53 protein-coding genes (2 of these 53 cut by a window edge) are annotated in these 57,671 nt (G+C 55.0%); 23 read left to right on the top strand and 30 right to left on the bottom strand.

The genetic code is table 11. From position 1 onward, the window contains the following. A protein-coding gene (gene tesB / locus BMF08_RS10615; RefSeq protein WP_072567562.1) for an acyl-CoA thioesterase II crosses the window boundary here: on the top strand, window positions 1-834 show its 3' portion. 33 nt of this gene lie to the left of the window's left edge; only the last 834 of its 867 coding nucleotides appear in the window; the start codon falls outside the window, past its left edge; its stop codon occupies window positions 832-834. A gap of 156 nt (window positions 835-990) precedes the next feature. Continuing rightward, on the top strand, window positions 991-2,169 hold the full coding sequence (locus tag BMF08_RS10610) for a hypothetical protein (RefSeq protein ID WP_072567561.1): 1,179 nt from the start codon (window positions 991-993) through the stop codon (window positions 2,167-2,169). Window positions 2,170-2,284: 115 nt separating this feature from the next. Here the strand turns inward: BMF08_RS10610 and amtB are convergent, their stop codons facing one another. The 5 genes from amtB to BMF08_RS10585 form a co-directional block, all read right to left on the bottom strand. Then, entirely contained in the window at window positions 2,285-3,571 is a 1,287-nt protein-coding gene (gene amtB, locus BMF08_RS10605) for an ammonium transporter AmtB (protein ID WP_072567560.1), read from the bottom strand. 30 nt (window positions 3,572-3,601) lie between these two features. After that, entirely contained in the window at window positions 3,602-3,940 is a 339-nt protein-coding gene (gene glnK / locus BMF08_RS10600; protein WP_002891893.1) for a P-II family nitrogen regulator, read from the bottom strand. Between the two features lie 254 nt (window positions 3,941-4,194). Continuing rightward, complete coding sequence (locus BMF08_RS10595; RefSeq protein WP_072567559.1) at window positions 4,195-5,973, bottom strand: SmdB family multidrug efflux ABC transporter permease/ATP-binding protein; 1,779 nt, start codon at window positions 5,971-5,973, stop codon at window positions 4,195-4,197. Further along, the gene (locus tag BMF08_RS10590; protein ID WP_072567558.1) at window positions 5,966-7,738 is read right to left on the bottom strand and encodes a SmdA family multidrug ABC transporter permease/ATP-binding protein; all 1,773 of its coding nucleotides are present in this window, start codon (window positions 7,736-7,738) and stop codon (window positions 5,966-5,968) included. Before BMF08_RS10590 ends, BMF08_RS10595 begins: the two co-directional genes overlap by 8 nt. 53 nt (window positions 7,739-7,791) lie before the next feature. Beyond that, the gene (locus tag BMF08_RS10585; protein WP_199775920.1) at window positions 7,792-8,250 is read right to left on the bottom strand and encodes an Lrp/AsnC family transcriptional regulator; all 459 of its coding nucleotides are present in this window, start codon (window positions 8,248-8,250) and stop codon (window positions 7,792-7,794) included. 115 nt (window positions 8,251-8,365) lie between these two features. On the opposite strand from BMF08_RS10585, the gene BMF08_RS10580 reads away from it, so the two are divergent. Next, window positions 8,366-9,412 carry a PLP-dependent cysteine synthase family protein gene (locus BMF08_RS10580; protein WP_072567556.1) on the top strand — a complete coding sequence of 349 codons (1,047 nt, stop codon included), beginning with the start codon at window positions 8,366-8,368 and terminating at the stop codon, window positions 9,410-9,412. 43 nt (window positions 9,413-9,455) lie between these two features. Here BMF08_RS10580 and cof read toward each other — a convergent pair whose 3' ends face one another. Then, a complete protein-coding gene (cof, locus tag BMF08_RS10575; protein WP_072567555.1) occupies window positions 9,456-10,274 on the bottom strand; it encodes an HMP-PP phosphatase in 819 nt (272 codons plus the stop codon). 97 nt (window positions 10,275-10,371) lie between these two features. Here cof and BMF08_RS10570 point away from each other — a divergent pair, with 97 nt between their 5' ends. After that, complete coding sequence (locus BMF08_RS10570) at window positions 10,372-12,105, top strand: SgrR family transcriptional regulator (RefSeq protein WP_072567554.1); 1,734 nt, start codon at window positions 10,372-10,374, stop codon at window positions 12,103-12,105. A 26-nt stretch (window positions 12,106-12,131) separates the two neighbouring features. Then, window positions 12,132-12,827: a 7-cyano-7-deazaguanine synthase QueC gene (queC, locus tag BMF08_RS10565; protein ID WP_072567553.1), complete on the top strand. Its 696-nt coding sequence runs from the start codon at window positions 12,132-12,134 to the stop codon at window positions 12,825-12,827. 108 nt (window positions 12,828-12,935) lie between these two features. Here the strand turns inward: queC and BMF08_RS10560 are convergent, their stop codons facing one another. From BMF08_RS10560 to bolA, 9 genes are all read right to left on the bottom strand, one after another. Further along, window positions 12,936-13,334: a YbgC/FadM family acyl-CoA thioesterase gene (locus BMF08_RS10560; protein WP_072567552.1), complete on the bottom strand. Its 399-nt coding sequence runs from the start codon at window positions 13,332-13,334 to the stop codon at window positions 12,936-12,938. A 96-nt stretch (window positions 13,335-13,430) separates the two neighbouring features. Next, window positions 13,431-13,811, bottom strand: a complete 381-nt coding sequence (locus tag BMF08_RS10555) for a helix-hairpin-helix domain-containing protein (protein WP_072567551.1) — start codon at window positions 13,809-13,811, stop codon at window positions 13,431-13,433. 145 nt (window positions 13,812-13,956) lie between these two features. Further along, complete coding sequence (ppiD, locus tag BMF08_RS10550; protein ID WP_072567550.1) at window positions 13,957-15,831, bottom strand: peptidylprolyl isomerase; 1,875 nt, start codon at window positions 15,829-15,831, stop codon at window positions 13,957-13,959. 202 nt (window positions 15,832-16,033) lie between these two features. Then, the gene (gene hupB, locus BMF08_RS10545; protein WP_042391603.1) at window positions 16,034-16,306 is read right to left on the bottom strand and encodes a nucleoid-associated protein HU-beta; all 273 of its coding nucleotides are present in this window, start codon (window positions 16,304-16,306) and stop codon (window positions 16,034-16,036) included. A 209-nt stretch (window positions 16,307-16,515) separates the two neighbouring features. Beyond that, the gene (lon, locus tag BMF08_RS10540; RefSeq protein WP_072567549.1) at window positions 16,516-18,870 is read right to left on the bottom strand and encodes an endopeptidase La; all 2,355 of its coding nucleotides are present in this window, start codon (window positions 18,868-18,870) and stop codon (window positions 16,516-16,518) included. Window positions 18,871-19,055: 185 nt separating this feature from the next. Then, complete coding sequence (clpX, locus tag BMF08_RS10535; RefSeq protein WP_072567548.1) at window positions 19,056-20,330, bottom strand: ATP-dependent protease ATP-binding subunit ClpX; 1,275 nt, start codon at window positions 20,328-20,330, stop codon at window positions 19,056-19,058. Window positions 20,331-20,455: 125 nt separating this feature from the next. After that, on the bottom strand, window positions 20,456-21,079 hold the full coding sequence (clpP, locus tag BMF08_RS10530; RefSeq protein WP_032616835.1) for an ATP-dependent Clp endopeptidase proteolytic subunit ClpP: 624 nt from the start codon (window positions 21,077-21,079) through the stop codon (window positions 20,456-20,458). 285 nt (window positions 21,080-21,364) lie between these two features. After that, a complete protein-coding gene (gene tig / locus BMF08_RS10525) occupies window positions 21,365-22,663 on the bottom strand; it encodes a trigger factor (protein ID WP_072567547.1) in 1,299 nt (432 codons plus the stop codon). A gap of 348 nt (window positions 22,664-23,011) precedes the next feature. Next, window positions 23,012-23,329: a transcriptional regulator BolA gene (bolA, locus tag BMF08_RS10515; protein ID WP_072567546.1), complete on the bottom strand. Its 318-nt coding sequence runs from the start codon at window positions 23,327-23,329 to the stop codon at window positions 23,012-23,014. Between the two features lie 305 nt (window positions 23,330-23,634). Here bolA and BMF08_RS10510 point away from each other — a divergent pair, with 305 nt between their 5' ends. The 8 genes from BMF08_RS10510 to BMF08_RS10475 all read left to right on the top strand — a co-directional run bounded on the left by BMF08_RS10510 (window position 23,635) and on the right by BMF08_RS10475 (window position 32,472). Next, entirely contained in the window at window positions 23,635-24,213 is a 579-nt protein-coding gene (locus tag BMF08_RS10510) for a lipoprotein (RefSeq protein WP_072567545.1), read from the top strand. A gap of 43 nt (window positions 24,214-24,256) precedes the next feature. Then, window positions 24,257-25,732, top strand: coding sequence for a muropeptide MFS transporter AmpG (gene ampG, locus BMF08_RS10505; RefSeq protein ID WP_072567544.1), 1,476 nt, complete (start codon window positions 24,257-24,259; stop codon window positions 25,730-25,732). A 470-nt stretch (window positions 25,733-26,202) separates the two neighbouring features. Continuing rightward, window positions 26,203-27,150, top strand: coding sequence for a cytochrome o ubiquinol oxidase subunit II (gene cyoA / locus BMF08_RS10500; protein WP_072567543.1), 948 nt, complete (start codon window positions 26,203-26,205; stop codon window positions 27,148-27,150). 19 nt (window positions 27,151-27,169) lie between these two features. Continuing rightward, entirely contained in the window at window positions 27,170-29,161 is a 1,992-nt protein-coding gene (cyoB, locus tag BMF08_RS10495; protein WP_072567542.1) for a cytochrome o ubiquinol oxidase subunit I, read from the top strand. Then, on the top strand, window positions 29,151-29,765 hold the full coding sequence (locus BMF08_RS10490) for a cytochrome o ubiquinol oxidase subunit III (RefSeq protein WP_072567541.1): 615 nt from the start codon (window positions 29,151-29,153) through the stop codon (window positions 29,763-29,765). Before cyoB ends, BMF08_RS10490 begins: the two co-directional genes overlap by 11 nt. Further along, the gene (locus BMF08_RS10485) at window positions 29,765-30,094 is read left to right on the top strand and encodes a cytochrome o ubiquinol oxidase subunit IV (RefSeq protein WP_072567540.1); all 330 of its coding nucleotides are present in this window, start codon (window positions 29,765-29,767) and stop codon (window positions 30,092-30,094) included. Before BMF08_RS10490 ends, BMF08_RS10485 begins: the two co-directional genes overlap by 1 nt. Window positions 30,095-30,105: 11 nt before the next feature. Then, window positions 30,106-30,993 carry a heme o synthase gene (cyoE, locus tag BMF08_RS10480; protein WP_072567539.1) on the top strand — a complete coding sequence of 296 codons (888 nt, stop codon included), beginning with the start codon at window positions 30,106-30,108 and terminating at the stop codon, window positions 30,991-30,993. A gap of 114 nt (window positions 30,994-31,107) precedes the next feature. Then, window positions 31,108-32,472: an MFS transporter gene (locus BMF08_RS10475; RefSeq protein WP_072567538.1), complete on the top strand. Its 1,365-nt coding sequence runs from the start codon at window positions 31,108-31,110 to the stop codon at window positions 32,470-32,472. 42 nt (window positions 32,473-32,514) lie between these two features. Here BMF08_RS10475 and BMF08_RS10470 read toward each other — a convergent pair whose 3' ends face one another. Next, a complete protein-coding gene (locus BMF08_RS10470) occupies window positions 32,515-34,293 on the bottom strand; it encodes an L-fucose isomerase (RefSeq protein ID WP_072567537.1) in 1,779 nt (592 codons plus the stop codon). 184 nt (window positions 34,294-34,477) lie between these two features. Between BMF08_RS10470 and BMF08_RS10465 the strand changes: the two genes are divergently transcribed. Next, on the top strand, window positions 34,478-36,070 hold the full coding sequence (locus BMF08_RS10465; RefSeq protein WP_072567536.1) for an FGGY-family carbohydrate kinase: 1,593 nt from the start codon (window positions 34,478-34,480) through the stop codon (window positions 36,068-36,070). A gap of 59 nt (window positions 36,071-36,129) precedes the next feature. Beyond that, window positions 36,130-37,128 carry a LacI family DNA-binding transcriptional regulator gene (locus BMF08_RS10460; protein WP_072567535.1) on the top strand — a complete coding sequence of 333 codons (999 nt, stop codon included), beginning with the start codon at window positions 36,130-36,132 and terminating at the stop codon, window positions 37,126-37,128. Between the two features lie 35 nt (window positions 37,129-37,163). Here the strand turns inward: BMF08_RS10460 and BMF08_RS10455 are convergent, their stop codons facing one another. From BMF08_RS10455 to BMF08_RS10445, 3 genes are all read right to left on the bottom strand, one after another. Beyond that, complete coding sequence (locus BMF08_RS10455) at window positions 37,164-38,525, bottom strand: MFS transporter (protein ID WP_072567534.1); 1,362 nt, start codon at window positions 38,523-38,525, stop codon at window positions 37,164-37,166. A gap of 107 nt (window positions 38,526-38,632) precedes the next feature. Next, window positions 38,633-39,967: a glycoside hydrolase family 172 protein gene (locus BMF08_RS10450; protein WP_072567533.1), complete on the bottom strand. Its 1,335-nt coding sequence runs from the start codon at window positions 39,965-39,967 to the stop codon at window positions 38,633-38,635. A gap of 255 nt (window positions 39,968-40,222) precedes the next feature. Next, window positions 40,223-40,714 carry a YajQ family cyclic di-GMP-binding protein gene (locus tag BMF08_RS10445; protein ID WP_072567532.1) on the bottom strand — a complete coding sequence of 164 codons (492 nt, stop codon included), beginning with the start codon at window positions 40,712-40,714 and terminating at the stop codon, window positions 40,223-40,225. Window positions 40,715-40,812: 98 nt separating this feature from the next. Between BMF08_RS10445 and panE the strand changes: the two genes are divergently transcribed. Together panE and yajL are read left to right on the top strand one after the other, a co-directional pair. Next, the gene (panE, locus tag BMF08_RS10440; RefSeq protein WP_072567531.1) at window positions 40,813-41,724 is read left to right on the top strand and encodes a 2-dehydropantoate 2-reductase; all 912 of its coding nucleotides are present in this window, start codon (window positions 40,813-40,815) and stop codon (window positions 41,722-41,724) included. Continuing rightward, complete coding sequence (gene yajL, locus BMF08_RS10435; protein ID WP_072567530.1) at window positions 41,687-42,277, top strand: protein deglycase YajL; 591 nt, start codon at window positions 41,687-41,689, stop codon at window positions 42,275-42,277. Before panE ends, yajL begins: the two co-directional genes overlap by 38 nt. A 26-nt stretch (window positions 42,278-42,303) precedes the next feature. Here yajL and thiI read toward each other — a convergent pair whose 3' ends face one another. Then, window positions 42,304-43,755: a tRNA uracil 4-sulfurtransferase ThiI gene (thiI, locus tag BMF08_RS10430; RefSeq protein ID WP_072569402.1), complete on the bottom strand. Its 1,452-nt coding sequence runs from the start codon at window positions 43,753-43,755 to the stop codon at window positions 42,304-42,306. A gap of 207 nt (window positions 43,756-43,962) precedes the next feature. On the opposite strand from thiI, the gene xseB reads away from it, so the two are divergent. From xseB to BMF08_RS10410, 4 genes are all read left to right on the top strand, one after another. Beyond that, window positions 43,963-44,205, top strand: a complete 243-nt coding sequence (gene xseB / locus BMF08_RS10425; RefSeq protein WP_072567529.1) for an exodeoxyribonuclease VII small subunit — start codon at window positions 43,963-43,965, stop codon at window positions 44,203-44,205. Between the two features lie 2 nt (window positions 44,206-44,207). Next, window positions 44,208-45,107 carry a (2E,6E)-farnesyl diphosphate synthase gene (gene ispA / locus BMF08_RS10420; RefSeq protein WP_072567528.1) on the top strand — a complete coding sequence of 300 codons (900 nt, stop codon included), beginning with the start codon at window positions 44,208-44,210 and terminating at the stop codon, window positions 45,105-45,107. A gap of 75 nt (window positions 45,108-45,182) precedes the next feature. Next, window positions 45,183-47,045 carry a 1-deoxy-D-xylulose-5-phosphate synthase gene (gene dxs / locus BMF08_RS10415; protein ID WP_072567527.1) on the top strand — a complete coding sequence of 621 codons (1,863 nt, stop codon included), beginning with the start codon at window positions 45,183-45,185 and terminating at the stop codon, window positions 47,043-47,045. Between the two features lie 59 nt (window positions 47,046-47,104). Beyond that, the gene (locus BMF08_RS10410) at window positions 47,105-48,079 is read left to right on the top strand and encodes an aldo/keto reductase (RefSeq protein ID WP_072567526.1); all 975 of its coding nucleotides are present in this window, start codon (window positions 47,105-47,107) and stop codon (window positions 48,077-48,079) included. Between the two features lie 45 nt (window positions 48,080-48,124). Here the strand turns inward: BMF08_RS10410 and pgpA are convergent, their stop codons facing one another. The 6 genes from pgpA to nrdR form a co-directional block, all read right to left on the bottom strand. Further along, window positions 48,125-48,637: a phosphatidylglycerophosphatase A gene (gene pgpA / locus BMF08_RS10405; RefSeq protein WP_072567525.1), complete on the bottom strand. Its 513-nt coding sequence runs from the start codon at window positions 48,635-48,637 to the stop codon at window positions 48,125-48,127. After that, window positions 48,618-49,595 carry a thiamine-phosphate kinase gene (gene thiL, locus BMF08_RS10400; RefSeq protein ID WP_072567524.1) on the bottom strand — a complete coding sequence of 326 codons (978 nt, stop codon included), beginning with the start codon at window positions 49,593-49,595 and terminating at the stop codon, window positions 48,618-48,620. Before thiL ends, pgpA begins: the two co-directional genes overlap by 20 nt. Before the next feature lie 83 nt (window positions 49,596-49,678). Next, window positions 49,679-50,098 (bottom strand): transcription antitermination factor NusB, encoded by a 420-nt coding sequence (nusB, locus tag BMF08_RS10395; protein WP_072567523.1) that lies wholly within the window; start codon window positions 50,096-50,098, stop codon window positions 49,679-49,681. A 22-nt stretch (window positions 50,099-50,120) separates the two neighbouring features. Continuing rightward, the gene (gene ribH, locus BMF08_RS10390; RefSeq protein WP_072567522.1) at window positions 50,121-50,591 is read right to left on the bottom strand and encodes a 6,7-dimethyl-8-ribityllumazine synthase; all 471 of its coding nucleotides are present in this window, start codon (window positions 50,589-50,591) and stop codon (window positions 50,121-50,123) included. An 86-nt stretch (window positions 50,592-50,677) separates the two neighbouring features. Then, window positions 50,678-51,781, bottom strand: a complete 1,104-nt coding sequence (ribD, locus tag BMF08_RS10385; RefSeq protein ID WP_072567521.1) for a bifunctional diaminohydroxyphosphoribosylaminopyrimidine deaminase/5-amino-6-(5-phosphoribosylamino)uracil reductase RibD — start codon at window positions 51,779-51,781, stop codon at window positions 50,678-50,680. Window positions 51,782-51,785: 4 nt separating this feature from the next. Next, window positions 51,786-52,235 (bottom strand): transcriptional regulator NrdR, encoded by a 450-nt coding sequence (gene nrdR / locus BMF08_RS10380; RefSeq protein WP_072567520.1) that lies wholly within the window; start codon window positions 52,233-52,235, stop codon window positions 51,786-51,788. 154 nt (window positions 52,236-52,389) lie between these two features. Here nrdR and BMF08_RS10375 point away from each other — a divergent pair, with 154 nt between their 5' ends. After that, window positions 52,390-52,932 carry a DUF3251 domain-containing protein gene (locus BMF08_RS10375; RefSeq protein ID WP_083580893.1) on the top strand — a complete coding sequence of 181 codons (543 nt, stop codon included), beginning with the start codon at window positions 52,390-52,392 and terminating at the stop codon, window positions 52,930-52,932. 271 nt (window positions 52,933-53,203) lie between these two features. Then, window positions 53,204-54,082, top strand: coding sequence for a nucleoside-specific channel-forming protein Tsx (locus BMF08_RS10370; RefSeq protein WP_072567518.1), 879 nt, complete (start codon window positions 53,204-53,206; stop codon window positions 54,080-54,082). Between the two features lie 117 nt (window positions 54,083-54,199). Here the strand turns inward: BMF08_RS10370 and secF are convergent, their stop codons facing one another. The 4 genes in view from secF to tgt are tightly spaced (at most 27 nt apart) and all read right to left on the bottom strand, a layout consistent with a single transcriptional unit that may run on beyond the window. Next, a complete protein-coding gene (gene secF / locus BMF08_RS10365) occupies window positions 54,200-55,171 on the bottom strand; it encodes a protein translocase subunit SecF (RefSeq protein WP_072567517.1) in 972 nt (323 codons plus the stop codon). Between the two features lie 10 nt (window positions 55,172-55,181). Further along, window positions 55,182-57,029, bottom strand: coding sequence for a protein translocase subunit SecD (secD, locus tag BMF08_RS10360; RefSeq protein WP_072567516.1), 1,848 nt, complete (start codon window positions 57,027-57,029; stop codon window positions 55,182-55,184). Between the two features lie 27 nt (window positions 57,030-57,056). Continuing rightward, window positions 57,057-57,389, bottom strand: coding sequence for a preprotein translocase subunit YajC (gene yajC, locus BMF08_RS10355; protein WP_002890398.1), 333 nt, complete (start codon window positions 57,387-57,389; stop codon window positions 57,057-57,059). Between the two features lie 22 nt (window positions 57,390-57,411). After that, window positions 57,412-57,671: the 3' portion of a tRNA guanosine(34) transglycosylase Tgt gene (gene tgt, locus BMF08_RS10350; RefSeq protein ID WP_072567515.1), read on the bottom strand. 868 nt of this gene lie beyond the right edge of the window; only the last 260 of its 1,128 coding nucleotides appear in the window; its start codon lies off the right edge, out of view — the gene reads right to left on this strand; its stop codon occupies window positions 57,412-57,414.

The following is a 57,671-nucleotide window of genomic DNA, read 5'->3' as shown; positions in this document are numbered from 1 at the left end:
TTAAATCTGGAAAAAATCGAAGAGGGCCTGTTTCGCGGACAAAGCGAAGATTTAGGGCTTCGTCAGGTATTTGGCGGGCAGGTTGTAGGGCAGGCGCTGTATGCCGCCAAAGAAACCGTGCCGGTTGAGCGCCTGGTGCACTCCTTTCACAGCTATTTCCTGCGCCCCGGCGACAGTGAAAAACCCATTGTTTACGACGTGGAAGTGCTGCGCGATGGCAACAGCTTCAGTGCGCGTCGCGTTGCGGCTATCCAGAACGGTAAGCCGATTTTCTATATGACCGCCTCCTTCCAGGCACCGGAGCCGGGCTATGAGCATCAGAAAACCATGCCTGACGCTCCCTCACCGGATACGCTGAAATCAGAAACCGACATTGCCCGCTCGCTGGCGCACCTGCTGCCGCCGCAGGCTAAAGAGAAGTTTCTCAGCGACAAGCCGCTGGAGATCCGCCCGGTAGAGTTCCACAATCCGTTGAAAGGCCATGTCGCCGAACCCACCCGTCAGGTGTGGATCCGCGCGAACGGTAACGTGCCGGACGATCCGCGCGTGCATCAGTCGCTGCTGGGTTACGCCTCTGATTTCAACTTCCTGCCGGTGGCGTTACAGCCGCACGGCGTCGGTTTTCTTGAGCGCGGGATGCAGGTCGCGACCATCGACCATTCCATGTGGTTCCACCGCCCGTTCAATATTAACGAGTGGCTGCTGTACAGCGTGGAGAGCACCTCGGCGTCCAGCGCGCGCGGCTTTGTCCGTGGTGAGATCTATACGCAGGATGGCGTGCTGGTAGCGTCGACCGTGCAGGAAGGCGTGATGCGCAATCGCAATACTAATTAATATGACGATACAACATCCCTCGAAATAAATGCGGGGGATGTTTTTACTATTAGATCTTCCTTTTACTGCAATAACTGCTATAAATATCCGTGATTGAGAATTTTATATATTTATATAGATTATGCATTAACCCACAAATAATCATGGAAGATATCAATGAAAATACTCAGATACTTCATTGTTGTGTCATGCATGCTGCTATTGACGGCTTGCGGTCTGTCCACCACGGCGAGAGTTAACAAGCAACTAAAACATTCGACAGAGGATATTACCTCCGGCGATTACTGTTCTGGATTAAAAAAATTGCAGTATGCGCTGAATACAGCAGAATCAGGACGCCGTCAAAAGCCAGTTGAGACAGTGTTACAAAATTTCGTTAGTAATTATAATACAGTAATGCAAAAGGTTGCGTCTATTAACAGCCAATCCGATATTGCCTCACAACGGCTAAAAGCCGATACATGGGCATGCTGGATCCCGGCGATACAGGAAGTTGCACCTAAAATGAGTGCATCGCTGAAAGGCGGTATCAACCCTGCTTTTACTGTCGATCGGATAACGCTTCAGGAAGTCACCAAACCTCTTAGCCAGGCTTTTCATGAACGAGCGCTGAAGCAGGACGATAAAAAGCAAAAATTCTATGATCTTTTAATGAGCTATTACTACGATAGCAAGCGCCCTGATATCATCAATGAAGTTAAAAATGCGTATGATAACGCGACGTGGCATATCATTATTAACAATACAGGTGAAAAATACATTGATGGCACACCAATTCTGGCAAATTATATTATCCCGCAAATAAAGCGCTCCATAAAAGTTGAAACCTTAGCAACAATTAAAAGTAACATACCCGCAAGCTATGATTCTAAAAATAACATTTATGACATTCAGTACAGCCCGCAAAAAAAAGGAAATAATGTCATCGTCACACTGAAAGGTACGTCAGCAAATCGTACCTCGCGAGACTTTACACGAGATATTCCCGTGGAAAGAACAGCGACAGAACAATATTGCTACGATGTTGATGTTTACTACAGAGATGATGAAGACGAGAAAAAAAGAAAACCAAAAATCAGGAGAGAAACGGAGCGCCGCTGTGACGATCGTACATATACCTATACAGAAACCACGCAAGAATCAGGCGTTGCTAATAACACTGACCTGAGCGGCTTGCTGTCAGTCAGTATCAATGGCCGCTCAGTCGTAAAAAATAAAACGATTTATGGCACAGGCAGTGTGGAAAATACGAGCAAAGACATTGATTATGCGGCAAATCAATTTGCGCAGCATGTTTATGAAGTAGTAGAAAGGCAAATACAGTCATCACGTTAAAAATACACAGTGTTGGCAAAAGTAAGAGCCGGGTGGCGGCTTCGCCTTACCCGGCCTACGAGATAAACGTAGGCCCGGCAAGCTTGCGCCGCCGGGCACAGTTAAACGTCAGTAATCAGGCGTTATAGGCGTTCTCGCCGTGGCTGTTCACGTCCAGACCTTCACGCTCCTGCTCTTCCGGTACGCGCAGGCCAACCGTCATGTCCGCCACTTTGAAGCCGATGAAAGCCACTACAGCAGACCACACCACGGTGATGGCGATACTTTCCAGCTGTACCAGCACCTGATGGCCCATGGTCACGCCTTCTGCGAAGCCCACGCCGCCCAGAGAAGAGGAAGCGAATACGCCGGTCAGTACGCAGCCCACGATGCCGCAGACGCCATGCACACCGAACACATCGCACGGGTCGTCGACACGTAACCAGCGTTTCAGCATAGTCACACCCCACAGCCCCGCCAGACCTGCCGCCAGACCGACGATCATCGCACCGCCCACGCCGATATAACCGCACGCCGGAGTCACGCCAACCAGACCAGCAATCGCACCGGAACAGGCGCCCAGCAGCGAAGGTTTACCGCGCAGCGCCCACTCACCAAAGACCCAGGACAGAATCGCTGCCGCTGTTGCCACCACGGTGTTAACGAAGGCCAGCGCGGCGATTTCGTTCGCGGCGCTTGCGGAACCGGCGTTAAAACCAAACCAGCCCACGTAGAGGATCGCCGTACCGATAAACACCATCGGCAGGTTGTGCGGTTTGAAGGCTTCTTTACCGAAGCCGACACGTTTGCCCACCAGGTAAGCGCCAACCAGACCGGCGACCGCAGCGTTAATGTGCACCACAGTACCGCCCGCAAAGTCCAGCGCGCCGTGGGAAGCCAGCAGACCGCCGCCCCAGACCATGTGCGCAATCGGCACATAGGAGAGCGTCATCCATACCACCACGAAGATCAGCACCGCAGAGAAACGAATACGCTCCGCCAGCGCGCCAACGATAAGCCCGACGGTAATACAGGCAAACGAGCCCTGGAACGCAACGTGAATATACTGGTAGAAGCTGCCCATCACCGCCGTCAGCTCGATGTTTTTCAGCATCGCCCAGTTAAAGTTGCCGAAGAAGTTATTGCCTTCGCCGAAGGCCAGCGAGTAGCCATAAACCACCCACAGGATGCATACCAGCGCGAAGGTCACTGTTACCTGCGTCAGCATCGACAGCACGTTCTTGCCGCGGATCAGACCGCCGTAGAACAGGGCGATGCCGGGAATTGTCATAAACAGCACCAGCGCGGTGCAGATCATCATAAAGGCGTTGTCCGCTTTGTCAGCAACAGCCGGGGCGGCCAGCGCCAGTCCCGGAAGCAGAGCCAGCGCGGCAAGTACGGATTTAAAAGTGGTTTTGCTCATTTTTCCCATCCCTATCACTGTGTGCAGGAGTTACAGCGCCGCTTCGTCGGCTTCGCCGGTACGAATGCGAATGACGCGTTGCAGCTCGGCAACGAAAATTTTGCCGTCGCCAATTTTTCCGGTGTAGGCCGCTTTGCTGATCACGTCGATCACTTCATCGAGCTGATCATCAGCAATCGCCACGTCAATCTTCACTTTTGGCAGGAAGTTAACGCTGTACTCGGCGCCACGGTACAATTCGGCGTGACCTTTTTGACGCCCGAAGCCTTTCACTTCAGTCACGGTCAGCCCCTGAATACCAATTGAAGAGAGCGCTTCACGCACGTCTTCGAGTTTGAATGGTTTAATCACCACGGTAACCAGCTTCATAAAGTTCCTCCAGGCGGAATTCGGTAATGGCAGCAGCTAACATGGATCTGGTATTGCAATCGCTGTGCCAGAAATAAAAACGAGGAGAAGTTCAGGCCGTTACGCCGTGTGGCGAGGGGAAAAAGCAAAAGGGAAAAGTGTGACGGGGATTCAGATTGTTCCTGGAAAAGAAAAACGCACCATGCCAGTGCAGGGTGCGTTGCATTTTTGCACCAACAGCGATGGCTGTCAGTAGCCTGCCTGATAATGGTGCATCAGGCGATAAGCGATTCTTCTTTCGTGGCGGCGGCCAGCTCTTCCCCGGCCAGTTGCAGCTGGTACATCTGCCAGTAGCGCCCCTGCGCATTTAACAACGCCTGATGGGTGCCGCGCTCCACCGCCTGACCGCGATGCAGCACCAGAATGGTATCCGCCTCGACAATGGTCGACAGCCGGTGAGCGATCACCACCAGCGTGGTCTGCTGGCGGATCGCCGCCAGCGCCTGCTGGATCGCCTGCTCGGTGCCCGAATCGATATTGGCCGTCGCCTCATCAAGGATGAGGATCTGAGGAGTGCCAACCAGCACCCGCGCCAGCGCCAGCAGCTGTTTTTGCCCGACGGAGAGGTTATTGCCCTGCTCCCCCAACCGGGTATGAATTCCGTCGCTCATGCTGCGCGCCAGCTCCGCCAGCTGCACAGTTTCCAGCGCCTGCCAGACCTTCTCTTCGCTGATGTCGCGCCCGAGAGTCACGTTTTCAAAAAAGGATTCTGCCATTACCACCGGATCCTGCTGCACCATCGCCACGCCGTTGCGCAGCGCGTTATGGCCGATGGTGGAGAGCGGACGTCCGTCGAGGCGGATTTCCCCCCGGGTAAGCGGGTAGTAGCCCATCATCAGGCTGGCGAGCGTACTTTTTCCGCTGCCGGTATGCCCCACCAGCGCCACAAAACTGCGTGACGGAATGGTCAGATTAATGTCCTGCAATACCAGCCGGTCATCACGATAGGCAAACGACAGGTTTTCGATCTCAACAGCGCCGCTTTCCAGCGGGCGATCGTCATCGCCGTAGGTCTGGCGCGGGCGATCCATCAGTTCAAACACGCGCTCCCCCGCCACCACCGCCTGCTGCAGCATCGACTGCTGGGTAGTGAGTTCGATCAGCGGTTCGTTAAGCCGCCCCAGATAGCTGATAAAGGCATAGAGCACGCCCACCTGAATGGTGCCGACGGCGGTAAAGCCAAACAGCATTAACAGGCCGCAGAGCACCAGCGCCGAAAACAGGCTCAGCAGTGGGCGCAGCAAAAAGCCGTCGAGGCGCAGCGTCTGCATACGTGCCGTGTAGTGCGAGCGGCTGGCTTCCCCCATCCGCTCGCCAAAGCGCGCCTGCTGGCGGAACTGCTGGATGACGCCCATGCCGTTGATCACTTCGTTAAAGCCGTCGTTGATGTCGGCGAGATAGCTGCGCAGACGACGGACAATAGGCGTGCTGTAGCGCTGATACAGCGCCATCACCACCAGCACCGCCGGGAAAATGGTCACCGCCACCAGCGCCATACGCCAGTCGAGGGTGAACATCGCCACCAGCATCGCGCCGATCAGCGCCGCGCTGCGAAGCACGGTTGCCACCACAGTGACGTAGAGATCGCGGATCACTTCGGTATCGTTGGTCACCCGGGAGATCAACTGCCCCACCGGTTGGGTATCGAAGGCGCTCAGCGGTTGACGGAGCGCCGCGTCCATCACGTCGGTACGCAGTTGCTGCACCACGCCCACCGCCGCCTCGTTAAACAGCAGCGACTGCGCATAGTGCAGTCCCGCCGCCAGCAGTTGCAGGCCGATATAGGCGGCCGCCATGCCCGCCAGCAGCCCCCACGGCAGGTAACTTTTGGCGACCATGTTATCGATAAAATAGCTGATCAGCGCCGGGCCGGAGACTTCGGCAATCGCCGCCACCCACAGCATAACAACGGCGCGGGTCAGGGGTTTACGCCAGGGTTTGCCATACACTAGCAGCCGTTTGAGCGTAGGCCACAGTTGCCCAAAACTACGCATTGGCAGGATCCTCTTTTTCTTCCGGCGCGTCATCCAGCGCCGCTTCCAGTTGCTGATAGCGATACATGTCGCGATACCAGCCGGGCTGCTGCGACAGCTGGTCGTGATGACCGCGCTGAGCAACATGTCCGTGCTGCATCACCAGAATTTCACTGGCTTCGGTAAGGGCCGACAGGCGGTGAGCGCTGATGATCACCGTGCGCCCTTCTCCCCACTGCCGCAGGTTGTGCAGGATCTCGTGTTCGGTACGACCGTCCACGGCGGAGAGCGCATCGTCGAGGATAAGGATCTCGGCATTGAGCAACAGCGCGCGGGCAATAGAAATGCGCTGTTTCTGTCCGCCGGATAGCATCACGCCGCGCTCGCCCACTTCGGTTTCATAGCCCTGCGGCAGGCGCAGAATGTCTTCATGGACGCTGGCCAGACGCGCCGCGTGCTCGATCTCCTGCTGCGTGGCCCCAGGCTTGCCGAGGGCGATATTATTCGCCACGGTATCGGAGAATAAAAACGGCGTCTGGTTCACCACCGCCAGACGACTGCGCCAGGCGTCGAGCTTCAGGCGCGGCAGCGGAATACCGTGATAGGCGATCTCACCCTGATCGACATCGAAATGGCGCTGGATCAGCGACAGCAGGGTACTTTTCCCGGCGCCGGTCGGGCCGCAGATGCCGAGCATTTGTCCGGGATTAAGCGTGAAATTGACGCCGTTCAGCGTGGCGCTGTCGGTTTGCGGATAGCGGAATTCGCGAATGGTCACCGCCAGCTCGCCGCGTCCGTCCGGCAGGGATTCGCTGCCGTCATTGACCACCGGCGCCTCCGCCAGCATATCGCGGATGCGGGTATAGGCGGCGCTGCCGCGCTCGACGATGTTAAACATCCACGCCAGCGCCAGCATCGGCCAGATCATCAGTCCCAGATACATGATAAAGCTGGTCAGTTGCCCGAGGGTTAACGAGCCGTTGACCACCATCCAGCTGCCGCCGCCAATGGCCAGCAGATTCGCCATGCCGATGGCGATATAAATTGTCGGATCAAAACGCGCATCCACGCGGGCGACCTTCATATTTTTGCGCCCGGTGTCGGCGGCATCGGCGGCGAACAGCGCCGACTGGCGATCTTCCAGGCCAAAAGCCTTGATCATGCGGATGCTGGTCATGCTCTCCTGGGTACGGTCGTTGAGCGAGGAGAACGCCGCCTGCGCCAGCTTAAAGCGCTCGTGCAGTTGGTCGCCGTAGCGCTTGATGACAATGGCCATGATCGGCATGGGCAGCAGTGCCAGCAGGGTGAGCTGCCAGCTGATTTGCGTCGACATCACCACCAGCACCACGCAGCCCATCACCAGCGAATCCACCAGCGTCAGCACCCCTTCCCCGGCGGCGAACACCACGCGATCGACATCGTTAGTGGCGCGCGCCATTAAATCGCCGGTGCGATGGCGCAGGTAAAACTCCGGATGCTGGCGGCTGAGCTGGCGGTAAAAATCCTCACGCAGTTCAACGGCGAGCTGGTAGGAGGCGCCGAAAAGCAGCACGCGCCAGACGTAGCGCAGCAGGTAGGTGACAATCGCCACCCCCACCAGCAGGCCGATCCACATCAGCACCCGGCTGGTGGTGTAATGTTGTTGCGTCACGCCATCCACCACATAGCCCACCACTTTCGGCGGGATAAGCTGCAGGATGGCAATAAAGATAAGCAGGGCTACAGCACCGAGATAGCGTCGCCATTCCCGGCGAAAGTACCAGCTTAATTGAGCAAATAATCGCACGCGGTCATTTCCTGAACGTGATTTTCCGGCGGTGGTGCTTCGGGCCGGGAGAGTTATTCAATGGGTAACGCAGTGGTGAACTTTATCTGTTCCATGGCGAAACTGGAGGTCACATCGGACAACCCAGGTACGCTGTTCACCAGCCGTTTATAGAAATCATCATAGCGCTTCATGTCGGCGACCTGCACCCGTAAAAGGTAGTCGTATTCGCCGGCCATGCGCCAGAAACCTAACACTTCGGGCAGCGCATTGACCTCAGAGACAAAGCGGCAGTACCAGTCGCGGCTGTGATGCTGGGTTTTGATCAGCACAAAGGCCGTAAGCCCGAGGCCGAGCTTTTCCGCATCCAGCAGCGCGACCCGTTCTTTGATCACGCCGTCGTCTTCCAGCCGTTTCAGCCGTTTCCAGCAGGGAGTGGTTGTCAGATTAACGGCATCCGCGAGCGCCTGCAAAGAGAGGGTGCAGTCGCTTTGCAGTAATGAAAGCAGCTTTCTGTCAATTTTATCTAGCATTGCCCCCTCCGGGAGAATTTCTTTCTCCTTAAAGTCTATTTCAAAGGTCATAAAGCAACAATTTTTTCCGTGCTTTCCGCTAAGCTGGGCACAAAATGACAAACGGATCCGCGCCATGAAAAACACCTGGGTTAAACATGCTATCAGTGAAATCAATGCCGATTATCAACGCTCGGCGGATACTCACCTTATCCGTCTGGCGCTGCCGGGTTTTCCGGGTATTCAGCTCTATTTGAAAGATGAAAGCACCCACCCGACCGGCAGCCTGAAGCATCGCCTGGCGCGATCCCTGTTTTTATACGGTCTGTGCAACGGCTGGATCAAAGAAGGCACGCCGATTATTGAGTCATCCTCCGGCTCAACGGCGGTGTCGGAAGCCTACTTTGCCCGTCTGCTGGGCCTGCCGTTTATCGCCGTAATGCCGTCCTGTACGGCGAAGCGCAAAATCGAGCAGATTGAATTCTACGGCGGGCGTTGTCACTTCGTGGAGAGAGCCTGCGAGATCTACGCCGCTTCCGAGATGCTGGCGCGGGAGCTGCACGGCCATTATATGGATCAGTTTACCTATGCCGAACGCGCCACCGACTGGCGCGGCAATAACAATATCGCCGACAGCATCTTCCGCCAGATGCAGAGCGAACCGCACCCGGAGCCAACGTGGATCGTGATGAGCGCCGGTACGGGCGGCACCTCCGCGACCATTGGCCGCTACCTGCGCTGCCAGGGCTACGATACTCAACTGATGGTGGTGGATCCGCAAAACTCGGTGTTTATGGATTACTGGCAAACCCGCGATAGCACTTTGCGCAGCCCGGTGGGCAGTAAAATCGAAGGTATTGGCCGCCCGCGCGTCGAGCCGTCGTTTGTGCCGGATGTGGTGGATGAGATGCTGCGCGTGCCGGATGCCGCCAGCGTCGCCACCGCGCAGTGGCTGGAAACGCAGTTAGGCCGCAAAGTGGGTGCGTCCACCGGCACCAATATGTGGGGCGCGCTGACGCTGGCGGCCAGAATGCGCGACGCAGGCCAGACCGGTTCTATCGTCACCCTGCTGTGCGACAGCGGCGAGCGCTATCTCGACACCTATTACAATGCGGAATGGGTGCAGGCGAATATCGGCGATGTGACGCCGTGGAAAGCGGAAATCGCCCGTTTACTGGCGTAAAAAAAGCCGGGTTTAAACGGACCCGGCTTGCTGACAATGCTCATTATTCGGGGGAATAAGGAAGATGTGGTGTGGTCAGCCAATGCGTTAAATAGTGCGACACCGCCTGATTCTGACAGTGTCCGATCACCGGTAAATGGGGCAGCGCCGCGCGCAATTGCGGCATGGCGTTGCCCATAATCATGCCGCGTCCGACGGCGGCGAGCATTTCGTGGTCATTCATCGCGTCGCCAAATGCCATGCAGTCCTGCATGGCGATCCCCAGCCGATCGCTTAAGATCGCCAGCGCCGCGCCTTTATTACAGCCCACAGGCAGCACCTCAAGACAATCAAAGGCCGAGAAACAGATATGCGCGCGATCGCCTAATGCCTCGTGCAGCTGAATGCGCAGACGCTCCAGATCCTCATGATCGCCGCAGAAACAGATTTTGGTCACTTCGTGCGGGCTGAGCGCTTTGAGATCCACCACCCGGTATTTAAAGCCGCTGTAAATATGGAAATCGAGCAGCAGAGGCATCTCTTCTCCGGTCAGCCAGCCGCTGTCGTTAAACACGTGCAGACTCGCCTGGGTATCCCACTGACGGTGGATCACCTGTTCGGCGACGTCCGGGCTGAGATCCTGACGGTGCAGCAGCTCCCCCTCCAGCGAGTGAATGCGCGTGCCGTTACCGGTGATCAGATACGCCTCCAGCGTAATCATCCCCAGCAAATGACGCATTTCCAGCGCATGACGGCCGGTAGCGAACGCCAGCGTAATATCCCGGTCGCGCAGACGACGCAGGGTATCCAGCGTTTGCTCGCCTAAACGGTGGTCAGGCATCAGTAAGGTGCCGTCCATATCAAATGCAGCCAGTCGCGCCATAATTATCCCGGTTTTGTGATGCGGAAACTTGTGTACCAGTATTGCCTGAGATATACGGAAGTAATAGTGAATACTTCAGGATATTTGTTCCGGGTTTATGCGCCAGTTAAATCGACTTAATCAGTATCAGCGCCTGTGGCAGTTTTCCGATGGCGAACCGCAGCACGCCAGCGTGGCGGGGCTGGCAGAGCGCTGTTTTTGCAGCGACCGCCATATGCGTACCCTGTTACGTCAAATGGAGGCGTCCGGCTGGCTGAGCTGGCAGGCGCAGTCGGGGCGTGGAAAACGTGGCGTGCTGCATTTTCACGTCACGCCAGGATCGCTGCGCAATGCGCTGCTGGAGCAGGCCCTGAATGAGGGACAGCAGCACAGCGCGCTGGCGCTGGCGCAACTGCCGCCGGAGGCGCTGCGCAATCTGCTGCATCCTTTTCTGGGCGGCCTGTGGCAAAACGACTCACCTACTCTGCGCATTCCCTATTATCGCCCTCTGGAGCCGCTGCATCCGGGCTTTCTGCCGGGGCGCGCCGAGCAGCATCTGGCCGGGCAGATCTTTTCCGGCCTGACGCGCTTTATTACCGATAACCCTTTGCCGCAGAGCGACCTGGCGCACCACTGGGAGGTGTCGGCCGATGGCCTGAGCTGGCGTTTTCATCTGCGCACCACCCTGCACTGGCATAATGGCGATGCGGTGAACGCCCAACAATTGCAGATGCGTTTGCAGCATCTGCTGACGCTGCCCGATCTGCGCAGGCTGTTTAACAGCGTGGCGGAGATCGCGGTGCCGCACCCGCACTGTCTGCTGTTCACGCTGCATCAGCCGGATCACTGGCTGGCGCACCGTCTGGCAAGCTACGGCAGCCGTCTGGCCCATCCGCAGCATCCGCTGGTGGGCACCGGTCCTTTCCGGCTGGCCTCCTTCAGCCCGGAACTGGTGCGCCTGGAAAGCCATGAGCATTATCACCTCAGCCATCCGCTGCTAAAGGCGGTGGAATACTGGATCACCCCGCAACTGTTCGAGCAGGATCTGGGCAGTAGTTGTCGCCATCCGGTGCAGATCACCATCGGCAAGCCGGATGAACTGATCCACCTGCGGCAGGTCAGCAGCGGCATCAGCCTCGGGTTTTGTTATCTCGCCCGGCGTATCAGTGAAAGACTGAGCCAGGCACAGGCGCGGCGACTGGTGCAGATCGTCCATCAGAGCGGCCTGCTACAGACCCTGCCGCTGGATGAAAACCTGATCACCCCCAGCCGGGAATTACTGCCCGGCTGGGCGATGCCGCACTGGGCGGAGGAAAAGGTGGCGCTGCCGGAAAAACTGACGCTGCTGTATCACCTGCCGGTGGAACTGCACACCATGGCGGAGGAGCTTAAGCGCTATCTTGCCGGGCTGGGCTGTGAACTGACGGTAATTTTTCATGATGCGAAGAACTGGGATAACTGTAGCGGGCTTGCAACTGCTGACCTGATGATGGGCGACAGGCTGATCGGCGAAGCGCCGGAATATACTCTGGAGCAATGGTTACGCTGCGATCCGCTGTGGCCCAATCTGTTACCCGCCTCTCGCTTTGCCCATCTCCAGGCCACGCTGGATGCGGTGCAGCGTCAGCCGAATGAACAGGCGCGCTGCGCGGATTTGCAGGATGTATTCAGCGGATTAATGGACGAGGCGGTGCTGACGCCGCTGTTTAACTATCAGTATCAGATCAGCGCCCCGCCTGGCGTGCAGGGGATCCGCCTGAACACCCGCGGCTGGTTTGATTTTACCGAGGCCTGGCTACCCGCCCCGGCGCGTGAAGAAGCTGGTCGCGCACTGCCGCAGACGCTACCATAGTGTTTTACATGCAATCGGGAAGAATTATGAAACGTGCCGTCGTCGTCTTTAGCGGAGGTCAGGACTCCACTACCTGTCTGGTGCAGGCGTTACAGCAGTATGATGAAGTCCACTGTGTCACCTTCGATTATGGTCAGCGTCATCGCGCCGAAATCGACGTTGCCCGTGAACTGGCGCTGAAACTGGGGGCGCGTGCGCATAAAGTGCTGGATGTTACCCTGCTTAATGAACTGGCGGTCAGCAGCCTGACCCGCGACAGCATCCCGGTGCCGGACTATGAGCCAGACGCCAGCGGTATCCCGAATACCTTTGTGCCGGGGCGCAATATTCTGTTCTTAACCCTGACCGCGATCTATGCGTATCAGGTACAGGCGGAAGCGGTCATTACCGGCGTGTGCGAGACGGATTTTTCCGGCTACCCGGACTGCCGTGATGAGTTCGTGAAAGCGCTCAATCATGCCGTTAATCTTGGCATGGCAAAGGATATTCGCTTCGAGACGCCGCTGATGTGGCTCGACAAAGCGGAAACCTGGGCGCTGGCGGATCGCTGGGGCAAACTGGATTTGATCCGCAACGAGACGCTGACCTGCTACAACGGCATTAAGGGCGACGGTTGCGGCCAGTGCGCCGCCTGTAACCTGCGCGCTAACGGTCTGAATCACTACCTGGCGGATAAAGCGGGCGTGATGGCGGCGATGAAGAAAAAGACGGGCCTGGCGTAAGGCCTGCGTTCGTACCTGTTGCCCGGCGGCGCAGGCTTGCCGGGCCTACAACGGCATTGCCCACGTAGGCCGGGTAAGCGACAGCGCCACCCGGCATCAAGCCCGGCCTTACTCCATCAACGCCTGTAATTTGTCCCGCAACTCTCCTTCCAGCGCCAGCGCCTTCTGGGTTTTCAGGTCGATACAAACAAAAGTGATTTGCGCGTCGGCGACGACGTCCCCTCCCGGCTCCAGCGTCACCGTCTGACTTAGCACGCCGCTTTTGCCGTTCAGTTGCTGGAGGTGGCTGCTGATGGTCAACAGATCGCCCAGCACGGCCGGTCGGCGGTAATTGATATTGATGTTCACCACCACAAAAGCGATGTTGCGGGCGGACATCCACTGAAAGCTGTCGGTGTTTTCCAGGCCCTCCCAACGGGCTTCTTCCAGAAACTCCAGATAGCGGGCATTGTTCACATGCTGGTAGACGTCGATATGAAATCCACGAACTTTGATTTGAGTCTGCATAGCGCCTTAACCTTTTATTTTTTTCCAGGAACAGAGGTCATCACTGGTATGACCTCTTTATCCTGGCAAAATTTAGCGACTCCGCAACCCCAAAAACTACAGGGTTAAACGTTCAAGGTTACGTTCCACCAGCGCATTGCCCATTCCCGGCACCTGTTTAAGATCTTCCACCGTTTTAAACGGCCCGTATTCCTCCCGATAGCTGACGATCGCCTGGGCTTTTTTCAGCCCTACCCCGTTGAGGACACGGGCCAGATCGTCGGCAGAAGCGGCGTTAATGCTGACCCTGGTACTTTCCTCATCGCCGGCTTTTGCCGTCTCCTTTGCCTGGGTAAGGTTTTGCGCGTCCGGCCTGGCGTCTGCTTTCGTTTGCGTCGCCGCCGGTTTAGCGCTTGCAGTCGCCGCAAGCGTGCTCTGTGTCATGCCTGCACAGGCGAGGCCGAGAGTAAAAATGAGGGCATTGATTCCACGTTTCATGCTGTTATCTCCTTGTTTGTTGACAGCCACCTCACGATAAACAGGCGGCTAAACGGGTGCAAACAGCAAGCTTCAGAAATGGAAAAGGCCGCGTAAGCGGCCTTTGAATATTGCAGTGGGTTACAAAAAGATGCGAAGCGCCTCGTTATTGCTGAGGATCAACGATGTCGCCCTTTTTGATTTTGGCTTCCTTGCGCAGGTTGCTCATCAGCGCTTCGAAGGCGATTTGCGCATTGTTCTGGGTGATACCCTGCACCATCGCTTTTTTCTGCTCTTCCGGCATGGTGCCCGCTTTCACTTCATCCAGCGCCAGCAGTACCACGTTGCCCTGCATATCGCTGGCAACGCCGTAAGACGGCTTATCTTTGGCTGGCAACGGCAGCGCAAAGGCAGCCTGGCTCAGCGGATCCTGCCCGGTGCGGGTCAGGGTTTTCGCTTCACCGAAGCTCAGACCTGCGGCTTTCAGCGCCTCATCACCTTTACCGGCTTTGAGGGCGGCCAGCAGCTTGTCAGCATCCAGTTTGGCCTGCTGCTGCGCTTTGTTGTGCTTGACGATATCCGTCACCTGCGTTTTAACTTCATCCAGCGGCTTCACGGCTTCCGGCTTATGCTCGCTGACACGGATAACGAAGGCACGATCGCCGTCGACGGTAATGATGTCAGAGTTGCTGCCCGGCGTGCCGTTTTCCCCTACCAGACCACCATTGAAGATGGCATCGGCAACCGGTTTGAAGTTCAGCTCTTCCGGCAGGTTGTTACGACCAAACCAGCCGGTTTCCACGGCTTTCACGCCTGCGGCCTGTTCAGCGCCGGTCAGGGAGACGTTGTCGTTGCTCGCCGCTTCGCTCACTTTCTGTTGCAGCGCGTAGAAGGCATCAAGGCCTTTTTCCTGCTTCACTTTCGCGGCCAGATCGTCACGCACCTCCGCCAGCGGTTTAACTTTGGCAGGCTGAATATCATCCAGACGCACCACCAGGAAACCTACGCTGGATTTGATCACGCCAGACAGCTGGCCTTTTTCTTTCAGACCGGCATTTTTAAGCTCATCCGGCGTGGTGGCTGGTTCCAGCCATCCCATATCGCCGCCGTTACGGGCAGAGATGATGTCGGAGGATTTCTCTTTTGCCAGCTGGGCGAAGTCTGCGCCTTTGCTCAGGGCGTCGAGAACAGCTTTCGCCTCGTCTTCGGTTTTGGTCTGGATCACGCTATAGCGGTTACGCTGCGGCTGGGTGAATTCATCCTGATGCTGGTCGTAGTACGCCTGAATATCGGCATCGCTCGCATTCTGCTGCATGTTTGCAGCATCCAGCTTGATATAGCTGACGCGGAACTGTTCCGGCGCCATAAAGCTGTTTTTGTTCTGCTCGTAATAGCTGGTGATTTCCTGATCGGTCACCGTCTGCTTCGCGGCCAGCGCATTCACATCAAGGATCGCTTCGCGCACGATACGCTGCTGCGCCACCAGGGTAGCCAGCTCGTCGGTTTCACCCTTCAGCATGAAATCGGTACCGGCAATGGCATTAATCAGCTGCTGAGACACCATCTGGTTACGCAACGCCTGCGCATACTGATCGGCGTTCATGCCCATCTGGTTAATCAGCGCGTTATAGCGGGTATTGTCAAAGGTGCCGTTATTCTGGAAAGCTTTGGTCGCGAAAATGGCTTTCTTCACCTGCTCATCGCTGATGCCGAGGCCAAGATGGCGGGCATACTGATCCAGCAGCGCTTCGTCGATAAGACGATCCAGCACCTGCTGACGCATGGTTTTCATGTAATTTTCATTAGCGGCCAGTTCAGAGAACTGTTCACCCAACTGCTGCTGCATACGGTTACGCTCGCCTGCAACAGCATTTTCGAATTGTCCGCGACTAATTTCCTGGTCATTCACTTTTGCGGCATAGCTATCACCGCCGCCAATCAGATAACCACTCACGCCGGTCAGAATGAACGACACGATAATGATCCCGAAAATGATTTTGATCACAACGCTATTAGCCGCCGTGCGTAAATTGTCCATCATGGTGTAGCAACACTCCGCTGTAGATGACTTGAGGTCCCACGCAACACTGCTTATCCTGCCGCCGCGCGCAAACCCGTATTGTGACAAGAAACGGGGGTAAATGTCAGCCCACCGGGGCCGATTAATTGGGCAATCACAAATAAAAAAGGCACATCGGTTGATGCGCCCTTGTACTTTTTCACAATCCCTTTGGAGATCGCGCTCAGTTTACCGCGTCTTTCAGCGCTTTACCTGCGCGGAAACCCGGAACTTTAGCCGCGGCGATGGTGATCTCTTTGCCTGTTTGCGGGTTGCGACCAGTACGGGCAGCACGCTCTTTAACAGCAAAAGTACCAAAACCTACCAGTGCCACTTCGTCCCCTGCCTGCAGAGATTCAGTAACAGAAGCAATTAAAGCATCTAACGCACGTCCAGCCGCAGCTTTAGAGATATCAGCCCCTGCAGCAATTTTGTCTATCAGTTGAGATTTATTCACTCTTCTCTTCCTCTCTTTATAATTTATATCGCACTGAATCCTTCACAGAGCGACCGCGCAGCAGTTATATCAGGCCTGTCATGCCCTTACAACATCAGTTGATGATGACACATCCAGGCAGCAATCTAAATTAGCTATACAAAAAAAGGCTGGCAAGCCCGAAATGCGCTGCCAGCCTTGTTTTTCTTAGTGCTCTTTGCGCGAGGTCACTATTTTGCGCTTACAACCTGCATGCCAGACGGCTCATTTTGCAGGGCAAGAGTCAGAACTTCCTCAATGCGCTTCACCGGGTGGATCTTCAGATCGGCAATCACGTTATCCGGAATATCTTCCAGATCGCGTTTGTTTTCGTCCGGGATCAGCACGGTTTTGATGCCGCCACGGTGCGCCGCCAGCAGTTTCTCTTTCAGACCGCCGATAGGTAGTACCAGCCCGCGCAGGGTGATTTCACCAGTCATCGCCACATCAGCGCGCACCGGGTTGCCGGTCAGACAGGAAACCAGCGCGGTACACATTGCGATACCGGCGCTCGGGCCGTCTTTCGGGGTCGCCCCTTCCGGTACGTGAACGTGGATGTCGCGTTTCTCGTAGAAATCAGGGTTGATACCCAGTTTTTCTGCACGAGCGCGCACCACGGTCAGCGCGGCCTGAATGGATTCCTGCATAACTTCGCCCAGCGAGCCGGTATAGGTCAGCTTGCCTTTGCCCGGTACGCAGGCGGTTTCGATAGTCAGCAAATCGCCGCCCACTTCCGTCCACGCCAGCCCGGTTACCTGACCTACGCGGTTTTCATCATCGGCACGACCATAGTCGAAACGCTGAACGCCGAGGAATTCATGCAGGTTGTCGCCGGTGATGTGAATGTGCTTCAGCGACTTATCCAGCAGCAGCTGTTTCACCGCTTTACGGCACAGTTTGGAGATTTCACGCTCCAGGCTACGCACGCCCGCTTCACGGGTGTAATAACGGATAATGCCGATGATGGCGCTGTCATCAACCGTAATTTCGCCATCTTTCAGGGCGTTACGCTCAATCTGCTTCGGCAACAGGTGACGCTTCGCAATGTTCAGCTTTTCGTCTTCGGTGTAACCGGAAAGACGGATCACTTCCATACGATCCAACAGCGGAGCCGGAATGTTCATCGAGTTCGAGGTGGCGACAAACATCACGTCGCTAAGATCGTAATCGACTTCCAGATAGTGATCGCTGAAGGCGACGTTCTGTTCCGGATCCAGCACTTCAAGCAGGGCCGATGCCGGATCGCCACGCATGTCAGACGACATCTTGTCGATCTCATCGAGCAGGAACAGCGGGTTTTTGACGCCCACTTTCGCCATTTTCTGGATCAGTTTGCCCGGCATGGAGCCGATATAGGTACGGCGATGTCCGCGGATTTCCGCTTCGTCACGCACGCCGCCCAGCGCCATACGCACGTACTTACGCCCGGTGGCCTGGGCGATGGACTGACCAAGCGAGGTTTTACCCACCCCCGGCGGCCCTACCAGGCACAGGATCGGCCCTTTCAGTTTGTTTACACGGCTCTGCACCGCGAGGTATTCAAGGATGCGGTCTTTGACGCGCTCAAGACCATAGTGGTCTCTGTCGAGGATTTCCTGCGCCTGACGCAGATCTTTCTTCACTTTGCTGCGCGCGTTCCACGGTACCTGGATCATCCATTCGATGTAACCACGCACCACCGTCGCTTCCGCCGACATCGGAGACATCATTTTCAGCTTTTGCAGTTCTGCTTCGGCTTTCTCTTTTGCCTCTTTCGGCATTTTCGCCGCGTCGATCTTCCGCTTCAGCGCCTCGTTTTCGTCCGGCGCGTCGTCCATTTCGCCGAGCTCTTTCTGAATGGCTTTCATTTGCTCGTTCAGATAGTACTCGCGCTGAGATTTCTCCATCTGTTTTTTGACGCGGTTGCGAATGCGCTTCTCAACCTGCAACAGATCGATTTCCGATTCCATCATCGCCATCAGATATTCCAGACGCTCGTTCACGTCGGACATTTCTAACACGGACTGTTTGTCCGCCAGCTTCAGCGGCATGTGCGCGGCGATGGTGTCAGCCAGACGCGCAGGATCGTCGATACTGTTCAGCGACGTCAGCACTTCCGGCGGGATTTTTTTGTTGAGCTTGATATAGCCTTCGAACTGGCTGATGGCCGTGCGTACCAGCACTTCCTGCTCGCGCTCGTCAATGGCCGGCGATTCAAGGTACTCGGCTTTCGCGGAGAAGTGTTCACCGTCGTCAGACAGCGCTGAAATGCGTGCGCGCTGCAAACCTTCGACCAGCACTTTAACGGTGCCGTCCGGCAGTTTCAGCATCTGTAAAATTGAGGCCACGGTCCCGACGGTGAAAAGATCATTTACACCCGGTTCATCCGTTGAGGCTTCTTTCTGCGCGACCAGCATGATTTTTTTATCATGATCCATGGCGGCTTCAAGGCAACGGATAGATTTTTCCCGCCCTACAAATAAGGGTATGACCATGTGCGGATAAACCACCACATCGCGCAGCGGCAATACGGGGATTTCAATGCGTTCAGAACGCTCAGGATTCATAGAGCTCTCTCTTAGTTTAGTGTCCGCCAGGGTAATCAGGTGGCATGACTGTGCTTCACGCAACCATTAACATGTATGTCAGTATATGGGGATGTTTCCCGGACATTCAACGTCAGGGAACAGGAAAAATAAAAGGGGAGATAAAATCCCCCCTTTTTTATTAACTGACTGTATGTTTTGGCGATTTATTCACCAGAAGCTTGCTGCGCTTCCGGTTTGCCATACATCAGCATGGGTTTGGATTGACCCGCAATAACGGACTCGTCGATGACCACTTTTTCGACATCTTCCATGGACGGTAAATCGTACATGGTGTCGAGCAGAGCGGCTTCTACGATGGAGCGCAGGCCACGGGCACCGGTTTTGCGCGCCATGGCTTTCTTGGCGATGGCATCCAGCGCTTCGTCGCGGAACTCAAGATCCACGCCTTCCAGATTAAACAGCGCCTGATACTGCTTGGTCAGGGCGTTTTTCGGCTCTTTCAGGATCTGGATCAGCGCTTCTTCGCTCAGTTCGTTCAGCGTAGCGACCACCGGCAGACGACCGATGAATTCCGGGATCAGACCAAATTTGATCAAATCTTCCGGTTCAACCTGCGCCAGCAGCTCACCTTCCTGCGGTTTCTCTGATTTTCCTTTCACCGTCGCGCCAAAACCAATGCCGGAGCCGGTTTCTACACGATGGGAGATCACTTTATCGAGACCCGCAAATGCGCCGCCACAGATAAAGAGGATCTTGGAGGTATCAACCTGCAGGAATTCCTGCTGCGGATGCTTGCGTCCACCCTGCGGCGGAACGGCGGCAACAGTGCCTTCAATCAGTTTCAACAGCGCCTGCTGCACGCCTTCACCGGAGACGTCACGGGTGATGGACGGGTTATCAGACTTACGGGAGATCTTGTCGATCTCATCGATATAGACGATACCGCGCTGGGCTTTCTGCACGTCGTAATCGCATTTTTGCAGCAGCTTCTGGATGATGTTTTCCACATCTTCACCCACGTAACCGGCTTCGGTCAGGGTGGTGGCGTCCGCCATGGTGAAGGGCACATCCAGCAGGCGCGCCAGCGTTTCCGCCAGCAGGGTTTTACCGGAACCGGTCGGGCCGATCAGCAGAATGTTACTTTTGCCGAGCTCAACACCGTTGCTGGTATCACCGTTACGCAGACGTTTGTAGTGGTTGTAAACCGCCACCGCCAGCACTTTTTTGGCCTGTTCCTGACCAATAACATAATCGTCCAGATGATGACGGATTTCGTGCGGCGTCGGCAGCGCGCTACGCTCGCGATGCGGCGCAACTTCTTTGATCTCTTCGCGAATGATGTCATTACACAGATCAACACATTCGTCGCAGATATACACGGACGGCCCGGCAATCAGCTTACGCACTTCATGCTGGCTTTTGCCGCAAAAAGAGCAATACAACAGTTTGCCCGAACCATCTTTGCGTTTATCTGTCATGAGTAAAAACCTCTTATCTGTTCTTTGTGCCGCACACGACGACGCAAATGCCAATCCAGGCGCAAAATGCTGCCTGGCGTAGTGCCGCTCTTACTGATTATAGCGGTACACGTCTGGCCTGAGCATTAATTACGATGGGTCAAAATCGAGTCGACCAGACCGTACTCAACTGCCTCTGGAGCGGAGAGGAAGCGGTCACGTTCGGTATCACGTTCGATTTGTTCTAAAGATTGACCCGTATGGTGCGCCATAAGTTCATTCATGCGCCCTTTAACTTTCAGGATTTCACGCGCGTGAATTTCAATGTCCGTGGCCTGGCCCTGATAGCCGCCCAACGGCTGGTGAATCATGACGCGAGAATTCGGCAGGCAGAAACGCTTGCCTTTAGCGCCCGCAGTCAGCAGGAATGCGCCCATAGAGGCCGCCTGTCCCATACAAATGGTGCTGACGTCCGGCTTAATAAATTGCATGGTGTCATAAATCGACATCCCGGCAGTGATCACACCACCCGGAGAGTTAATATACAGGTAAATGTCTTTTTCCGGGTTTTCCGCTTCCAGAAACAGCATCTGCGCCACAATCAGGTTAGCCATGTGGTCTTCGACCTGGCCGGTCATGAAAATGACGCGTTCCTTAAGAAGACGGGAATAGATATCAAAAGAACGCTCACCGCGCGAGGTCTGTTCAATGACCATTGGCACCAGCGCCATATGGGGTGCAAAGTTATCTCGTTCGCCGCTGTATGACATGTCCGTCTCCTGGATAAAAAATAAATAAACCTGCTGGACCGATTCTACTTGAGTATGACTGGTCTGACTACGACCACCCTGGACGGATATTCAGCAAGAACACTTCTGACAGTCTCCCTGTAATGGGGATGGCTACGCCTTATTTCAAGCATAACAAGCTTTTGGCTTAACGCTAACACTGAAACGCGCTTTTAGCACTCATCCTAAAAAGTCTGGATGATAAAAAAAAGCCCGCCACAGCAAAGTGACGGGCTTCTGGTTACGTTATGTACGTAATGGCGAAACTTACGCCTGCTGGTTCATCAGCTCGTTGAAGGAAGTGGCTTTCTCAGTCACTTTCGCTTTTTCCAGAACGGCTTCAACAGCCTGCTCTTCCAGCGCAACGTTACGCATGTTGTCCATCAGCTCTTTGTTTTTGCTGTAGAACTCAATCACTTCTTTCGGATCTTCGTAGGCAGACGCCATTTCTTCAATCAGCGTGTTAACGCGCGCTTCGTCAGCTTTCAGCTCATGGGTACGGATAACTTCACCCAGCAGCAGGCCAACCACTACGCGACGCTTAGCCTGTTCTTCGAACAGTTCACGCGGCAGCTCCAGCGCTTGTTTCTCGTTGCCGCCGAAACGCTGTGCAGCCTGACGACGCAGTACGTCGATTTCGCCGTCGATCAGCGCAGCCGGCACGTCGATTTCGTTCGCTTTAACCAGACCGTCGATAGCCTGAGTTTTCACACGGTTACGCACCGCGCCTTTCAGCTCGCGATCCATGTTTTTACGCACTTCAGCACGCAGACCTTCGATAGAACCATCTTCTACGCCGAAACGCTTGATGAATTCTTCGGTCAGTTCCGGCATTTCGCGCTCTTCAACCTTTTTCAGGTTGATGACGAATTTAGCGGCTTTACCTTTCAGGTTTTCAGCGTGGTATTCTTCCGGGAAAGTCACGTCGATAGTGAACTCTTCACCCGCTTTGTGGCCTTTGATACCGTCTTCGAAGCCCGGGATCATACGACCCTGGCCCATGGCCAGTACGAAATCAGTGGCTTTGCCGCCTTCGAACTCTTCACCGTCTACGGAACCGGTGAAATCAACGGTCACGCGGTCTTCAGCTTCTACAGCGCCGTCTTTTTCTTTCCAGGTCGCCTGCTGCTTACGCAGGGTGTCCAGCATGCCATCTACGTCAGCTTCGGTCACTTCTACAACCGGCTTCTCAACTTCGATGGTGTCCAGACCGGACAGCTTCACTTCCGGATACACTTCGAACTCAACAGAGTAAGTGAAGTCTTCACCGAGTTTGTATTCGCCCGGCACATAGTTAGGCGCGCCGGCCGGATTGATTTTTTCCTGAATGATCGCATCAACAAAGTTACGGCTCATCAGTTCGCCCAGCACGTCCTGGCGTACAGATGCGCCATAACGCTGAGCAACAACGGACATCGGTACTTTGCCCTTACGGAAGCCGTCGATGCGAACTTTCTTCGCTACGTTAACCAGCTCGCTCTTCACAGCGGTCTCGATGCTGTCAGCAGCGATAGTAATCGTTACACGGCGCCCAAGGCCCTGAGTGGTCTCAACTGAAACTTGCATCTTGTTACCTCAAAAAATCACAGTGCTCGGTCAACTCTGGAAGCGCGTGTAAGTTTGGCTTCACAGTACCGGGATGTTCTCTTGAATCAGATATACATTCCCTGTCACCAGAATCATCCCGAAGACATTCCGAAAAATAAGACGCAGCATTATAGCGGCATCACTTTTATGAGTCGAGAACGGTTATTGCGTGCCGGATCGGCATTTTTCACAATTCCCGGCTAATTTTTGTCTGAATTTGGCACAAACCGGACAAAACTCAGGCAAAACAAAACGGCCCGCAGGCCGTTTTCACATATTCTGTACGCAACATACTGGAAAAGTTCCAGCAGTTGCAAATTCCATTTATCAGGCGATGGTTCCGGCGCCCCGACATGGCGGCGAGGCCAGAACCGTATCCTGTAATCCTTCCCACTCTTTAATGGTATAGGTATGTAGCGCTAAGGCGTGTACCGATCCTGCCAGTTCATCCGTTAACGTACTGTAAATCATACGATGACGCGTCAGGAAACGCTCACCGGTGAAACGGTCGCTCACCAGGACGACTTTAAAATGGCTTTCTGAACCAGCCGGCACATTGTGACGATAGCTTTCATCCGCCACTTCGAGAAACGCGGGTTCAAACGCGGCCCTTAATTTTGATTCGATTTGGTCACGCATCATCATGATTTTACTCCTCTGACAGCGTCCAGAGATCACCCATCCCTTTAAATGTTAGCCGCTTTTACCACTTTCATTACACCAAAAAAACAATTATTTAGCTTTTGTGACCTTTTCTCATTCAAAGGCATTAACTCAACAGACAAAGTTATGCTCCGGCCCCCCTCAGGCGGGCAGAAAAGTCTTCGGTGGTCAGAAAACAGACAAGACGATGAATTTACATGCGTTCCCTGGTTGCCCCGGCCGTTGGCAATGTTATGATGGCGACAATTATTCTCTTATAAGCATCCGATCTTCCGAGAGCCCCCGACATGTTAAAAAAACTGCTTTTCCCGCTGGTCGCCCTGTTTATGCTCGCAGGCTGCGCTACACCGCCAAACACCATTGACGTTTCACCGAAAATTACGCTGCCGCAGCAGGACCCGAGCCTGATGGGCGTGACCGTGAGCATTAACGGCGCCGATCAGCGTCAGGATCAGGCACTGGCTAAAGTCACCCGTGACAACCAGTTAGTCACTCTGACCGCTACACGCGATCTGCGTTTCCTGTTGCAGGAAGTACTCGAAAAACAGATGACCGCCCGCGGTTACATGGTTGGCCCGAACGGTGCGGTGAACCTGCAGATTATTGTCAATCAGCTGTATGCCGATGTGTCGCAGGGTAACGTGCGCTACAACATCGCCACCAAAGCCGACATCGCGATTATCGCCACCGCGGCTAATGGCAACAAGATGACCAAAAACTATCGCGCCAGCTACTCCGTTGAAGGTGCGTTCACCGCCAAGAACGAGAACATTGCTAACGCGGTTAACAGCGTGCTGACCGATACCATCGCGGACATGTCTCAGGACGTGAGCATCCACGAATTCATTAAACAGAACGCGCGTTAATTCTGCCCGCTGACCCGGCAGCAGTCGGGTCAGCGTCCCTCTTATGTCCAGCCACTATCTGCGCATTTTTCAGCAACCAAAATCAGCGATCCTGCTGATCTTAGGCTTCGCCTCCGGTTTACCGCTTGCCCTGACCTCGGGCACCCTGCAGGCGTGGATGACCGTCGAGAATATTGATCTGAAAACCATTGGTTTCTTCTCGCTGGTCGGCCAGGCCTACGTCTTTAAGTTCCTGTGGTCGCCGGTAATGGATCGCTATACGCCGCCATTTTTAGGACGGCGGCGCGGCTGGCTGCTGACCACACAGATTTTGCTGCTGGTGGCGATTGCTGCGATGGGCTTTCTGGAGCCGGTCAGCCAGTTGCGCTGGATGGCGGCGCTGGCGGTGGTGATCGCGTTTTGTTCCGCCTCCCAGGACATTGTGTTCGATGCCTGGAAAACGGATGTATTACCTGCAGAGGAACGCGGCGCGGGTGCGGCCATCAGCGTGCTGGGTTATCGCCTCGGGATGCTGGTCTCCGGCGGACTGGCGCTGTGGCTGGCGGATAAATGGCTTGGCTGGCAGGGTATGTACTGGCTGATGGCGGCGCTGCTTATTCCCTGCATCATTGCCACCCTGCTGGCCCCGGAACCCACGGACGTTATTCCGGTGCCGAAATCCCTTGAACAGGCGGTCGTCGCGCCGCTGCGTGATTTCTTTGGCCGTAACAACGCCTGGCTGATTTTACTGCTGATCGTCCTTTATAAGCTGGGCGATGCCTTCGCCATGAGCCTGACCACCACTTTTCTGATCCGCGGCGTTGGTTTTGAAGCCGGTGAGGTTGGGGTGGTGAATAAGACGCTGGGCTTGATTGCCACCATTGTGGGCGCGCTGTACGGCGGCGTACTGATGCAGCGCCTGACGCTGTTCCGCGCGCTGCTGATCTTTGGCGTGTTGCAGGGCATATCTAATGCCGGTTACTGGTGGCTCTCCATCACCGACAAACATATCTACAGCATGGCAGCGGCGGTGTTCTTTGAGAACCTGTGCGGCGGCATGGGCACCGCCGCCTTTGTTGCGCTGTTGATGACACTGTGCAATAAATCCTTTTCCGCCACGCAGTTTGCCCTGCTCTCTGCCCTGTCTGCCGTGGGTCGGGTATACGTCGGTCCCCTCGCCGGCTGGTTTGTCGAGGCGCATGGCTGGTCAACCTTTTATCTGTTCTCGGTCTTTGCCGCCCTTCCCGGCCTGCTCCTGCTGCTGGTCTGTAAGCAGACGCTTGCGTTTACCCAGCAAACGGACAGCTTCCTTCCACGTACTGAATATGCCACGGCCTACCGGCTGGCGTTGCGGATCCTGGCGGTCGGCTGTGCCCTGATCGCGGCCTGGCTGGTCATTTTGCTTCTTAACGCTTCCGGCCTTACCGCCTGGACATTCGGCCTGCAACTGCTGGAATGGGGGGCGCTGCTGGCAACGGCAGGTATCCTCTATGGGGGCGTTCTTGACTACCTCGCCCTGCGCAAAACTCGTCTGATCTGAACCGGTTAACCTCAGGTTTAATTCCCCTGAGTTATTATTTTGATTAAATATCGAACGATAAAATCGCTGTTAGTCGGCATTATTCATTCGTGCAAACTTAAATTTCTTTAATTATTTTGTGCGGTTTAAAATAATGACTATTCTTAAACGATTCAGCACCGTTATGAATTATTTCTTTCAAGTAATGTTCTATAAATGCTGATTCAATGTTAATAATTTGTACTTAAAATTGATTGGTTATACCAATTAACCTGATCAATTAACTGGAGGACGGAGTTTTGTTCTAACATAGGTGTAACTTAGGCGATCGCGAATTTTTACAGATTGTTGCATTCTATGTGACGCGCGCGGCAGAACCCGGTTACACCTCGCTGACACCGCGCCATTCATGTTTACAGTAATGTAACCTTCCCGTAAAATGCCCGCACACTTTAAACGCCACCTGATCCCCGTGGAATTGAGGTCGTTAAATGAGACTCAGGAAATACAATAAAAGTTTGGGACTGCTTTCGTTAATTGCAGGCACTGTTTTACTCAGTGGTTGTGATTCAGCACTGCTGGACCCCAAAGGACAGATCGGACTGGAACAACGTTCCTTGATACTGACAGCTCTTGGGCTGATGTTGATTGTCGTGATCCCCGCTATCGTGATGGCTATCGGCTTTGCCTGGAAGTATCGGGCGTCGAATAAGGATGCCAAATACAGCCCCAACTGGTCGCACTCGAACAAAGTTGAAGCTGTTGTCTGGACCATCCCCATCTTAATCATTATTTTCCTTGCTGTACTGACATGGAAAACCACGCATGCATTAGAACCAGGCAGACCGCTTGATCACGATGCTAAGCCGGTGACCATCGAAGTTATCGCTATGGACTGGAAATGGTTCTTCATCTATCCGGAGCAGGGTATCGCTACGGTGAATGAAATCGCCTTCCCGGCGAACACGCCAGTGGAATTCAAAATCACCTCTAACTCGGTGATGAACTCCTTCTTTATTCCGCGTCTGGGTAGCCAGATTTATGCGATGGCCGGGATGCAGACCAAGCTGCACCTGATTGCCAACGAAGCCGGCACCTATGATGGTATTTCCTCCAACTATAGTGGCGCAGGTTTCTCCGGCATGAAGTTCAAAGCTATTGCTACGCCGGATAACGCCACCTTTGACGCCTGGGTTGCCAAAGCGAAACAGTCTCCGAAAGTCATGAACGATATGGCGACGTACGAGAAAGTTGCGGCTCCGAGCGAATATAACAAGGTTGAATACTTCTCCAGCGTGAAACCGAATTTGTTTAAAGATGTTATTGGCAAATTTATGTCTCACGGGAAAAGCATGGACGTGACGCAGCCGGAAGGGGAACACAGTTCTCATGAAGGTATGGAAGGCATGGACATGAGTCACGCCCAAACCTCTCATTAAGGGGCTGAGGAATAATACGATGTTCGGAAAATTAACACTGGATGCAGTTCCGTACCATGAACCCATTATCATGGTTACGGTTGCAGCAATCCTCGTCGGTGGTCTGGCGCTGGTTGCCGCACTCACTTACTTCGGTAAGTGGTCTTACTTATGGAACGAATGGTTAACCTCCGTTGACCATAAACGCCTGGGGATTATGTATATCCTCGTCGCTATCGTTATGCTGGTGCGTGGCTTTGCCGACGCCATCATGATGCGTACCCAGCAGTTGCTGGTGTCCGCGGGCGAACAGGGCTTCTTGCCACCGCATCACTACGATCAGATCTTTACCGCCCACGGCGTTATCATGATCTTCTTCGTGGCGATGCCGTTCGTTATCGGTCTGATGAACATTGTGGTGCCGCTGCAAATCGGCGCACGCGATGTTGCTTACCCGTTCCTGAACAACCTGAGCTTCTGGTTCACCGTTGTCGGCGTAATCCTGGTGAACGTTTCTCTGGGTGTGGGCGAGTTCGCGCAGACGGGTTGGGTCGCTTATCCGCCACTGTCGGGCATTGAGTACAGTCCGGGAGTCGGGGTCGACTACTGGATCTGGAGTCTCCAGCTCTCCGGTATTGGTACTACGCTGACCGGTATTAACTTCTTTGTAACCATCCTGCGTATGCGTGCGCCGGGCATGACGATGTTCAAAATGCCTGTGTTCACCTGGGCGTCGCTGTGTACTAACGTACTGATTATCGTCTCCTTCCCGATCCTGACGGTGACGATAGCCCTGCTGACCCTGGACCGCTACCTGGGCACCCATTTCTTCACGAATGATATGGGTGGCAACATGATGATGTACGTGAACCTGATTTGGGCCTGGGGCCATCCGGAAGTGTACATTCTTGTTCTGCCAGTGTTCGGTGTGTTCTCTGAAGTGACGGCAACGTTCTCCAGAAAGCGTCTGTTTGGTTATACCTCGCTGGTATGGGCAACTATCGCTATTACCGTACTGTCGTTCATCGTCTGGCTGCACCACTTCTTTACCATGGGCAGCGGTGCGAACGTTAACGCCTTCTTCGGTATCACCACGATGATTATCGCCATCCCGACCGGGGTGAAGATCTTCAACTGGCTGTTTACCATGTACCAGGGCCGTATCCAGTTCCACTCTTCCATGCTGTGGACTATCGGCTTCATCGTCACCTTCTCTATCGGTGGGATGACGGGCGTGCTGCTGGCCGTGCCGGGCGCAGACTTCGTACTGCACAACAGCCTGTTCCTGGTGGCGCACTTCCATAACGTTATCATCGGTGGCGTGGTGTTCGGTTGCTTCGCAGGTATGACCTACTGGTGGCCGAAAGCCTTCGGTTACACCATGAACGAAGCCTGGGGCAAACGTGCATTCTGGTTCTGGATCATCGGCTTCTTCGTAACCTTTATGCCGCTGTACGCTATGGGCTTCATGGGTATGACCCGTCGCGTTAGCCAGGACATCGATCCGATGTTCGAACCGCTGATGATTGTGGCTGAAATCGGCGCGCTGTTGATTGCCTGCGGTATCTTCAGCATCGTGATGCAGATTTATACCTCTGTTCGCGATCGCAACCAGAACCGCGACCTGACGGGCGATCCGTGGGGTGGCCGTACGCTGGAGTGGGCAACCTCTTCCCCGCCGCCGTTCTACAACTTTGCCGTAGTTCCGCATATCCACGAGCGTGATGCGTTCTGGGAAATGAAAGAGAAAGGCGAAGCGTACCAGCAGCCGACGCATTATGAAGAAATTCATATGCCGAAAAACAGCGGTGCAGGTGTGGTTATCGGCGCGTTCAGCACCATTTTCGGTTTCGCCATGATCTGGCATATCTGGTGGCTGGCCATCGTAGGCTTCGCAGGTATCATCATTACCTGGATTGTGAAGAGCTTCGATGAAGACGTGGATTACTACGTCCCGGTCGCGACCGTTGAGAAACTGGAAAACCAGCACTTTGATGAAATTAGCAAAGCAGGGCTGAAAAATGTCAACTGATTCTCTGGCACATTCTGGCGCTCATGCGCATGACCATGGGCATCACGATGCAGGAGCCAATAAAGTCTTTGGCTTCTGGATCTACCTGATGAGCGACTGCATTCTCTTTGCATGTCTGTTCGCAACCTATGCCGTTCTGGTGAACGGCACAGCGGGCGGCCCGAGCGGTAAAGATATTTTTGAACTGCCGTTCGTGCTGGTGGAAACTTTCCTCCTGCTGTTTAGCTCCATCACCTACGGCATGGCGGTTATCGCCATGGATAAAGGGAACAAAAGCCAGGTTCTGTCCTGGCTGGCGCTGACCTTCCTGTTTGGTGCGGGCTTCGTTGGGATGGAAATCTATGAATTCCATCATCTGATCGCCGAAGGCTTCGGCCCGGATCGCAGCGGCTTCCTGTCCGGGTTCTTCGCCCTGGTAGGTACCCACGGCGTGCACGTGACCTCTGGTCTGGTGTGGATGGCGCTGATGATGTTCCAGGTTTCCCGTCGCGGACTGACCAGCACTAACCGTACCCGTCTGATGTGCCTGAGCATGTTCTGGCACTTCCTGGACGTGGTGTGGATCTGTGTGTTCTCTGTTGTTTATCTGATGGGGGCAATGTAATGAGTCATCCAACCGATCATAGCGGCGCTTCTCACGGTACCGTAAAAACGTACATGACAGGTTTTATCCTGTCGATCATCCTGACGGTGATCCCGTTCTGGATGGTAATGAACGGCACTGCTTCTCATGCCACGCTGGTTAGCGTCGTCGTGGGGATGGCAGTGGTACAGATTCTGGTTCACCTGGTGTGCTTCCTGCATATGAATACCTCTTCTGAGGATCGCTGGAACCTGGTGGCCTTTGTCTTTACCGTGCTGATTATCGCCATAGTGGTTGCAGGATCCATCTGGATTATGTGGAGCCTGAACAACAACATGATGGTTCACTAAGAGCGGCGAGTATGATTAAGCAATACCTGCAAGTAACGAAACCAGGCATCATTTTCGGTAACCTGATCTCCGTGATCGGGGGGTTCCTGCTGGCCTCCAAGGGCAGCATCGACTATCCCCTTTTCGCTGCTACGCTGATTGGCGTGTCACTGGTAGTCGCATCCGGTTGTGTATTTAACAACTACATCGACCGCGATATTGACCGCAAAATGGAGCGCACGAAGAACCGGGTACTGGTCAAGGGCCTGATTTCGCCGAAAATGTCGCTGGTGTATGCCACCTTGTTGGGTATTGCTGGCTTTATGCTGCTGTGGTTTGGTGCTAACCCGCTGGCCTGCTGGCTGGGCGTGATGGGGTTTGTGGTTTATGTCGGCGTTTACAGCCTGTACATGAAACGCCACTCCGTTTATGGCACCCTGATTGGCTCTCTCTCCGGCGCTGCGCCGCCGGTGATTGGCTACTGCGCGGTAACCGGTGATTTTGACAGTGGCGCGCTGATCCTGCTGGCGATTTTCAGCCTGTGGCAGATGCCCCACTCCTACGCCATCGCGATTTTCCGCTTTAAGGATTATCAGGCGGCGAACATCCCGGTACTGCCGGTAGTGAAAGGCATCTCGGTTGCCAAAAACCATATCACGCTGTATATCATCGCCTTCGCTGTGGCGACGCTGATGCTCACTCTGGGTGGCTATGCCGGTTATAAATATCTGGTGGTGGCTGCGGCGGTGAGCGTCTGGTGGCTCGGAATGGCGCTGCGTGGTTATAAAGTGGAAGATGATAAAGTCTGGGCGCGTAAGCTGTTCGTCTTTTCTATCGTCGCCATTACCTCGCTGTCGGTGATGATGTCCGTCGACTTTATGGTCCCGGATTCTCACAGCCTGCTTACTTACGTCTGGTAACGCATTAATACCTAAAAGGGTGCTACGGCACCCTTTTTTATTTGTAAAATACCCCGCTTTACCCTGCCCTGCCCCCGCACTACACTATGCCCGGTTTTAGAATTTGAGGTGGAAATGAACGATTATAAAATGACGCCAGGCGAGTTACGCGCCACCTGGGGTTTAGGGACTGTGTTCTCGTTGCGTATGCTCGGCATGTTTATGGTCCTGCCCGTTCTCACCACTTACGGTATGGCTTTGCAGGGCGCAAGCGAAGCGCTGATTGGTTTCGCCATTGGTATTTATGGGCTGGCGCAGGCCATTTTTCAGATCCCCTTTGGATTATTGTCCGATCGTATCGGACGCAAACCGCTGATCGTCGGCGGGCTGGCTATTTTTGTTATTGGCAGCGTGGTGGCGGCCCTGTCGGACTCGATCTGGGGCATTATTCTTGGCCGTGCGCTGCAAGGCTCAGGCGCGATTGCCGCCGCCGTGATGGCGCTGCTCTCCGATTTAACCCGCGAACAGAACCGCACCAAAGCGATGGCGTTTATTGGCGTCAGTTTTGGGGTGACCTTTGCCATCGCCATGGTGCTCGGCCCCATCATCACCCATAAGCTCGGCCTGCATGCGCTGTTCTGGATGATCGCCGCGCTGGCAACCGCCGGTATCGCCCTGACGCTATGGGTGGTGCCGGACAGCAAAAACCATGTGCTGAACCGTGAATCAGGCATGGTCAAAGGCTGCTTCAGCAAAGTTATCGCCAGCCCGAAGCTGTTAAAACTCAATTTCGGCATCATGTGCCTGCACATTTTGCTGATGTCCACCTTCGTCGCCCTGCCCGGCCAGCTGGAAGCCGCGGGCTTTGCCACCGCGGATCACTGGAAAATCTATCTGGCGACCATGCTGATTTCTTTTGTCTGCGTGGTGCCCTTTATCATCTATGCGGAAGTAAAACGCCGCATGAAGCGGGTGTTTGTCTTCTGCGTTGCGCTGCTGCTGATTGCCGAAATCGTGTTATGGGGCGCCGGGCCGCATTTCTGGGAGCAGGTGCTGGGCGTGCAGATCTTCTTCCTCGCCTTTAACCTGATGGAAGCGCTGTTGCCATCGTTGATCAGTAAAGAAGCCCCGGCGGGCTATAAAGGCACGGCGATGGGTATCTATTCCACCAGCCAGTTCCTGGGTGTGGCTATTGGCGGCTCGATGGCGGGTTGGGTGGACGGTATGTTTGATTCGCAGACGGTATTTCTGGCTGGCGCGCTGCTGGCGACCCTCTGGCTGCTGGTATCCCTGACCATGAGCGAACCGGCTTACGTCAGCAGTCTGCGCGTGGAAATTCCGGCGGATGTTCCCGCAGATGACACGCTGGGCGAGCAGTTACGCGCGTTGCCCGGGGTGAGCGAGGTGCTGGTGGTGCAGGATGAGCGCAGCGTATACATCAAAATCGACAGCAAAGTGACGAATCGCTTTGAGATCGAACAGGCGCTGCTGGCACGTTAAGCCCCGACCAGACCTGACCGGGGCTAACCGGTTTGCTTTTCCTTAGCGCCTGTACAGCGGTCCGTAGTTGCGGCAGGCGCGGTAATCCTGCCCTTCCGGATCCATTCCGTGCGCCGCCCACGCAGACGGTCGCCACACCTGCTCCTCCTCAATATTGTGCATGCTGACCGGAATACGCAACATGGCGGCCAGCGTAATGAAATCCGCACCGACATGGCCCGCCGTCAGTACAGCGTGATTTGCGCCCCAGCCAGACATCACTGACCAGACATCACGGAACGGGCCACGGCCCGTAAGACGCGGCGCAAACCAGGTGGTGGGCCAGGTCGGGTCTGTGCGTTGTTCCAGTACCGCATGGATCGCTTCCGGTAGCTCAACACTCCAGCCTTCAGCAATTTGCAGTACTGGCCCGATCCCTTTCACCATATTTACGCGCGTCATGGTAAAAGGCACCCCGCCGCGGGTGACAAACTGTGACGAAAAGCCGCCGCCGCGAAAATACTCATGTACCGCCGGACACCAGCGAGTGGCATTAAGACAGGCGTCTACCTCCGTGGTGCTGATTTCCCAATGGGGCTTGAGGGTAGGATTTCCTTTGATGTCCGTCTGCTGCGCGGTGCCATCGAGCGCCGCCGAACCGGAATTAATGAGATGAATAATCCCCTGCTCCGCCACGCCGCTGAGCGTCTCGCCCGTTACTCGTTCAACCGCTTCCGGCGACCAATAGGTGCGCACATCAGCGAAGATCTGCGCCGTGCCCGTCATCAGGTGCCCCATCAGCATCGCGACGCCATTCAGACTGTCGTTCTCCGTGGCCACAACGTAGGGCTGGCGGATGCCATTCCAGTCAAATGAGCTGTTCAGCAGCGCTTCTGCCATGTCGCCGTTCGGGTATTGATCCGTCCAGTGCCGCTGCCCCTGAAACCCGGCTGCGACAGCGTTATAGCCCAGGGCCTCTTCACAAAAGCCTGCTCGGGCCAGCACCGGATTGCCCTGCATCATGTCGCGGATACAGATAGCCATCAGTAAACTTTCCCGCAGGATCTCCCGCTGCTGTGCTTCGTTACGCTGATTGTGCTGCGCGTTTCGGTCTTCTCCGAAGCGGAATTTCTCCGTCGCCCATGCCAGCGCAAGGGCCAGTTCATCTTCATCATAAATATGTTGATCGATACGGCGGCGGAGTTCGGTCATATCAACGGACTGCACCCTCATGCCCAGCCAGGACGCAAAAAAATCATGATCGACAAGTGACCCCGCAATTCCCATTGAAACGCCGCCTAAAGCTAAATAGCTTTTGCCCTTCATGCTGGTCACCGTCAGGCCTGCACGTGCAAAACGCAGCAATTTTTCTTCCACATCCGGCGGGATGGCGGTGTCGTCACTGTCATGTACATCCTGGCCGTAAATCGAAAAGGCCGGAATGCCCTGCTGATTATGTGCCGCCAACGCTGACGCCAGATAAACAGCGCCGGGTCGCTCCGTGCCGTTAAACCCCCAGATCGCTTTTGGGCGCAACGGATCAACATCAATGGTTTCACTGCCATAGCACCAGCAGGGCGTGACGGTGATAGTCAGCCCGACGTTCTGCGCCGAGAATTTCTCCTCACAGGCCGCGGACTCTGTCAGCCCGGCGATGCAGGTATCAGCGATTATGCACTCCACTTCACTGCCGCAGGCGTGACGCAGTTTTGCCTGCAACAGATTCGCGGTGGCATACGCCATATTCATCGTTTGCGCTTCCAGCGATTCGCGAATGCCCATCCGCCGCCCGTCAATGACAGGACGAATGCCAATCTTCGGAAGAACCTTTTTACCTTTCATAATGAGATCTCATCCTTACAGATATGTGATTGCCCTCAACGCCCCTGGCGTCAAATCCTTTTGCTAACTCGAATTAGCATAGAGTTTTTCTGATTTTCATCACAACATTTTTCGCCGGGTTTTGTGAGGATCCTCACGAGCGGTTTAACCACAGGGATGTAACCCTGACTTTCTGGAGCAGAAAATGACGACCTGTTTTTTCCTTGGCATAGACATAGGTTCAGCCAGCGTGCGCGCTGGGGTATTTGACGCAAACGGCCAGCGGCTGGCTTTCGCCACTCGCGCTATTTCACAGTTTCGTCCCGCCGAGGCGCGGGTAGAGCAGTCCTCCGCTGAGATCTGGCAGCAGAGTTGCGAGGCGGTTAGAGAGGCTGTCGCCAGTGCTGGCCTTGACGCCGGGCAGATAGTTTCGATTGGTTTTGATGCCACCTGTTCGCTGGTGGCTATCGATAAAAACGGCAACGGGCTTGCCGTATCGCCTGGCGAAGCTGACGATCACAACATCATTATGTGGATGGATCACCGCGCGGCGAGGGAAACGCAGTTGATCAATGCCACTGGCGATCGCGCTCTTAAATATACGGGCGGCGAAGTCAGTATTGAAATGGAACTGCCGAAAGCGCTTTGGCTCAAGAACCATCATCCGCAAACCTGGCAACGCGCACACCGTTTACTGGATCTGGCGGATTTTATGGTCTGGAAGGCCACAGGGGAGGATGTCGCCAGCCTGTGCACCCTGACCTGCAAATGGAACTATCTGGCTCATGAACAGCGTTTCAGCGACACGCTGCTGGCTGCCGCCGGGCTGGAAGCCCTGAGGGATAAAATTCCGCCGCGCATCCTGCCGCCCGCCGCTCGCGCCGGAACCTTAACGCCGGAGGCGGCTCAGGCGCTGGGGCTGTCTACGCAGGTCGTCGTCGCCAGCGGTATGATTGACGCCCATGCCGGCGGCGTAGCCTTAACCGGACGGCAACCTCAGGGTACCCTGGCACTGATAAGCGGCACATCTAACTGCCATCTGATTTGTAGCGAAGCGGCCATCATGACGCCCGGCGTATGGGGGCCATACTGGTCAGCCATGTTGCCAGGGTACTGGCTGACCGAGGGCGGGCAAAGCGCTGCGGGCGCGTTAGTGGACTGGACGTTGCAAGAGTGCAGCACAGGAACAGAGCTGATTACTCAGGCTCATCAGCGTGGGTACCATCCGGTTACGCTGGTTAACGAGTGGGTGGCCGCGCTGGAAACCCGCGAAAATGAGCCCACAGCGGATTTGCACATACTGGCCGATCATCACGGCAACCGCTCTCCCCGCGCCCGACCAGACGCGCGCGGCAGTATATGCGGGTTACAGCTGGAACGTGGTGAATCCCGCGTGGCGCGGCAGTACCTCGCCACGCTTCAGGCCATCGCCTACGGCACACGCCATATTATTGAGGTCATGCAGAAACAGGGGCATATCATTGCGCGGCTGGCGCTGTGCGGCGGCGCTACGCATAACCCGCTATGGATGCGTGAGTATGCCGATGCTACAGGTTATGATATCCATCTATTGCAGGAAGAAGATGCCGTAACCTTGGGGTCTGCGATTACCGGCGCGGTGGCTTGTCAGGCATTCCCGGATCTTGCCGCGGCGACGCAACAGATGGTGAGGCCCGGCAGCAGAGTTGTGGCAAATCCGGCGCGTAAGTCCTCTCATGACCGTAAATATCAGGTTTATCTACAAATGTGGGAACATCAGCAAGCGCTTAACCGACTGATGCATAAAGACAATGCCTGATAATCGTTCTATTATGGCCTCATCACTATTCTCTAAAGACCTGTCCGGAGCATACTGTAGTGGCCAAAACAGTCGAACAAATCGCCAACGAACTGAATTTGTCAGTCACGACCGTGCGGTTAGTGTTGAACGGAAAAGCGGAGCAGTACCGTATCAGCGTAAAGACTCAGGCGCGCATCAGGGAGTATGTAGACCGTTATGGTTATGTACTTAACCATTCGGCACGAAGTCTGAAACTCAATAAAACCGACACGCTCGGTTTTATTGTGCCGAACATTTCAAACGTCTTCTTTGCCACCCTGGCTGAAAAGCTGGAGTTGCGCTGTCGCCGCTCCGGCTACCAGTTAACCATCAGCTGTACCTATGACGATATTGAGTACGAAAACAAACTGGTACGAGCGCTGATCGCCCGCAACATAGACGGCTTATTCATTGTTCCCTCCTCGCTGGAAAACCAACAGCATCATCTGCGCCAGGTAAAAAAACCGATGGTACTACTGGATCGCGATTTCAGGTTCAGCAACAACGCGCTGGTTGAAAGCCAAAATGCGCAAGGTAGTCAGACGCTGACCGAGAATCTGCTGGCGTCAGGCAAAAAACCCGTCTGGTTTCTGGCAGGCGATGCCGAGTTACCGAGCATCAGCGATCGGCTGGATGGATACCTCCAGGCGCTGAAAAAACAGGGCATAGACCACAGTAACTGGGTCATCAAAGGAGCAGAAAACACGCCGGAAGGCGGCAGAGCGATCATGGATCGGTTGCTTGCACAACATGGGCAGCCGGAGGTATTTATCGCCTCATCGCTGCCGGTACTGGAGGGGGCTATCGATGCGCTGCGTACCCGCTTTGGTGAGCTTTCCCCGGATATTGATATCGGCACCTTTGATGAACACCCGATGCTGAGTTTCCTGGCAAATAATGTCTGGTCAATGCAACAGGACGAAGACGCCTGGGCGGAAAAAGCCTTCAATATGATGCAGCGCGCGCTTACCGGCGATCCCGTTAATGAGACCGTCAGAGTGCCGATGACGCTGATCACCCGCAAGCGCCGGTCTTAAATCAAGCGCCCCGCCCTGTCAGCTGCGGGGCCTTTTTACTGAGGCTTTTCACACAGTATGGTCGCTTGATCATTGCGGCCATTCTGCATCATCGCGGAATAGTAAGCGTTGTTGATCACGTAGAAATGCATAATGAGGCCGGTGAGTAAATAAAACAGCGCTGGCACCAGCAGCATGATCCAGGATAACCCTGCGATCGCTGACGCACTTTGCGCGCCCTCACTGGTGTAGCCCACCCAGGCCAACAAATAGCCGGTGATCGGCCCGGCGATCCCCATACCGAATTTCTGGCAGAAAGAAATCATACCAATCGCCAGACCGGAAGCATCAATACCTGTTTTGCATAAGCCATAATCTGAAGCTTCAGTAATAGAAGACCAGAGGATCGGCGTATTAATCTGTGACACTACAGAACAGAGCAAATAAAAGAACGTCGCGCTCCAGAAGCTGTTCGCCCCTACCAGCCACCAGGCCAATAACGACATCACCGCCGAGCCATACATGGAATACTTAAATACTTTTATCTTGCAGTAATGACGCGTCAGCCAGGTAGAGATCAACGGCCCAAGGATGCCTCCTACCGATCCCATACTCATGAATATCGCAATCCCATACCCGTCCGTCGCACCGGCAAACTCTTTGCCGTACATAATCGCGACGCTGCCATTCACCAGAAAGCCGACAAACAGCACGACCATCGCGAGGCTGATAATCTGCCATTGATCGTTTTGCAGCAAGCCTTTCACCTGGCGGCGTAAAGGCTCTGCAGGTGTCGTAGTGATCACCCGCTCTTTCACATTAAACGCGCAGAACAGCATGATAACGACGCTTACCGCCCCCACTACTGCAAAGGCTGTTGCGTAACTGCTGCGCGCATCGCTGCCCTGGGTCACCCAGTACGGCACAAAGGTTGAAACAATAAGCGTGGCTACCTTCGCCATCGGGAACCGAAAGGCGTTAGCGTTCAGTCGCTCCTGTGGATCGGCGGTGATCACGCCAATCAATGAAATATAGGGGATCGCCAGCACCGTAAAGGCAAGGCTGTTAAATATATAGACGCCGGTTGACCAGGCCATTTTCTGGCTATAGGTTTCGCCAAAAGAAGTAAATAACAGCCAGAGTGAAATACCGAAAGGTATTGCGCCAATCATCAACCAGTGACGATAACGTCCCAGACGGGTACGGAATTTACTGGTTAATATTCCCATCAGCGGATCGGAAATAGCATCAATGGTGCGCACAATCATTAATATCCAGCCTGCGTCAACGGGCGATAATCCGACGACCTGGATCAGGAAAGCATAGATAAGTATGGATGCGGAAATAATAGAAATAGTGAGTGCCATATCACCCGCGCCATAAGCGCTTTTTTCAAGAACCGATAAGCGTGTAGTCATGATAAAACTCTTCCGGTAACGTGATTTCAGGTGGCTCAGGTATGCACATCTTCTGCCTGACGGGAACCCGCCAGGCATACCGCAATAATGCGCATACCGCTGTTTAGTTATTCAGAAAATGGTGAAATAATTTTATTGTTAATGGACTTCTCACGCGTGGCGGCGATTTTCTTATCCACTTCCTGCTGGCGAAGCGTTTGCCAGTTTTCAAGACGCTGCGCCGCGCACTGTTTTTGCGCCTGCATTTCTGCATTCAGCGTTACCTCAGACAGCGGGGCAAAGGCTTCTCCTGCCCTTGCCGGAATACGCTCCGCCACCGGTTGCATCGACAATACGGGCGAGGGCAGCTTTTGATACCAGTAGACGGTCGACGCCCAGTCGTCAGAAAGATGATTACCATGACCATGCTCCATGGTCACCCGGATGCGTTTTTTAAAATGCACTGGATCGGTAATATGAAAGCGGTAGCTGGTCTGAAACCCTGGCAAATGAGAATCGTGTAGTGAGGAACCATTAAAAGGGGCGGAACAGTCCTGCATTCCCCAGGCATGATTAAAATAATCTTCTGTCCCTGTGCCATGAATTGAAGGCGGCCACAGCGGATCATCATCAATAAAGATCATCTCATCGCCTTCGCCCCACCAGGTTTCCTGCCGATGGCGCACCGATAAATTGCAGCCGATATAATGCCCTTCCCCCTCAATATTCAGAAGCTCATAATTATTCTCCGCGCTCAGGCAAGGAATATTGACTTCCGGGCTGTTAACCTGCAGTTCAGGCCCCCAGCCCTGGCAGGGATTTTCACGCTTCCACCAGGCATGAAAATAAGCAATATCGTCGGCATGCTTTTCCGGATAGCATTCAAAATCGATATTGAAATACTGTCCGTAGGGCAAATCATTCTGGTTTTCGACTTCAATAATCGCGCGCTCGTTAAAGGGCATGGGTAAATAGCAGTTAAACGCCGCCGTCGCGCCGGGCCGGTAATTTTCGTCGGGCCGACAAGAGACAGTGAAGGGCAGCGAGGTAAAGCTAGCCGGAACCGAATGCCCGACACAGAAAAAATCCCCCAGCGGCACGATAACGGACGGTTGCACCTGGTTATCCCAGTAAAATTTCAGCAGTACCTTACGATAGTAAGCTTCATCATGTTGCTCCCAGCTTACGCCAAGGGCGTTATTGATTTCATTAATGGGCGCGACATATTGTCCCTGCGTCGGATCAATCAATCCGGGGCCTTTTATTTTGCGGCAAAATTGCGTCATCCAGATATGGGTAATACAACCGCTACCACTTATATCCGCTAACCGAACGGTTTCCCCGGCGGGGATCATCCAGTAATCCTGATTACGCCCGCTTTGATCCCAGCTGGATAGCCGCCCGCTGCGGGCATTTTTAATCTGACATAAATCCTGTAATAAACCTGTTTTGTCTGCTGACATGATAGCGCCTCACCATTTATCCATTATATCGGGGCCAGCGCCTTAAATTCATGTGATGGCATCCCTGCCCCGCCCTTTGCTAATTCGAGTTAGCAAAGTAATCAGTGCAGACCAGGCTGACAAGATGATTTCACCTAGAATGTGATTATCATCATTCTCAAATTCGTAATAGATTGATTAATTTACTTAATTGGCTGAAGCAGGTGAAGGGAGTAAAAAAGGCCGACGAAAAGGGTATCGCCGGGCCTGGGATAGTTAATCGCGGAAGTTTTTGAACTGGAACGGCTGCCCCAGATCGCCGCCGCGCACCAGCGCCATCGCGGACTGCAAATCGTCGCGTGATTTACCGGTCACGCGCACTTCTTCACCCTGGATCTGCGACTGCACTTTCAGCTTGCTGTCTTTGATCAGTTTGACGAGTTTCTTCTGCGTCGCGCTCTCGATGCCTTGTTTTAGCTTCGCCTCAACAAACCAGGTTTTGCCGCTGTGCACGAAAGTTTCAGGTACGTCCAGCGACGCCCCTTCAATACCGCGTTTCAGCAGTTTGGCACGCAGAATATCCAGCAGCTGGTTCACCTGGAAATCAGATTCGCTCAGCACCTTAATGGTTTTATTCGCCTCGTTCAGCTCGAAAGTGGCTTCAACGCCGCGAAAATCAAAACGCGACTCCACTTCACGGCTGGCATTGTCGACCGCATTGCGGACTTCCTGAAGATCAACTTCAGAGACAATATCGAAAGATGGCATCTTTTCTTCTCCCTCTCTATTTATTGCGATGCATAATACCTGCTAAGAAGCATAACTCAACTTGTTATGCCCGTAAGTGTTGCAGGCCAGGAGGAACCATGAAAATTACCGTGCTCGGATGCGGGGCATTAGGTCAGCTGTGGCTGAGCGCGCTGTGCAGGCATGGACATGAAGTCCAGGGCTGGCTTCGCGTACCTCAACCTTATTGCAGCGTAAACCTGATCGAAGAAGACGGCACCCTTTTTAACGCGTCGTTAACCGCGAACGATCCTGATTTCCTGGCGCAAAGCGATCTGCTGCTGGTGACTCTTAAAGCCTGGCAGGTGTCAGAACCGGTAAGAAACCTCGCCGCCAGTTTACCTGCCGCTACGCCGATACTCCTCATCCATAATGGTATGGGTACGGTGGATGAGCTGAAAAATATCTCCCAGCCTCTGCTGATGGGTACCACCACGCACGCTGCCCGCCACGATGGCAATGTCATTCTGCACGTCGCGGGTGGTATCACTCACATTGGCCCTGCACGCCAGCAGGACGGGGATTACAGCTATCTGGCGGATACCCTTCAGGACGTGCTGCCGGACGTAGCCTGGCATAACACCATTCGCCCTGAGCTGTGGCGCAAGCTGGCAGTGAACTGCGTGATCAATCCGCTGACCGCGCTGTGGAACTGCCCGAACGGCGAGCTACAGGCGCATCCGGCCTTAATCCAGACGCTGTGCCACGAAGTGGCGGCGGTGATGGAGCGGGAAGGTCATCATACTTCCGCTGAGGATTTGCTGCTTTACGTCAACCAGATCATCGCCAGCACTAAAGATAACATCTCGTCGATGTTGCAGGACGTGCGCGCCCTGCGTCATACCGAAATTGATTACATCACCGGGTATTTGCTCAGACGCGCCCGCGCGCACGGTATAGCGGTCCCGGAAAACACCCGACTTTATGAACTCGTTAAGCGTAAGGAAAGTGAGTATGAGCCCATCAGCACTGATATGCCTCGCCCCTGGTAGTGAAGAAATGGAAGCGGTCACCACCATCGACCTGCTGGTGCGTGGCGGCATCAACGTCACTACCGCCAGTGTTGCCAGCGACGGCGATCTGAGGATCGTCTGCTCGCGCGGCGTGAAGCTGCTTGCCGATGCGCCGCTGGTGGAAGTGGCTGACGGCGATTTTGACATCATCGTCCTGCCGGGCGGCATTAAAGGCGCCGAATGTTTCCGTGACAGTCCGCTGCTGGTAGAGACGGTGCGGCAGTTCCATCTTTCCGGCCGCATCGTTGCCACCATCTGCGCCGCCGCGGCTACCGTGCTGGTTCCTCACGATCTGTTCCCCATCGGCAACATGACCGGCTTCCCGGCGCTGAAAGACCGTATCCCGGAAGATCAGTGGCAGGATAAACGTGTGGTCTGGGATCCGCGCGTCAACCTGCTGACCAGCCAGGGGCCGGGCACCGCCATTGATTTCGGTCTGAAGATTATCGATCTGCTGGTCGGGCGAGAAAAGGCCCACGAAGTGGCGTCACAGCTGGTGATACCGGCAGGAATTTATAATTATTACGAATAAAAAAAGCGCCTTACGGCGCTTTTTCATTACGGGCGATAAACCTTCACGTTCTCAAAGCCCTGCTCGCGCAGATACAGCGCCTGCAGGCGGCTCATCACGCCGCGCTCGCACCACAGCAGCCAGGTTTTGCTCTGGTCGAGATCGCCGAATTTAGTGCTGAGTTTGTAGAATGGCAGAGATACCACTTCCACACCTTCAACCTGCAACGGCTTATCGTCCTGCTCGTCGATGGAACGAATATCGAGGATCGCCTCGTTCGGGCCGAAACCGGTGACGGTTTCCACTTCCACCACGTCCTGCTGGGTTTGCTCGGCAATTTCGCGGATGTCGATATTGCTCGCCGCGGCGACCACTTCATCAAGAATGTCGAAGTTAAAGTTTTCTTCTTCCGCTTCGATTTTCGCTTTCACCGCTTTTACGGTCGGGCTTTTCGAGATCACACCGCAGTATTCCGGCATGGTACGGGCAAAGTCAGCGGTGCCGATTTCACGCGCCAGATCGATAATGTGTTCTTTATCGTGAGAGATCAGCGGACGCAGGATCAGCGTGTCGGAAACGTTATCAATCAGACGCAGGTTGGTCAGCGTCTGGCTCGACACCTGGCCCAGCGCTTCGCCGGTCACCAGCGCCTGCACGCCATAGCGTTCGGCGACTTTTGACGCCGCGCGCACCATCATGCGTTTGAGCACCACGCCCATCTGGCCGTCTTCCACTTTTTCGAGGATCTCGCCCACGACCGGCTCAAAGTTAATGGCGACAAAGCGCACGCGGTGCGAGCTGCCAAAACGTTTCCACAGGTAGTACGCCACCTGACGCACGCCGATTTCATGCGCCGCGCCGCCAAGATTAAAGAAGCAGTAGTGTACGCGGCAGCCGCGACGCATCAGCATATAGCTGGACACGCCAGAGTCGAAACCGCCGGAGATCAGCGACAGCACATCTTCCTGGGTACCGATCGGGAAACCGCCGATGCCTTCGTAGCGGCCTTTCACCAGCAGCAAACGGTCATCTTCAATTTCCAGATGTACGGTGACATCCGGGTGCGTCAGTTTTACCCGCGCCGATTCGATATGCTGATTAAGTCCGCCGCCCACGTAGCGCTCTGCTTCAATAGAGCTAAACTCATGTTTACCGCGGCGTTTAACGCGCACGCAGAAGGTTTTGCCTTCCAGCTGGTCGCGATACTGCGCCAGCGCTTTTTCAAAAATGTCATGCAGCGAAGTGAAAGGCACATCTTCCACGTCCAGCACATGGTGGATCCCCGGAATGCGGGTCAGGGCATCGCGAATAGTCAGACGCTGGTTTTCGTCTCTGGAGCGGACTTCAATATGATCCCAGTGGCGAACAATGGCGAGCGTGTCGTCGTTATAATGTTTTAAAACGTTACGAATATTTCCGGTCAGCATCTTAATAAAGCGCAAACGCACAGATTGGCTTTTGATGGTGATTTCCGGGAACAATTTAATGATAAACTTCATGGCGGCAATGGTTCGTTGGCAGATCAGGCAAGCGATCTGTTGAGAGAAATATACAGCAGCCCATACCTGCGGCTGCATCCAGGCGCAGAAGTATACCACCATCGTGGTCAACCTGCGCATATTGCATGACCATTACGCCTTATTTGCTAAGTTGCGCCACTCCGCTACCATAGCGGGGCCGAATAAATGAGAGAGTCAGACATTCACATGCCAAAGAAAAATGACGCACCGGCCAGTTTCGAAACGGAGCTCAATGAGCTGGAACAGATTGTCACCCGTCTTGAAAGCGGCAACTTACCGCTGGAAGAAGCCTTAAATGAATTTGAGCGCGGCGTACAGCTGGCCCGTCAGGGACAGGTTAAACTGCAACAGGCAGAGCAGCGCGTGCAGATCCTGCTCTCTGATAATGATGACGCCCCGCTGACGCCTTTCACTCCGGACGCCGAGTAAACATGGATTTTGCACAGCAACTTGAAATCTGCGTACAGCAGGCGAATGACGCCCTGCGCCGCTTTATTTCTCCCCAGCCCTTTCAGAACACTCCACTGGTTGAGGCCATGCACTATGGCACACTGTTAGGCGGCAAACGGCTGCGGCCTTTCCTGGTGTATGCTACGGGCCAGATGTTTGGCGTGAGCGCATCCACGCTCGATGCCCCTGCCGCCGCCATTGAATGTATTCACGCCTATTCGCTGATGCATGACGATCTCCCGGCGATGGATGATGACGATCTGCGTCGCGGTCAGCCGACCTGCCATATTAAATTCGGCGAAGCGAATGCGATCCTCGCGGGCGATGCGCTGCAAACGCTGGCGTTTTCTATCCTCGCGGATACGCCCATGCCGGAAGTCGACGCGCGCGATCGCCTTGCTATGGTGTCTGAACTGGCGCAGGCCAGTGGCGTCGCAGGCATGTGCGGCGGACAGGCGCTGGATCTTGAGGCGGAAGGCAAACAGGTCGGTCTGGCGGAGCTTGAACGTATTCACCGGCATAAAACCGGTGCGCTGATCCGCGCCGCGGTGCGACTGGGCGCGTTAAGCGCCGGTGATAAAGGACGCGCTGCGCTGCCGATCCTCGATCGCTACGCCGAAAGCATCGGTCTGGCGTTCCAGGTTCAGGATGACATTCTGGATGTGGTGGGTGATACTGCGACCCTTGGCAAACGCCAGGGTGCCGATCAGTTTTTAGGTAAAAGCACCTACCCCGCACTACTGGGCTTAGAGCAGGCTCAGACAAAAGCCCGTGACCTGATTGACGATGCCCGCCACGCGTTAGACGCGCTGGCCGCCCAGTCACTGGATACCACGGCACTGGAAGCACTGGCGAATTACATAATCCAGCGTGATAAATAAACTTTTTATATGCTCCTGATAACGCAGAGGGCGGCAAACTGCCCGCTGAATTATGACGAGTAAGACGAGTGGCCGATGAGTTTTGATATAGCCAAATACCCGACACTGGCACTGGTTGACTCCGCCCCGGAGTTACGTCTGCTGCCGAAAGAGAGCCTGCCGAAGCTGTGCGACGAACTGCGTCGCTACCTGCTCGATAGCGTGAGCCGCTCCAGCGGGCACTTTGCCTCCGGGCTTGGCACCATTGAGCTGACCGTGGCGCTGCATTATGTCTATAACACGCCTTTCGATCAGCTGATCTGGGACGTGGGCCACCAGGCTTATCCGCATAAAATCCTCACCGGACGGCGTGACAAGATCGATACCATCCGTCAGAAAGACGGGCTGCACCCCTTCCCGTGGCGCGGCGAGAGCGAATACGACGTGCTGAGCGTCGGTCATTCGTCCACCTCGATCAGCGCCGGGATCGGCATCGCCGTTGCGGCGGCGAAAGAAGGCAAGCAGCGTCGCACCGTCTGTGTGATCGGCGATGGCGCAATCACCGCGGGCATGGCCTTTGAGGCGATGAACCACGCGGGCGACATCCGGCCGGATATGCTGGTGGTGCTCAACGACAACGAAATGTCGATTTCCGAGAACGTCGGCGCGCTGAATAACCATCTGGCGCAGCTGCTGTCCGGCAAACTCTATTCCACGCTGCGCGAAGGCGGCAAAAAAGTCTTCTCCGGCGTACCGCCGATCAAAGAGCTGCTCAAACGCACCGAAGAGCATATTAAAGGCATGGTGGTGCCGGGCACGCTGTTTGAAGAGCTGGGCTTTAACTATATCGGCCCGGTGGACGGTCACGATGTGCTGGGGCTGGTGACGACGCTGAAAAACATGCGCGACCTGAAAGGCCCGCAGTTCCTGCATATCATGACCAAAAAAGGCCGTGGTTATGAGCCGGCGGAAAAAGATCCCATTACCTTCCACGCGGTGCCGAAATTCGATCCGGCTAAAGGAACGCTGCCGAAAAGCGTCGGCGGCATGCCGTCCTACTCCAAAATTTTTGGCGACTGGCTGTGCGAAACGGCGGCCAAAGACAGCAAACTGATGGCGATCACCCCGGCGATGCGCGAAGGCTCCGGCATGGTGGAGTTTTCCCGTAAATTCCCGGATCGCTATTTTGACGTGGCGATTGCCGAGCAGCACGCCGTGACCTTCGCGGCGGGTCTGGCGATTGGCGGTTACAAGCCGGTGGTGGCGATTTACTCCACCTTCCTGCAACGGGCTTACGATCAGGTGATCCACGACGTCGCCATCCAGAAGCTGCCGGTGCTGTTCGCCATTGACCGCGCAGGTATTGTCGGCGCTGACGGGCAGACGCATCAGGGCGCGTTCGACATCTCATTCCTGCGCTGTATTCCGGAAATGGTGATCATGACGCCGAGCGATGAAAATGAATGCCGCCAGATGCTGTTTACCGGCTATCACTATAACGATGGCCCGAGCGCGGTGCGTTATCCCCGCGGCAATGCGCTGGGCGTGGAACTGACGCCGCTGCAAAAGCTGCCGTTGGGTAAAGGCGTGGTGAAACGTCAGGGCGAAAAAGTGGCGATTTTAAACTTCGGCACTCTTCTGGCCGATGCGGCACAGGTCGCGGAATCGCTCAATGCCACGCTGGTGGACATGCGTTTTGTGAAGCCGCTGGACGAGTCGCTGATCCTGTCGCTGGCCCGCAGCCATGAAGCGCTGGTGACGCTGGAAGAAAACGCCATCATCGGTGGCGCTGGCAGCGGTGTGAACGAAGTGCTGATGGCGAACCGCACGCTGGTGCCGGTGCTCAACCTCGGCCTGCCGGATCATTTTATTCCTCAGGGCACCCAGGACGAGGCGCGCGCCGCCATTGGTCTGGACGCTGCCGGTATTGAAGCCAGCATCAAAAACTGGCTGGCCTAACTCCCTCTTCCGCTCCTGCTATGCTTAGGTAATCTCGTACCCGTAGCAGGAGTGGAACCATGCAATACAATACATTAGGAAAAACGGACCTTAAGGTTTCCCGTCTTTGTCTGGGCTGTATGACCTTTGGCGAGCCGGATCGGGGCAATCACGCCTGGACCCTGCCTGAAGAGAGCAGCCGCCCGATTATTCAGCGCGCCCTGGAAGGCGGCATCAACTTTTTCGATACGGCAAACAGCTATTCCGATGGCAGCAGCGAAGAGATCGTTGGCCGCGCGCTGAAAGACTTTGCACGCCGCGACGAGGTGGTGGTCGCCACCAAAGTCTATTATTCGTCGGGCGATCTCACCGAAGGCCTGTCACGGGCGCAAATCCTGCGTTCCATAGATGACAGCCTGCGCCGCCTCGGCATGGAGTATGTCGATCTGCTGCAAATCCATCGCTGGGATTACAACACGCCTATTGAAGAAACGCTGGAAGCGTTGAACGACGTGGTGAAAGCCGGTAAGGCGCGCTACATAGGCGCATCGTCCATGCACACCGAACAGTTCGCCCAGGCGCTGGATCTGCAAAAACAGCACGGCTGGGCGCGTTTCGTCACCATGCAAAACCATTACAATCTGATCTACCGAGAAGAAGAGCGCGACATGCTGCCGCTGTGCTATCAGGAAGGCATCGCGGTGATCCCGTGGAGCCCGCTGGCCCGTGGCCGTCTGACGCGCCCCTGGGGTGAAACCACCGCGCGGCTGGTGTCCGATGAAGTGGGTAAAAAACTCTATGACGACAGCGAGCAGAGCGATGCGCAGATCGCCGAACGCCTGGCCGCGATAGCGGAAGACGTGGGCGCAACGCGGGCGCAGGTGGCGCTGGCCTGGCTGCTGAGTAAGCCGGGCGTGGCCGCGCCTATTATCGGCACGTCACGGGAAGAGCAGCTGGAAGAGTTGTTGCAGGCGGTTGATCTGCAACTGACGCCGGAGCAGATCGCCGAAATGGAAATGCCGTATAAACAGCATGCCGTGGTGGGATTTAAATAATCGCTGCCCCGGCCTGTTCTGAAAAGATCAGGCCGGGGAAAACGGCTAAATAATGCCAATCGGCCAGTGATGACCGATTACATACAGCACCGCCGCCGCGATAATCCCGGCGATAATATCGTCGACAATAATGCCCATGCCGCCGTGCACGTTGCGGTCAAACCAGCGGATCGGCCACGGTTTCCAGATATCAAAAAAGCGGAACAGCACAAAACCGGCCACCACCCACTGCCAGTCATGGGTCGGCAGCGCCATCAGCGTGATCCACATCCCGATGAACTCATCCCAGACGATGCTGCCGTGATCGTGCACGCCCATATCTTTCGCTGTTTGATGGCACAGATAAACGCCGATGCTGATCGAAAGCATGATCACCAGCGAATAGAGCTGCCACGGCAGAAAAGTCATCAGATACCAGAACGGGATGGCCGCAATGGAACCCGCCGTGCCCGGCATAATCGGACTTAAGCCGCTGCCAAAACCGGTGGCCAGCAGATGCCAGGGGTTGCGCATGCTAAGACGGCTTTTCGCACTATCCTTACGAGGTTGCAAAGTGATCGTATCCTTTTAAATCAAACGATACCGGTTTTCCGTCGCGGGTAAACTGGATGCCTTCCACATCGGCGCTCATCTGGCCGATGCAGGTAAAGGGCACGCCAAGATGACCAATGGCCACGTCCAGCGCCCCCCGGTTGCGTTCCGGCACGGTAAAGCAGAGTTCATAATCTTCGCCGCCCGCCAGCGCCCAGCGCAGCGCCTGCTCCGGCTCAACGTGACGGCGCATGGCGTCAGAGAACGGCATGGCATCCATATCCAGCATCGCGCCGCAGTCGCTGGCCTTCACGATGTGCCCGAGATCGGAACTTAGCCCGTCGGATAAATCGATCGCCGAACTGGCCAGATCGCGCAGCGCCTGCCCCTGCAGAATGCGCGGCGTCGGACGCAGATGGCGTTTTACCAGCCACTGCGCGTCCTGCTCATTATCAACATGCAGCCGATCCTGCAGGATCGCCAGACCTGCCGCGCTGTCACCTGGCGTGCCAGTCACATAGATCCAGTCGCCAGGCTTCGCGCCCGAACGCTTAAGCGCGCGGCCCGCAGGCACATAGCCGTAGATACCCAGCGTCATCGACAGCGGCCCACGGGTGGTGTCGCCGCCAATCAGCTGCATATCGTAGTAATTAATCTGTTCGAACAGGCTATCGCTAAAGGCTTCCAGCCAGGCTTCATCGACGTCCGGCAACGTGATCGCCAGCGTCAGCCACGCCGGATCCGCGCCCATAGCCGCAAGATCGCTCAGGTTGGAGGCCAGCGCTTTGTGCGCCAGATCGACAGGGGAAATATCCGGAAGAAAATGGTTGCCCGAAACCAGGGTATCGGTGCTGATTGCCAGCGTTTGCTTGTCAGGAATATTGAGCAGTGCGCAATCGTCGCCAATGCCGGTTTCGACATCCAGACGCGCGCGTCTTACGCGGTCAAAATAACGGGCAATAAGGGAAAACTCGCCGCATGCCATACGCTATGCCTCAGCAGAATGATAAACAGGAGACTGGGGAGGCGGCGAAATGGCAACTGCACTTCGCCGCGCGGACCAGCAAATTACTTTTTGTGGGGGCGGATCGCGGGTGCGGCTTTATCCAGCACGCCGTTAACAAACTTATGGCTGTCTTCTGCGCCAAACGTTTTTGCCAGTTCAATAGCTTCGTTGATGGCCACTTTATACGGCACATCCGCACGTTTAGACAGTTCAAACAGCGCGATACGCAGTACCGCTTTCTCGACCTGGCCCAGCTCTTCGAGCAGACGGGACAGGTAGGGCTTCATCAGTCCATCGAGATATGCGCTGTTAGTCGCCACCCCGGACAGCAGTTCGCGGAAATACGCGATGTCGACATCTTTGACATCCTGTTCAGACAGGAACTGGTATTCAACATCGGCGATGTCGTTCTGGGACAACTGCCAGGAGTAAAGCGCCTGGACGGCACACTCACGGGCGCGGCGACGAGCAGCAGGTTTCACGGAAATTCCCCTTACAAAAAAATCAGGCTTTGATGGCCTTCAATACATTAATCATCTCAAGCGCGGTAAGGGCAGCTTCTGCACCTTTGTTACCGGCTTTGGTACCGGCGCGTTCGATGGCTTGTTCAATACTTTCAGTGGTCAGCACACCAAAGGCTACCGGGATTTCGCTCTGTTCAGCGACATGAGCCAGACCATTGCTTGCGCCACCCGCCACATATTCGAAATGGGCGGTACCGCCACGGATAACCGTGCCGAGCGCGATAATCGCATCATATTTACCGGTTTTTGCCAGTGCGCCAGCCGCCAGCGGCAGCTCATAAGCACCTGGAACCCAAACCACGGTGATGTTTTCATCTTTAACCTGACCGATACGTTTCAGTGCGTCGATAGCACCGTCCAGCAGGCTGTCATTGATGAAGTTGTTGAAACGCGCAATGGTGATGGCGACGCGAGCGTCCGGGGCAGCAACGGTAGCTTCAATAATGTTCATACTCTTCCTTTACGGGTTCATTTGGCCCCGCAGGGGGGCGGATTTTATCATAATACTTTGCGCACTGCTTCCCTTTTACGAGGGCATTACGCAGTGGTCAAATGCAGGCAAATATCAGGTCCAACCTGACGAATTTCACTGAATGTAAACTGCGGCGCATCGGCTAATGCCTCAAAGCCCGGCAGTACGCACAGACCGCGGGCGTCGCTGCCTAAAAGTTTCGGGGCGAGGTACACCACCAGCTCGTCAACCAGCCCGGCCTGAAGCAGCGCGCCCGCCAGGGACGCCCCGGCTTCCACCCAGATGCTGTTAACCTGCTCGCGGCCCAGCAGCATCATCATCAGCACCAGGTCGAGATGACCGTTGTGTTCAGGCACCTGGATGTGGCGAATGTTGTCCGGCCACGACCGCGAGTCCTGCTGCGTGCGGGCAAACCAGGTTTCACCCGCCTGCTGGATCAGACGGTGTTCCGGCGTGACGCGGTTCTGGCTGTCGACCACAATACGCAGCGGCTGGCGTAACTGCGCCTGCGAATACTGCGCCTGTACGTCCGCCGGGAGTTCGTCCCAACGGACGTTAAGCTGCGGATTATCCGCCAGCACCGTCGCGCTGCTGGTGAGGATAGCATGACTCTGCGCGCGCAGACGTTGCACATCGCGCCTTGCCTGCGGTGAGGTTATCCACTGGCTTTCGCCGCTGGCCATGGCGGTGCGGCCATCCAGCGACGCGCCCAGCTTCAGCTGCACATAAGGAAACCCGGTGCGCATACGTTTCAGAAAACCTTTATTAAGATTTTCCGCCTCGCTCATCATCAGCCCGTGGCTGACCTCAATGCCTTCCTGTTGCAGACGATACAGCCCGCGTCCGGCAACCTGCGGGTTGGGATCCTGCATCGCCGCCACCACACGAGACACGCCCGCGTTGATCAGCGCGTCGCAGCATGGCGGCGTGCGTCCGTGATGGCTACAGGGTTCCAGGGTGACATAGGCGGTGGCGCCACGCGCCTTTTCGCCCGCCATACGCAGGGCATGGACTTCAGCATGGGGTTCGCCCGCCCGCTGGTGATAGCCTTCGCCGACAATCTCGCCGTCTTTGACGATCACACAGCCGACGTTGGGATTAGGATGGGTGGTAAAACGCCCGCGTTGCGCCAGTTTCAGCGCGCGCGCCATGTACATCTCATCGTGCATGAGCTTAATCCTGTAAGCGGGCGATCTCTTCGCCAAATTCGCGGATGTCTTCGAAGCTGCGGTAAACCGAGGCGAAGCGGATATAGGCGACTTTATCGAGCTTTTTCAGCTGCTCCATCACCAGGTTGCCGATCATTTTGCTCGGCACTTCGCGCTCGCCGGTGGCGCGCAGCTGGGATTTGATATGATTCAGCGCCATTTCAACGTCATCGGCGCTTACCGGGCGTTTTTCCAGCGCGCGCAGCATGCCGTTACGCAGTTTTTCTTCGTTAAAGGGCTCGCGGATCTCGTTGCTTTTCACCACGCGTGGCATCACCAGTTCTGCCACCTCAAAAGTGGTGAAGCGTTCATTACACACCAGACACTGACGGCGGCGGCGCACGGACGACCCTTCACCGACCAGGCGGGAGTCAATTACTTTGGTATCCACGGCTAAACAGAATGGGCAATGCATACGGCGTCCTGACGTTAAAATTAGCTGAAATCTATTTTAACCTGATCTGCCGTGACAACAAAGGCAAGACCGCTTTTGAGATAAAGGATCGATGGCAAGCCGGTTCGTGCAGGCTACTATTACAGGCAATGCTCTTTGCAAGGAAACCAACACGATGACAAGACGTTACCTGAAAATTTTGCTGGTCGGCAGCCTGTTTACCCTCAGCGCCTGCGCGCAGCAGAGCGAAGTCCGCCAGTTGCATCAAAGTGTCAGCACGCTTAACAAAGAAATGAGTAAGCTGAATCAGGAGACGGTGAAAATCACCCAGCAAAATGCGCTGAACGCCAAATCCAGCAGCGGTGTGTACCTGTTGCCGGGCGCGAATACCCCTGCCCTTCTGCACAGCCAGATCGGTATGCTGAAGATGTCGCTGGTGAACATCGCGCCTGATGCGAACGGCACGCGCGTGACGCTGCGCATTCAGGGCGAATCGAACGATCCGCTGCCAGCGTTTAGCGGTACGGTGGAATGGGGTCAGATCCAGGGCACCACCAACGATTATCAGGAAGTGAACGTGCAAAACCAGCTGATTAACGCCCCGGCCAGCACCCTGGCGCCGAGCGACGTTGATCTGCCGCTGCAGCTTAACGGCATCACGCCGGACCAGCTGGGCTTTGTACGCGTCCACGATATTCAGCCCGCCACCAATCAGTGATCCTGTTTAAGGGCGAGCCTCTCGCCCTTTTCCCTCCCCTACCGCCTTTTTCCACGAAATATTTGCAAGACAGATGAATCTCAGTACAATCCCTGCGTTTTATATACGCAAACGTGAACGCAATCGATTACGTGCGTAATGGATATGTGAAACAACACATATTTTTGTGAGCATGGATACTTATAATAGGCTCGCTGAAATACGAAACATTTAGAAACTCAATACGCGCGTTCTTTCGCTCCCGCAAGGGAACCTAATCAGTGGCTAAACTATGAAAAAAACATTACTCGTCGCCGGTGCAGCACTGGCTCTCTCCTCCTCATTCGCAGTCAATGCGGCAGAAAATGACAAGCCGGAGTTCGTTTCCGACTGGTGGCACCAGAGCGTGAACGTGGTAGGCAGCTATCACACCCGTTTTGGACCGCAGATCCGTAACGATACCTACCTGGAATATGAAGCATTTGCCAAAAAAGACTGGTTTGATTTCTATGGTTACCTGGATGCACCGGTATTCTTCGGTGGTAACACCGATGCCCGCGGGATCTGGAACCATGGTTCGCCGCTGTTTATGGAAATCGAACCGCGTTTCTCTATCGATAAGCTGACCGGCGCCGATCTGAGCTTCGGTCCGTTTAAAGAGTGGTATTTCGCGAACAACTACATCTACGACATGGGCCGCAACGCCTCTGGTCGTCAGAGCACCTGGTACATGGGTCTGGGTACCGACATCGATACCGGCCTGCCGATGAGCCTGTCACTGAACGTGTATGCGAAATACCAGTGGCAGAACTACCTGGCGGAAAACGAAAACGAGTGGGACGGCTACCGTTTCAAAGTGAAATACTTCGTGCCGATCACCCAACTGTGGGGCGGTAACCTGAGCTACATCGGCTTCACCAACTTTGACTGGGGCTCAGACCTGGGCGATAAGAGCAGCTATGCGATGAACGGCATCAAGCAGCGTACCAACGACTCCATCGCCTCCAGCCACATTCTGTCCCTGAGCTACGATCACTGGCACTACTCGGTAGTAGCGCGTTACTGGCACAACGGCGGTCAGTGGAATGATGATGCAGACCTGGTATGGATGAAAGAAAACGTCCGCTCTACCGGCTGGGGTGGTTACCTGGTGGCAGGTTATAACTTCTGATTTGTCTGTCAGCCCCATCGAAAAGCCAGCTTAACCGCTGGCTTTTTTTTGCCCGTAAAACGCAGGCGAAAAAAAACCGCAGCGCTGAGGCTGCGGTTTTCAACGCAGAGCGTCGGTTTACGGCAGAATTGACGGTTGGTCCGCGCCTTCTTTCTCGACTTTCTGCACCAGCAGGTGTTCACGCTTCATGCCCAGCTTCAGCGCCAGCGCTGACGCGACATAAATCGACGATGCAGTACCGATGGACACACCGATCAGCATGGTCAGCGAGAAGCCCTGCAGCATGGCGCCGCCAAAGAGGTAGAGCATCAGGATCACCACTAAGGTGGTTCCTGAAGTGATCAACGTCCTGTGCAGCGTCTGGGTCAGGGACACGTTAAAGATTTCGTACGGCGTTCCGCGGCGGATCTTGCGGAAGTTTTCACGAATACGGTCCGATACCACGATGCTGTCGTTCAGCGAGTAACCGATCACCGACATCAGCGAGGCGACAATCGTCAGATCCACTTCGATATGGAACAGCGACAGTACGCCCATGGTGATGATGACGTCGTGCGCCAGCGCGATAACCACACCGGCCGCCAGACGCCACTCAAAGCGGAAGCCGACGTAAACCAGGATGGAAATCAGCGCCACCATCAGCGCCATCGCGCCGGTCTGCGCCAGGTCTGCACCCACGCTCGGGCCGACGAACTCGATACGTTTCACCGCGGCATTCTGGCTGGTCGCTTCGTTAATCACGCTCACGACCTTGCTGCCCAGCACCTGACCACCGGTTTCACCCTCGGCAGGCGGCATACGCACCATGATGTCGCGGCTGCTGCCAAAGTTCTGCAACAGCGGATCGGCAAAGCCGGCTTTTTCCAGCGCTTCACGCATCTGATCCATATCGGCCGGTTTTTCCAGCGAGATTTCGATAACCGTACCGCCGGTAAAATCCAGACCCCAGTTAAAGCCTTTCACGCCAATAATGATAATTGACAGGATCAGCAGAAAACCGGAGATACCGAAGGCCCAGTAATCCCAGCGCATAAAGTCCCAGACTCTACGGCCGTGGTTCAATTGTTCAACAGTATATTCCTGTGCCACAACGCACTCCTCAGATAGACAGCTTGTTGATGCGTTTGCCGCCGTACAACAGGTTTACGATGGCACGGGTGCCGACGATCGCGGTAAACATTGACGTCGCCACACCGATACCGGTAGTAATGGCGAAGCCTTTAATGGCCCCGGTGCCTACGGCATACAGGATGATGACCTTAATAAGCGTCGTGACGTTGGCGTCAAAAATGGAGCTGAACGCGCCGCGATAACCTTCGTCAATCGCCTGCTGAACGCTACGCCCGTTGCTCAGCTCTTCTTTGATACGTTCGTTTATCAGTACGTTCGCATCCACCGCTACCGCAAGGGTTAAGACGATCCCCGCGATACCCGGCATGGTCAGCGTCGCCCCTGGCAGCAGGGACATGATGCCGACAATCAGCACCAGGTTGGCGATCAGTGCCGTGGTGGCGATCAGGCCAAACTTCTTATAGAAGAACAGCATGAAGATGATGGAGACCGCCAGACCCGCCAGACAGGCTTCCAGACCCTGGGTGATGTTCTGCATCCCTAAGGTCGGGCCAATGGTACGTTCTTCAACGATCTGAATCGGCGCAATCAACGCACCCGCACGCAGCAGCAGCGACAGCTGACGCGCTTCGTTAGGGTTATTGATGCCGGTAATACGGAAGCTGTTGCCGAGGCGCGACTGGATGTTGGCGACGTTAATCACCTCTTCCTGTTTCACCAGTACGGAACGACCGTTCGCATCTTTTTTACCGCTGTCTTTGTACTCCACAAACAGGGTCGCCATCGGTTTGCCGATGTTGTCCTTGGTGAAGTTAGACATGATGTTGCCACCTGCGCTGTCGAGCGAAATGTTAACCTGCGGCTGGTTGTACTCATCCTGGCTGGAAGTGGAGTCGGTGATATGGTCACCGGTCAGGATCACGCGTTTGTACAGCACAACCGGCTGGCCTTCGCGCATCTGTTTCACTTCTGAATCACCCGGTACACGGCCAGACGCCGCCGCCGACTGATCGACGTTGGTGTTCACCAGACGGAATTCGAGGGTCGCAGTCGCGCCAAGAATTTCCTTCGCACGCGCGGTGTCCTGAATACCCGGCAGTTCAACCACGATGCGGTCAGCGCCCTGACGCTGTACCAGCGGCTCGGCGACACCCAGTTGGTTGACACGGTTACGCAGGATGTTGATGTTCTGCTGTACCGCATATTCACGCGCTTCGCTCAAACGCGCATCGGTCATGACCGCGCGCAGGGCGTTGCCGCTCTGGCTGGTGATCACCATGTCGCGGTGACGGGCAGTCAGGTAAGTAATCGCCTGATCGCGCGCTGCGCTGTCGCGGAACACAATGCTCACGCCATAGTTATCTTCCTTACGCACGTTGGTGTAAGGAATGCCTTTTTCGCGTAAATCGCTACGCAGGCTGTCGGTATTTTGTTCCTGCAGTTTGCCGAGCGCGGTGTCCATATCCACTTCCATCAGGAAGTGCACGCCACCACGCAGATCCAGACCGAGTTTCATCGGCTCTGCTTTGATGGAGGATAACCAGCGCGGAGTAGCAGGTGCAAGGTTCAGCGCCACGACATATTTGTCACCCAACAGGCTGAGCAGCGCTTCACGCGCGCGCAGCTGCGTATCGGTGGAGTCGAAACGCGCAAGAATAGCGCCCTCTTCCAGTGCCACAGACTTAGCAGTGATTTTTTCTTGTTTTAAGGTGTTCTGGACCTGGATCAGCGTTTGCTCACTGGCGGCGACGCCGCGCGCACCAGTGATCTGAACTGCCGGATCCTCACCATACAGGTTGGGAAGTGCGTATAGCAGGCCGACGATAATCACGACGACCAGCATGATGTACTTCCACAAAGGATAACGGTTTAACACGGCACTTCCCTTTGGGAAAACGAAAGATTACAGCGCCTTCATCGTGCCTTTCGGCAGAACGGCAGCTACGAAGTCACGTTTGATAACCACTTCAGTGGTGTCATTCAGGGCGATAGCAATGTAGCCAGTTTCCGCTACTTTGGTCACGCGACCCACCAGGCCACCGTTGGTCAGCACTTCATCGCCTTTAGCGATGGAGTTCATCAGATTCTTGTGCTCTTTGGTACGTTTCTGCTGTGGGCGCAGGATCATGAAATAGAAGATCAGACCAAATACAACCAGCATCAGGATCAAAGACATCGGGCTGCCCTGCGCCGGTGCGCCCGTTGCTGCTACGGCATCAGAAATAAAAAAGCTCATTCAAATTCCCTCATTATTAAAATTAATCAACGTTCAAAGGTGGAACATCACGACCCTGACGCTGGTAAAAATCGGTCACGAAGCTCTCTAATTTACCCTCTTCGATAGCCTTGCGTAAACCAGCCATTAAGCGCTGGTAATAGCGCAGGTTATGAATGGTATTAAGACGCGCGCCCAGTATTTCGTTGCAACGGTCAAGATGATGCAAGTAAGCGAGTGAATAATTGCGACACGTATAGCAATCACACTCTTCATCAAGCGGGCCGGTATCGCTCTTGTACT

It is taken from the genome of Enterobacter sp. SA187, from assembly GCF_001888805.2.
In the GTDB taxonomy this organism is placed as follows: Bacteria; Pseudomonadota; Gammaproteobacteria; order Enterobacterales; family Enterobacteriaceae; genus Enterobacter_D.
This window is presented reverse-complemented; position numbering and strand designations above follow the sequence as displayed.

Excerpts from the sequence above, each read along its gene's own strand:
- BMF08_RS10610 (WP_072567561.1), top strand. The coding sequence starts at position 991 with ATGAAAATACTCAGATACTTCATTGTTGTGTCATGCATGCTGCTATTG.
- amtB (WP_072567560.1), bottom strand. The coding sequence starts at position 3,571 with ATGAGCAAAACCACTTTTAAATCCGTACTTGCCGCGCTGGCTCTGCTT.
- glnK (WP_002891893.1), bottom strand. The coding sequence starts at position 3,940 with ATGAAGCTGGTTACCGTGGTGATTAAACCATTCAAACTCGAAGACGTG.
- BMF08_RS10595 (WP_072567559.1), bottom strand. The coding sequence starts at position 5,973 with ATGCGTAGTTTTGGGCAACTGTGGCCTACGCTCAAACGGCTGCTAGTG.
- BMF08_RS10585 (WP_199775920.1), bottom strand. The coding sequence starts at position 8,250 with ATGCTAGATAAAATTGACAGAAAGCTGCTTTCATTACTGCAAAGCGAC.
- BMF08_RS10580 (WP_072567556.1), top strand. The coding sequence starts at position 8,366 with ATGAAAAACACCTGGGTTAAACATGCTATCAGTGAAATCAATGCCGAT.
- cof (WP_072567555.1), bottom strand. The coding sequence starts at position 10,274 with ATGGCGCGACTGGCTGCATTTGATATGGACGGCACCTTACTGATGCCT.
- BMF08_RS10570 (WP_072567554.1), top strand. The coding sequence starts at position 10,372 with ATGCGCCAGTTAAATCGACTTAATCAGTATCAGCGCCTGTGGCAGTTT.
- queC (WP_072567553.1), top strand. The coding sequence starts at position 12,132 with ATGAAACGTGCCGTCGTCGTCTTTAGCGGAGGTCAGGACTCCACTACC.
- BMF08_RS10560 (WP_072567552.1), bottom strand. The coding sequence starts at position 13,334 with ATGCAGACTCAAATCAAAGTTCGTGGATTTCATATCGACGTCTACCAG.
- BMF08_RS10555 (WP_072567551.1), bottom strand. The coding sequence starts at position 13,811 with ATGAAACGTGGAATCAATGCCCTCATTTTTACTCTCGGCCTCGCCTGT.
- ppiD (WP_072567550.1), bottom strand. The coding sequence starts at position 15,831 with ATGATGGACAATTTACGCACGGCGGCTAATAGCGTTGTGATCAAAATC.
- lon (WP_072567549.1), bottom strand. The coding sequence starts at position 18,870 with ATGAATCCTGAGCGTTCTGAACGCATTGAAATCCCCGTATTGCCGCTG.
- clpX (WP_072567548.1), bottom strand. The coding sequence starts at position 20,330 with ATGACAGATAAACGCAAAGATGGTTCGGGCAAACTGTTGTATTGCTCT.
- clpP (WP_032616835.1), bottom strand. The coding sequence starts at position 21,079 with ATGTCATACAGCGGCGAACGAGATAACTTTGCACCCCATATGGCGCTG.
- tig (WP_072567547.1), bottom strand. The coding sequence starts at position 22,663 with ATGCAAGTTTCAGTTGAGACCACTCAGGGCCTTGGGCGCCGTGTAACG.
- bolA (WP_072567546.1), bottom strand. The coding sequence starts at position 23,329 with ATGATGATGCGTGACCAAATCGAATCAAAATTAAGGGCCGCGTTTGAA.
- BMF08_RS10510 (WP_072567545.1), top strand. The coding sequence starts at position 23,635 with ATGTTAAAAAAACTGCTTTTCCCGCTGGTCGCCCTGTTTATGCTCGCA.
- ampG (WP_072567544.1), top strand. The coding sequence starts at position 24,257 with ATGTCCAGCCACTATCTGCGCATTTTTCAGCAACCAAAATCAGCGATC.
- cyoA (WP_072567543.1), top strand. The coding sequence starts at position 26,203 with ATGAGACTCAGGAAATACAATAAAAGTTTGGGACTGCTTTCGTTAATT.
- cyoB (WP_072567542.1), top strand. The coding sequence starts at position 27,170 with ATGTTCGGAAAATTAACACTGGATGCAGTTCCGTACCATGAACCCATT.
- BMF08_RS10490 (WP_072567541.1), top strand. The coding sequence starts at position 29,151 with ATGTCAACTGATTCTCTGGCACATTCTGGCGCTCATGCGCATGACCAT.
- BMF08_RS10485 (WP_072567540.1), top strand. The coding sequence starts at position 29,765 with ATGAGTCATCCAACCGATCATAGCGGCGCTTCTCACGGTACCGTAAAA.
- cyoE (WP_072567539.1), top strand. The coding sequence starts at position 30,106 with ATGATTAAGCAATACCTGCAAGTAACGAAACCAGGCATCATTTTCGGT.
- BMF08_RS10475 (WP_072567538.1), top strand. The coding sequence starts at position 31,108 with ATGAACGATTATAAAATGACGCCAGGCGAGTTACGCGCCACCTGGGGT.
- BMF08_RS10470 (WP_072567537.1), bottom strand. The coding sequence starts at position 34,293 with ATGAAAGGTAAAAAGGTTCTTCCGAAGATTGGCATTCGTCCTGTCATT.
- BMF08_RS10465 (WP_072567536.1), top strand. The coding sequence starts at position 34,478 with ATGACGACCTGTTTTTTCCTTGGCATAGACATAGGTTCAGCCAGCGTG.
- BMF08_RS10455 (WP_072567534.1), bottom strand. The coding sequence starts at position 38,525 with ATGACTACACGCTTATCGGTTCTTGAAAAAAGCGCTTATGGCGCGGGT.
- BMF08_RS10450 (WP_072567533.1), bottom strand. The coding sequence starts at position 39,967 with ATGTCAGCAGACAAAACAGGTTTATTACAGGATTTATGTCAGATTAAA.
- BMF08_RS10445 (WP_072567532.1), bottom strand. The coding sequence starts at position 40,714 with ATGCCATCTTTCGATATTGTCTCTGAAGTTGATCTTCAGGAAGTCCGC.
- panE (WP_072567531.1), top strand. The coding sequence starts at position 40,813 with ATGAAAATTACCGTGCTCGGATGCGGGGCATTAGGTCAGCTGTGGCTG.
- yajL (WP_072567530.1), top strand. The coding sequence starts at position 41,687 with ATGAGCCCATCAGCACTGATATGCCTCGCCCCTGGTAGTGAAGAAATG.
- thiI (WP_072569402.1), bottom strand. The coding sequence starts at position 43,755 with ATGAAGTTTATCATTAAATTGTTCCCGGAAATCACCATCAAAAGCCAA.
- xseB (WP_072567529.1), top strand. The coding sequence starts at position 43,963 with ATGCCAAAGAAAAATGACGCACCGGCCAGTTTCGAAACGGAGCTCAAT.
- ispA (WP_072567528.1), top strand. The coding sequence starts at position 44,208 with ATGGATTTTGCACAGCAACTTGAAATCTGCGTACAGCAGGCGAATGAC.
- dxs (WP_072567527.1), top strand. The coding sequence starts at position 45,183 with ATGAGTTTTGATATAGCCAAATACCCGACACTGGCACTGGTTGACTCC.
- BMF08_RS10410 (WP_072567526.1), top strand. The coding sequence starts at position 47,105 with ATGCAATACAATACATTAGGAAAAACGGACCTTAAGGTTTCCCGTCTT.
- thiL (WP_072567524.1), bottom strand. The coding sequence starts at position 49,595 with ATGGCATGCGGCGAGTTTTCCCTTATTGCCCGTTATTTTGACCGCGTA.
- ribH (WP_072567522.1), bottom strand. The coding sequence starts at position 50,591 with ATGAACATTATTGAAGCTACCGTTGCTGCCCCGGACGCTCGCGTCGCC.
- ribD (WP_072567521.1), bottom strand. The coding sequence starts at position 51,781 with ATGCACGATGAGATGTACATGGCGCGCGCGCTGAAACTGGCGCAACGC.
- nrdR (WP_072567520.1), bottom strand. The coding sequence starts at position 52,235 with ATGCATTGCCCATTCTGTTTAGCCGTGGATACCAAAGTAATTGACTCC.
- BMF08_RS10375 (WP_083580893.1), top strand. The coding sequence starts at position 52,390 with ATGACAAGACGTTACCTGAAAATTTTGCTGGTCGGCAGCCTGTTTACC.
- BMF08_RS10370 (WP_072567518.1), top strand. The coding sequence starts at position 53,204 with ATGAAAAAAACATTACTCGTCGCCGGTGCAGCACTGGCTCTCTCCTCC.
- yajC (WP_002890398.1), bottom strand. The coding sequence starts at position 57,389 with ATGAGCTTTTTTATTTCTGATGCCGTAGCAGCAACGGGCGCACCGGCG.